Annotated in this window: 47 protein-coding genes and 2 pseudogenes (1 of these 49 only partly in view); 24 read left to right on the top strand and 25 right to left on the bottom strand. The window is 71.0% G+C overall.

The annotated features are described in order from the left end of the window. A protein-coding gene (locus ACGFW5_RS25990) for an ROK family protein (RefSeq protein WP_393836689.1) crosses the window boundary here: on the bottom strand, positions 1-852 show its 5' portion. 300 nt of this gene lie to the left of the window's left edge; the window shows 852 of its 1,152 coding nt (coding positions 1-852); the start codon lies at positions 850-852; its stop codon lies beyond the left edge, outside the window. 72 nt (positions 853-924) lie between these two features. Beyond that, on the bottom strand, positions 925-2,355 hold the full coding sequence (xylB, locus tag ACGFW5_RS25985) for a xylulokinase (RefSeq protein WP_393836688.1): 1,431 nt from the start codon (positions 2,353-2,355) through the stop codon (positions 925-927). 96 nt (positions 2,356-2,451) lie between these two features. Here xylB and xylA point away from each other — a divergent pair, with 96 nt between their 5' ends. Both xylA and ACGFW5_RS25975 read left to right on the top strand, forming a co-directional pair. Next, the gene (gene xylA, locus ACGFW5_RS25980; protein ID WP_393836687.1) at positions 2,452-3,624 is read left to right on the top strand and encodes a xylose isomerase; all 1,173 of its coding nucleotides are present in this window, start codon (positions 2,452-2,454) and stop codon (positions 3,622-3,624) included. A 325-nt stretch (positions 3,625-3,949) separates the two neighbouring features. Continuing rightward, positions 3,950-4,192: a DUF5133 domain-containing protein gene (locus ACGFW5_RS25975; RefSeq protein WP_393836686.1), complete on the top strand. Its 243-nt coding sequence runs from the start codon at positions 3,950-3,952 to the stop codon at positions 4,190-4,192. A gap of 151 nt (positions 4,193-4,343) precedes the next feature. Here ACGFW5_RS25975 and ACGFW5_RS25970 read toward each other — a convergent pair whose 3' ends face one another. Further along, on the bottom strand, positions 4,344-4,892 hold the full coding sequence (locus tag ACGFW5_RS25970) for a CGNR zinc finger domain-containing protein (RefSeq protein ID WP_393836685.1): 549 nt from the start codon (positions 4,890-4,892) through the stop codon (positions 4,344-4,346). Between the two features lie 407 nt (positions 4,893-5,299). On the opposite strand from ACGFW5_RS25970, the gene ACGFW5_RS25965 reads away from it, so the two are divergent. Continuing rightward, a complete protein-coding gene (locus tag ACGFW5_RS25965) occupies positions 5,300-5,491 on the top strand; it encodes a hypothetical protein (RefSeq protein WP_393836684.1) in 192 nt (63 codons plus the stop codon). Between the two features lie 368 nt (positions 5,492-5,859). Here ACGFW5_RS25965 and ACGFW5_RS25960 read toward each other — a convergent pair whose 3' ends face one another. After that, positions 5,860-6,471 (bottom strand): class I SAM-dependent methyltransferase, encoded by a 612-nt coding sequence (locus ACGFW5_RS25960; protein ID WP_393836683.1) that lies wholly within the window; start codon positions 6,469-6,471, stop codon positions 5,860-5,862. An 82-nt stretch (positions 6,472-6,553) separates the two neighbouring features. Here ACGFW5_RS25960 and ACGFW5_RS25955 point away from each other — a divergent pair, with 82 nt between their 5' ends. Further along, the gene (locus tag ACGFW5_RS25955; RefSeq protein ID WP_393836682.1) at positions 6,554-7,243 is read left to right on the top strand and encodes a TetR/AcrR family transcriptional regulator; all 690 of its coding nucleotides are present in this window, start codon (positions 6,554-6,556) and stop codon (positions 7,241-7,243) included. Between the two features lie 42 nt (positions 7,244-7,285). On the opposite strand, the gene ACGFW5_RS25950 is transcribed toward ACGFW5_RS25955, so the two are convergent. The 3 genes from ACGFW5_RS25950 to ACGFW5_RS25940 all read right to left on the bottom strand — a co-directional run bounded on the left by ACGFW5_RS25950 (position 7,286) and on the right by ACGFW5_RS25940 (position 11,761). Further along, a complete protein-coding gene (locus ACGFW5_RS25950; RefSeq protein WP_393836681.1) occupies positions 7,286-8,896 on the bottom strand; it encodes an FAD-dependent oxidoreductase in 1,611 nt (536 codons plus the stop codon). Between the two features lie 124 nt (positions 8,897-9,020). After that, positions 9,021-9,989, bottom strand: coding sequence for a diiron oxygenase (locus ACGFW5_RS25945; RefSeq protein ID WP_393836680.1), 969 nt, complete (start codon positions 9,987-9,989; stop codon positions 9,021-9,023). Between the two features lie 224 nt (positions 9,990-10,213). Continuing rightward, positions 10,214-11,761, bottom strand: a complete 1,548-nt coding sequence (locus ACGFW5_RS25940; protein ID WP_393836679.1) for a flavin-containing monooxygenase — start codon at positions 11,759-11,761, stop codon at positions 10,214-10,216. A 533-nt stretch (positions 11,762-12,294) separates the two neighbouring features. On the opposite strand from ACGFW5_RS25940, the gene ACGFW5_RS25935 reads away from it, so the two are divergent. The 3 genes from ACGFW5_RS25935 (at position 12,295) to ACGFW5_RS25925 (ending at position 17,002) form a co-directional block, all read left to right on the top strand. Then, entirely contained in the window at positions 12,295-13,764 is a 1,470-nt protein-coding gene (locus ACGFW5_RS25935) for an aldehyde dehydrogenase family protein (protein WP_393836678.1), read from the top strand. A gap of 52 nt (positions 13,765-13,816) precedes the next feature. After that, positions 13,817-15,385: an APC family permease gene (locus ACGFW5_RS25930; RefSeq protein ID WP_393836677.1), complete on the top strand. Its 1,569-nt coding sequence runs from the start codon at positions 13,817-13,819 to the stop codon at positions 15,383-15,385. Between the two features lie 63 nt (positions 15,386-15,448). Beyond that, a complete protein-coding gene (locus tag ACGFW5_RS25925; protein WP_393836676.1) occupies positions 15,449-17,002 on the top strand; it encodes a GMC family oxidoreductase in 1,554 nt (517 codons plus the stop codon). Here the strand turns inward: ACGFW5_RS25925 and ACGFW5_RS25920 are convergent. After that, a complete protein-coding gene (locus tag ACGFW5_RS25920) occupies positions 16,941-17,708 on the bottom strand; it encodes a rhomboid-like protein (protein ID WP_393836675.1) in 768 nt (255 codons plus the stop codon). The genes ACGFW5_RS25925 and ACGFW5_RS25920 overlap by 62 nt on opposite strands. A 242-nt stretch (positions 17,709-17,950) precedes the next feature. On the opposite strand from ACGFW5_RS25920, the gene ACGFW5_RS25915 reads away from it, so the two are divergent. Both ACGFW5_RS25915 and ACGFW5_RS25910 read left to right on the top strand, forming a co-directional pair. Beyond that, a complete protein-coding gene (locus ACGFW5_RS25915) occupies positions 17,951-19,156 on the top strand; it encodes a sensor histidine kinase (protein WP_393836674.1) in 1,206 nt (401 codons plus the stop codon). Beyond that, the gene (locus ACGFW5_RS25910; RefSeq protein ID WP_393836673.1) at positions 19,153-19,821 is read left to right on the top strand and encodes a response regulator; all 669 of its coding nucleotides are present in this window, start codon (positions 19,153-19,155) and stop codon (positions 19,819-19,821) included. The genes ACGFW5_RS25915 and ACGFW5_RS25910 overlap by 4 nt, the downstream gene beginning before the upstream one ends. An 86-nt stretch (positions 19,822-19,907) precedes the next feature. On the opposite strand, the gene ACGFW5_RS25905 is transcribed toward ACGFW5_RS25910, so the two are convergent. Next, positions 19,908-21,635 carry a thiamine pyrophosphate-dependent enzyme gene (locus tag ACGFW5_RS25905; RefSeq protein WP_393836672.1) on the bottom strand — a complete coding sequence of 576 codons (1,728 nt, stop codon included), beginning with the start codon at positions 21,633-21,635 and terminating at the stop codon, positions 19,908-19,910. Between the two features lie 185 nt (positions 21,636-21,820). Further along, complete coding sequence (locus ACGFW5_RS25900) at positions 21,821-23,407, bottom strand: FMN-binding glutamate synthase family protein (RefSeq protein ID WP_393836671.1); 1,587 nt, start codon at positions 23,405-23,407, stop codon at positions 21,821-21,823. 353 nt (positions 23,408-23,760) lie between these two features. Between ACGFW5_RS25900 and ACGFW5_RS25895 the strand changes: the two genes are divergently transcribed. Both ACGFW5_RS25895 and ACGFW5_RS25890 read left to right on the top strand, forming a co-directional pair. Further along, complete coding sequence (locus ACGFW5_RS25895; RefSeq protein WP_393836670.1) at positions 23,761-24,663, top strand: patatin-like phospholipase family protein; 903 nt, start codon at positions 23,761-23,763, stop codon at positions 24,661-24,663. Between the two features lie 50 nt (positions 24,664-24,713). Further along, positions 24,714-25,724, top strand: a complete 1,011-nt coding sequence (locus ACGFW5_RS25890; RefSeq protein WP_393836669.1) for a 1-acyl-sn-glycerol-3-phosphate acyltransferase — start codon at positions 24,714-24,716, stop codon at positions 25,722-25,724. A 290-nt stretch (positions 25,725-26,014) separates the two neighbouring features. On the opposite strand, the gene ACGFW5_RS25885 is transcribed toward ACGFW5_RS25890, so the two are convergent. Further along, a complete protein-coding gene (locus tag ACGFW5_RS25885) occupies positions 26,015-26,656 on the bottom strand; it encodes a carbonic anhydrase (protein WP_393836668.1) in 642 nt (213 codons plus the stop codon). A gap of 439 nt (positions 26,657-27,095) precedes the next feature. Between ACGFW5_RS25885 and ACGFW5_RS25880 the strand changes: the two are divergent. Beyond that, a pseudogene (locus ACGFW5_RS25880) lies at positions 27,096-27,338 on the top strand (fasciclin domain-containing protein); the annotation flags it as partial. 264 nt (positions 27,339-27,602) lie between these two features. On the opposite strand, the gene ACGFW5_RS25875 reads toward ACGFW5_RS25880, so the two are convergent. Next, the gene (locus ACGFW5_RS25875) at positions 27,603-28,238 is read right to left on the bottom strand and encodes a class I SAM-dependent methyltransferase (RefSeq protein WP_393836667.1); all 636 of its coding nucleotides are present in this window, start codon (positions 28,236-28,238) and stop codon (positions 27,603-27,605) included. Positions 28,239-28,325: 87 nt separating this feature from the next. On the opposite strand from ACGFW5_RS25875, the pseudogene ACGFW5_RS25870 reads away from it, so the two are divergent. Both ACGFW5_RS25870 and ACGFW5_RS25865 read left to right on the top strand, forming a co-directional pair. Further along, positions 28,326-28,463: pseudogene (locus ACGFW5_RS25870) on the top strand (MerR family transcriptional regulator); the annotation flags it as partial. A gap of 235 nt (positions 28,464-28,698) precedes the next feature. Beyond that, positions 28,699-30,654 (top strand): amino acid transporter, encoded by a 1,956-nt coding sequence (locus tag ACGFW5_RS25865; protein WP_393836666.1) that lies wholly within the window; start codon positions 28,699-28,701, stop codon positions 30,652-30,654. Positions 30,655-30,805: 151 nt separating this feature from the next. Here ACGFW5_RS25865 and ACGFW5_RS25860 read toward each other — a convergent pair whose 3' ends face one another. The 4 genes from ACGFW5_RS25860 to ACGFW5_RS25845 form a co-directional block, all read right to left on the bottom strand. Further along, positions 30,806-32,671, bottom strand: a complete 1,866-nt coding sequence (locus ACGFW5_RS25860; protein WP_393836665.1) for an APC family permease — start codon at positions 32,669-32,671, stop codon at positions 30,806-30,808. Positions 32,672-32,769: 98 nt separating this feature from the next. Then, positions 32,770-32,934: a hypothetical protein gene (locus ACGFW5_RS25855; protein ID WP_393836664.1), complete on the bottom strand. Its 165-nt coding sequence runs from the start codon at positions 32,932-32,934 to the stop codon at positions 32,770-32,772. Positions 32,935-33,308: 374 nt separating this feature from the next. Then, positions 33,309-33,893: a dihydrofolate reductase family protein gene (locus ACGFW5_RS25850; protein WP_393836663.1), complete on the bottom strand. Its 585-nt coding sequence runs from the start codon at positions 33,891-33,893 to the stop codon at positions 33,309-33,311. A gap of 289 nt (positions 33,894-34,182) precedes the next feature. Beyond that, positions 34,183-36,102, bottom strand: a complete 1,920-nt coding sequence (locus ACGFW5_RS25845) for a bifunctional metallophosphatase/5'-nucleotidase (RefSeq protein ID WP_393836662.1) — start codon at positions 36,100-36,102, stop codon at positions 34,183-34,185. Between the two features lie 600 nt (positions 36,103-36,702). On the opposite strand from ACGFW5_RS25845, the gene ACGFW5_RS25840 reads away from it, so the two are divergent. Beyond that, positions 36,703-38,286 (top strand): purple acid phosphatase family protein, encoded by a 1,584-nt coding sequence (locus ACGFW5_RS25840; RefSeq protein ID WP_393836661.1) that lies wholly within the window; start codon positions 36,703-36,705, stop codon positions 38,284-38,286. A gap of 125 nt (positions 38,287-38,411) precedes the next feature. Here the strand turns inward: ACGFW5_RS25840 and ACGFW5_RS25835 are convergent, their stop codons facing one another. Together ACGFW5_RS25835 and ACGFW5_RS25830 are read right to left on the bottom strand one after the other, a co-directional pair. Then, on the bottom strand, positions 38,412-39,059 hold the full coding sequence (locus ACGFW5_RS25835; RefSeq protein WP_393836660.1) for an NADPH-dependent F420 reductase: 648 nt from the start codon (positions 39,057-39,059) through the stop codon (positions 38,412-38,414). A gap of 59 nt (positions 39,060-39,118) precedes the next feature. Then, on the bottom strand, positions 39,119-39,931 hold the full coding sequence (locus ACGFW5_RS25830) for an inositol monophosphatase family protein (RefSeq protein WP_393836659.1): 813 nt from the start codon (positions 39,929-39,931) through the stop codon (positions 39,119-39,121). 137 nt (positions 39,932-40,068) lie between these two features. Here ACGFW5_RS25830 and ACGFW5_RS25825 point away from each other — a divergent pair, with 137 nt between their 5' ends. The 5 genes from ACGFW5_RS25825 to ACGFW5_RS25805 all read left to right on the top strand — a co-directional run bounded on the left by ACGFW5_RS25825 (position 40,069) and on the right by ACGFW5_RS25805 (position 45,528). Then, the gene (locus ACGFW5_RS25825; RefSeq protein WP_393836658.1) at positions 40,069-41,022 is read left to right on the top strand and encodes a LysR family transcriptional regulator; all 954 of its coding nucleotides are present in this window, start codon (positions 40,069-40,071) and stop codon (positions 41,020-41,022) included. A gap of 216 nt (positions 41,023-41,238) precedes the next feature. Next, the gene (locus ACGFW5_RS25820; RefSeq protein WP_393836723.1) at positions 41,239-41,994 is read left to right on the top strand and encodes a (5-formylfuran-3-yl)methyl phosphate synthase; all 756 of its coding nucleotides are present in this window, start codon (positions 41,239-41,241) and stop codon (positions 41,992-41,994) included. 8 nt (positions 41,995-42,002) lie between these two features. After that, complete coding sequence (locus ACGFW5_RS25815; RefSeq protein WP_393836657.1) at positions 42,003-43,406, top strand: aldehyde dehydrogenase family protein; 1,404 nt, start codon at positions 42,003-42,005, stop codon at positions 43,404-43,406. Positions 43,407-43,408: 2 nt separating this feature from the next. Continuing rightward, on the top strand, positions 43,409-44,626 hold the full coding sequence (locus ACGFW5_RS25810; RefSeq protein ID WP_393836722.1) for an NAD(P)-dependent alcohol dehydrogenase: 1,218 nt from the start codon (positions 43,409-43,411) through the stop codon (positions 44,624-44,626). Continuing rightward, the gene (locus ACGFW5_RS25805; RefSeq protein WP_393836656.1) at positions 44,623-45,528 is read left to right on the top strand and encodes a class I SAM-dependent methyltransferase; all 906 of its coding nucleotides are present in this window, start codon (positions 44,623-44,625) and stop codon (positions 45,526-45,528) included. The genes ACGFW5_RS25810 and ACGFW5_RS25805 overlap by 4 nt, the downstream gene beginning before the upstream one ends. Before the next feature lie 90 nt (positions 45,529-45,618). Here ACGFW5_RS25805 and ACGFW5_RS25800 read toward each other — a convergent pair whose 3' ends face one another. Then, positions 45,619-46,152, bottom strand: a complete 534-nt coding sequence (locus ACGFW5_RS25800; protein ID WP_393836655.1) for an EF-hand domain-containing protein — start codon at positions 46,150-46,152, stop codon at positions 45,619-45,621. 343 nt (positions 46,153-46,495) lie between these two features. Next, positions 46,496-47,707: a pyridoxal phosphate-dependent aminotransferase gene (locus ACGFW5_RS25795; protein ID WP_393836654.1), complete on the bottom strand. Its 1,212-nt coding sequence runs from the start codon at positions 47,705-47,707 to the stop codon at positions 46,496-46,498. A gap of 132 nt (positions 47,708-47,839) precedes the next feature. Here ACGFW5_RS25795 and ACGFW5_RS25790 point away from each other — a divergent pair, with 132 nt between their 5' ends. Then, positions 47,840-48,481, top strand: coding sequence for a winged helix-turn-helix transcriptional regulator (locus ACGFW5_RS25790; RefSeq protein WP_393836653.1), 642 nt, complete (start codon positions 47,840-47,842; stop codon positions 48,479-48,481). Positions 48,482-48,967: 486 nt separating this feature from the next. Here ACGFW5_RS25790 and ACGFW5_RS25785 read toward each other — a convergent pair whose 3' ends face one another. From ACGFW5_RS25785 to ACGFW5_RS25775, 3 genes are all read right to left on the bottom strand, one after another. Further along, positions 48,968-50,146, bottom strand: a complete 1,179-nt coding sequence (locus ACGFW5_RS25785; protein WP_393836652.1) for a glutamate--cysteine ligase — start codon at positions 50,144-50,146, stop codon at positions 48,968-48,970. A 117-nt stretch (positions 50,147-50,263) separates the two neighbouring features. After that, positions 50,264-50,557, bottom strand: a complete 294-nt coding sequence (locus ACGFW5_RS25780) for a hypothetical protein (RefSeq protein WP_393836651.1) — start codon at positions 50,555-50,557, stop codon at positions 50,264-50,266. Between the two features lie 192 nt (positions 50,558-50,749). Continuing rightward, positions 50,750-51,610 (bottom strand): UbiA family prenyltransferase, encoded by an 861-nt coding sequence (locus ACGFW5_RS25775; protein WP_393836650.1) that lies wholly within the window; start codon positions 51,608-51,610, stop codon positions 50,750-50,752. Positions 51,611-51,656: 46 nt separating this feature from the next. Here ACGFW5_RS25775 and ACGFW5_RS25770 point away from each other — a divergent pair, with 46 nt between their 5' ends. From ACGFW5_RS25770 to ACGFW5_RS25760, 3 genes are read left to right on the top strand one after another with little or no spacing between them, the layout of a single operon-like run. After that, positions 51,657-52,790: a type III polyketide synthase gene (locus ACGFW5_RS25770; protein ID WP_393836649.1), complete on the top strand. Its 1,134-nt coding sequence runs from the start codon at positions 51,657-51,659 to the stop codon at positions 52,788-52,790. 9 nt (positions 52,791-52,799) lie between these two features. Further along, complete coding sequence (locus ACGFW5_RS25765) at positions 52,800-53,315, top strand: isoprenylcysteine carboxyl methyltransferase family protein (RefSeq protein WP_393836648.1); 516 nt, start codon at positions 52,800-52,802, stop codon at positions 53,313-53,315. Continuing rightward, the gene (locus tag ACGFW5_RS25760) at positions 53,312-54,343 is read left to right on the top strand and encodes an NAD(P)/FAD-dependent oxidoreductase (RefSeq protein WP_393836647.1); all 1,032 of its coding nucleotides are present in this window, start codon (positions 53,312-53,314) and stop codon (positions 54,341-54,343) included. Before ACGFW5_RS25765 ends, ACGFW5_RS25760 begins: the two co-directional genes overlap by 4 nt. 88 nt (positions 54,344-54,431) lie before the next feature. Here the strand turns inward: ACGFW5_RS25760 and ACGFW5_RS25755 are convergent, their stop codons facing one another. Further along, complete coding sequence (locus tag ACGFW5_RS25755; RefSeq protein WP_393836646.1) at positions 54,432-55,685, bottom strand: beta-ketoacyl-[acyl-carrier-protein] synthase family protein; 1,254 nt, start codon at positions 55,683-55,685, stop codon at positions 54,432-54,434. A gap of 104 nt (positions 55,686-55,789) precedes the next feature. Beyond that, entirely contained in the window at positions 55,790-56,479 is a 690-nt protein-coding gene (locus tag ACGFW5_RS25750; RefSeq protein WP_393836645.1) for a lysophospholipid acyltransferase family protein, read from the bottom strand. Between the last annotated feature and the right edge of the window lie 298 nt (positions 56,480-56,777).

Genomic DNA, 56,777 nt, shown 5'->3' with positions numbered 1-56,777 from the left:
GGCGCCTGCCCGCTCGGCCAGCAGGGCGACCGGGTCGCTGTGCCGGCCGAGGCCGGCCTCGGCCAGCACGGCCGCCTTGCCCGCGTACTGCTCCAGGCAGCCGCGGGAGCCGCAGGTGCAGCGGGGGCCGTCCGGCTGGACGGGGATGTGGCCGAGTTCACCGGCGAAACCGCGGGCTCCCCGGAACAGGCGGCCGTCGATGATCAGAGCGGCGCCGATGCCGGTCTCCGCGGAGACATGTACGAAGGTCTCCACGGGCTGCTCGGCGTTCCAGTACTCGGCCAGCGCCCCGAGGTTGGCCTCGTTCTCCGGCTCGGGCACGGTGTTCTGGTCGGGCCAGTGGTGGGCGATCCGGACGCTGTGCCAGCCGAGGTTGGGCGCGCGCTCGACGAGTCCGCCGGGATGGTTCGGCACGACACCGGGCACGGCGATGACGCGTCCCTGGACGCGCAGCCCGAGTGTGGTGGCCTCGGCCTCCGCTTCGGCGGCCAGGGCTGCGGCCTCCGCCAGTACCTGCGCGGCCGGCCGGTCCGCGTTGGGCTGTTCCACCCTGCGCCACAGCCGCGCCTTGCCCCGCAGGTCCACCACGCATGCGCCGAGGTGGGTGGCACCGATTTCCAGGCCGAGGCCCGCGGGGCCGTGGTCGCTGATGGTCAGCGCCCGTCCGGGGCGGCCGACTCGTCCGCTGGCCGCGGCCGGGGCCTCGGTCAGTGCGCCTCGTTCGATGAGCTCGTCGACCAGGGAGGAGACGGCGGCCCTGGTCAGTCCGACGCGTCCGGCGACGTCCGCACGGGAGAGCGGGCTGTGTGCGCGGACCGCGCCCAGGACGACCGCGAGGTTCTGTCGGCGCATGCCTTGCAGGGACGCCGGTCCGCTGCCCGCGTCTCTGTTCGTCCTGCCGACCACCGTCACGTGCCGTGCCCCCTACCGGTCTGCGGTCGGGGCACCCTGTAGGGCCCCGGCCCGGAGCAGGGTATCCGCGATCCGTTCGAGCGTGTCGTCGTCCTTCTTCACCGGCTCCAGGACCCGGCCATCGGCCGTGCGCCAGCGGCGCGCCACGGCGTCGGCGGGCTCGCCGGTGAGCAGTGCGGCCGCCTGGGCGGCTGCGCCGAGCGCGACCAACTCCTGCGCGTCGGGCACCTGGACCGGGCGGCCGGAGAGCCGCAGGACGGTTTGCTGCCAGGCCTTTCCCCGGGCGCCGCCGCCGATGAGCAGCAGCGGTTCCTCGCTCGTCGGGTCGGCGCCTCCTGCTCGCAGCACGCCGTCCAGCGCGGCGAGCAGGGCATGGGCCGCACCGTCGTAGGCGGCCTGGAGCAGTTGGCCCGGCGTGGTGTCGTGGCGCAGCCCGTGGACCAGTCCGGAGGCGGCGGGGAGGTCGGGGGTTCGCTCGCCGTCCAGGTAGGGCAGGACCACCGCGGTGCCGCCGCCCTCGACCTCGTCACGGCCGCGCCCCAGAAGTGCGGCGAACCGGTCTACGGCGAGGGTGCAGTTGAGGGTGCAGGCCAGCGGCAGCCAGCCGCCGAGGGCGTCGGCGAAGCCCGCGACGGTGCCGCTCGGGTCGGCGGGGCGCATCCGGCCGACGGTGTAGACGGTGCCGGAGGTGCCGAGGCTGAGCACCGGCCGGCCCGGGAGCAGGCCGAGCCCGAGGGCCGCGGCCATGTTGTCTCCGGTGCCGGTGGCCACCGGCGTGCCCGGGCGCAGCGGCGTGCCGGGGCGGACGACGCCGGCCCGCGTGCCCGGGGGGAGGACCTGCGGCAGCAGGTGCGGGTCGAGGCCGATGCGGGCGAGGATGTCGCGGTCGTACCCGTCCGGCCCCCACCAGCCGGTTCCCGAGGCGTCGCCGCGGTCGGTGACCGCCTCCCCGGTCAGCCGCTCCGTCAGGAAGTCGTGGGGAAGCCGCACGGCCGCGACCCGGTCCGCGGCGGCGGGCTCGTGGGCGCGCAGCCAGGCCCACTTGGCGGCGGTGAAGGCGGCCGTCGGGACGCTGCCCGTGCGGCGGGCGAGTTCCGCGTCGCCGATCGCGGCCCGCAACTCGGCGGCCTGAGGCGCGGCTCGGACGTCGTTCCAGAGCAGTGCCGGGCGGACGGGCTGGCCGCCCTCGTCGAGGGTGACAAGACCGTGCTGCTGGCCGGCGACCGAGACGGCGGCCGCACGGTCCGCCCAGCCCGTTTTGGCCACGGCCTCGCCCAGCGCGTTCCACCACTGGCCGGGGTCGCTCTCGCGGCCGCGGTCTTCGCTGACGGTGTGCGCGGCACGGCCCCGGCCCAGGATCGCTCCGGTGTCGATGTCGACGGCGAGGGCCTTGGTGGACTGCGTCGAGCTGTCGACGCCGATCACGCCGCGCTGCTCAGCCATGCGTTCCTCCGATGAAGGGGTTTCTTCCGACGTCCCGGCCCGCTAATTTGTTGAGAGTCCTGACAAACTATCTTCGCACGGATCCGGAGCCGCTCCATGTCCAGCGACCCGCTCGTTCCCCGCCCCGCGCACAAGTTCGCCTTCGGCCTGTGGACCGTCGGCTGGCAGGGTCGCGACCCCTTCGGCGACGCGACCCGCGCCGCCCTCGACCCGGTCGAGACCGTCCAGCGGCTTGCCGAACTCGGCGCCTACGGCGTCACCTTCCACGACGACGACCTGATCCCGTTCGGCGCCGGCGAGGCGGGCCGCGAGCAGGCCGTCAAACGCTTCCGCTCCGCGCTCGACTCCGCCGGTCTGAAGGTCCCCATGGCCACCACCAACCTGTTCACCCACCCGGTGTTCAAGGACGGGGCCTTCACCGCAAACGACCGAGACGTACGCCGCTATGCGCTGCGCAAGACGATCCGCAACATCGACCTGGCCGTGGATCTCGGCGCCTCGGTCTACGTCGCGTGGGGCGGTCGCGAGGGCGCCGAGTCGGGCGCGGCCAAGGACGTACGCACCGCGCTCGACCGACTGAAGGAGGCCTTCGACCTCCTGGGCGAGTACGTCGAGGAGCAGGGCTACGACCTGCGCTTCGCGATCGAACCCAAGCCCAACGAGCCGCGGGGCGACATCCTGCTGCCCACGCTCGGCCACGCCCTGGCGTTCATCAACGCGCTGGAGCGGCCCGACCTGGTGGGCGTCAATCCGGAGGTCGGCCACGAGCAGATGGCCGGGCTCAACTTCCCGCACGGCATCGCCCAGGCCCTGTGGCACGACAAGTTGTTCCACATCGATCTCAACGGCCAGTCCGGCATCAAGTACGACCAGGATTTGCGCTTCGGCGCGGGGGACCTGCGGCAGGCCTTCTGGCTGGTGGACCTGCTGGAGTCCGCCGGCTACGACGGTCCCCGGCACTTCGACTTCAAGCCCCCGCGCACCGAGGACTACGAGGGCGTCTGGGCCTCGGCGGCCGGCTGCATGCGCAACTACCTGCTGCTGGCGGAACGGTCCCGCGCGTTCCGGGCCGACCCCGAAGCCCGGGCCGCGCTCGAAGCGTCCCGACTGCCCGACCTCGCCCTGCCCACGGCCCAGGACGGCCTCGCCTCGCTCCTGTCGGACCGTTCCGCCTTCGAGGAGTTCGACGTGGACGCCGCCGCGCGCCGCGGCATGGCCTTCGAGCAGCTGGACCAACTGGCCCTCGAACACCTCCTCGGCGCCCGCTGACCACGCGCACGAGCCGGTACCCGCGAACGGCACGCCCCGCCTTCCCGTCACGCCCCTCCCCCGGCGTCTGCGGCGGTGCGTTGCCATCTGCTCCCGGACGTGCGGGTGCCGATCGCCAGCACCCGCACCAGCCCAGGTGGGCCGTGGCAGTACCGCCCGGCCGGCACCACCGGCGCGAGAAGCGGGAGGCCGGCCTCGTCTCGTACGGCTTCTGTCCGTTCAGCGAGTGGACGGGCGTGCGACCGGGTGGCCGTCGGGCGAGCCGACGCGCATACGACTCGGAAGCGGGGGAAGGTGGTGGTCAAAAGCGAGAGAGGCTCCTGAGATGCTTGCGCCCCACCCGAAGACCCTGCGGCTCCTTCTTGCGCAATACGCCGAAGCTCGTATTGCCCACGCCTACCAGCAGAACCCCCGTGCGGCAGAACAGCTCAAAGATGTCTCGTCCACTCTGTGCGTGGTGACCGCGACGTCCTGTGTGGAGGACGCCATCGCAGCGGCCGACCTCCTCCTTGCCCAAGCCTCCACCGTCCGAGAGGCTGACGTGAACCAAGCAGACCTCGCGGCGTGAACCCCTTCCCGGCTGTCCCCTCCCCGGCACGGCCGCCACTCGCTGGCGCGGTGACAGCAGGTCCGCCGACACGGCAGGCGTTCGCCGACGTACGCACGGCCGTAACTGGCCGCTCGTCATGCCACGGTGCCGCTGAGGCACCGTCGCTTGACTAGGCCGTGCTCCGCTGCCTGGCCCGGTAAGCCGCGGCCTTGATCTTGTTGCCGCAGGACTCCATGCCGCACCACTGGCGCCTCATGCCCCGCGATCGGTCGATGTAGACCCGCGTGCACTCCGGGTTGCCGCACTCCTTCAGGAGGGGCACGTCCGGGCCGCTGAGCAGTTCGACGGCCCCCCGGGCCACGGTCGCCAGGGCCTGGCCCGGGGTCGCCTCGTTGTGCCGGCCGCTCAGGGTGAGCTGGGGTGTTACGGCGTTCTCGCGGGCTGCCCCGTTCAGCACGGCGAGCGCTTCACGGTCGAAGCCCTCACCAAGACGGCGGTTGGTGACGAGCCGGTAGAGGGCTTCGCGGATGGTGATCGCCTGGTGGGCGTCCTCTGCCGTGCCGGGCGTGATCGTGTCCACGAGCCCGGACTCCAAATACCAGGCGTTCAGCCGCTCCGGCGACGCGAACATCTCGAACCGAACGGAGCGCCGCGCACGGAGCGTGGCCGCGAAGTCCAGGGCCGGGTGGCCGCAGACGAAGACGTGGTCGAGGTTCACATCACCATCTTGACAGGTGACTGTGGACCAGGGCAAGGGCGGCCGTCGCGCCCGGCTCCGGGATCGCGACGCGCTGTGCCGTTACGACCGCCATGAGAAGCGGCTCGCCGCGCGGCCCGCCATCCCTGGTCCCACCATCGCGCTTCGACGGGGAGGAGCAGGCGCGGCGCGGCCGGTGACGCACTCTTGCATGTCGACCATGCGGAGGTGAGGGCAAATTCGGTCACGCACACGTCCTGGGCCGAGGTGGCTGTCCGGCTCGAAGGGGCGACCGCCCTCGGCCGCATGCCACCGCCCGAGGATCATCACCCCCTTGACTGGTGACGTGGACCGGCGCAGGCTGATACCGAGACGCCGCACCACCAGCGATCCGTACGTCATCCGCGATTACGGAATGGAGCTCGGCCATGGACACAGACGTCATCGACGACGCCGGCGCCGTACGGCACGACCGTTTCGGCAGCCTGCCCGAGCGCATCCGCTACGAGGACATGACGGAGAACGTCCAGGCCGGGCGGCCCGGCGCCGGAGACAGCTCGTACAACGCCGAAGGTACTTGGCAGCACTACTCATGCCTCGCCCTCGACCTGGGGCTCTAGGGGGTGTCTGGTGGATCAGGGTCGGTCAGGGTGCGGCGCCTGGTGCGGTGCATCGCAAGGCGCCGGAACGTCGTGATAGCGGAGCTATCGGGGCGTTTCGGCAACGCCGCGAGGTGCCGTGCCAGGCGCCGCAGCCCCGGCCATGATCCACCAGACACCCCCTAGACCCGGTCGGCCCCCTCTGACCGCCCGGACTCCAGATCTACCTCGCCAGGCCGCCAGGCCGCCAGGCCGCCAGGCCGCCAGGCCGCCTTGGCCGGTGGTTGATCAGAGGGGTCTCCGGCACGCGCGGAACGCCTGCTCGCCTGTCGGTACAGCGGCTCGAACCGGGAGGGCGCCTCCGGCATCCAGTTGCGTCCCCCTTCCGGTCAGCGGTCGTGGCGGTGGACGCTGACGGCGTAGCCGCCGCCCTCGTAGGGTGCCGCGTCCCAAGTGGCGAAGCGGGCCGCGAGGGTGAGGCCGACGGCGGCGCAGTGGGCGTCGTACTGCGCCAGCGTGAGGGACGGCGGCACGGGCAAGTGGGCGGCGTCGAGGCCGAAGCCCGCGACCAACAGGCCGCCCGGGCGCAGGGCCGCCGCCAGCCGCTGGACCACCGCGGCCTCCGTGCCCGGTGTGACCAACGGCAGGACGTTCCCCGCGGCGACGACCAGGTCGAAGTCGGCGGCGACACCGAGCGCGGCCGGATCGAACGCGGCCAGATCGACGTGGAACCAGGGCAGTCGAGGTGCCCGCTCCCGCGCGGCGTCCAACATCGACGCGTCCAGATCGACGCCGACGCAGTCGTACCCGAGCTCGGCCAGCCGGATCATGACCCGCCCCGTGCCGCACCCGGCGTCGAGCACCCGCGCGCCCGGCGGTGCCAGCGACGCGCAGAACGCCGCCTCGCCGTGTACGTCCTTCCCGCCGCGGGCCAGCGCCTCGAAGCGCGCGGCGTACTCGCCTCCGGAGGTTCCACCGGTCAATTCCTGCCAACGACTCATGGGATCGACTGTAGGTCGTCGGGGCCATCCGGCCCGTGCCAGGGCCCATGGGCACGCTGAGCCGGTCCTATATCCTGACGCGGTGGCGGACAGAACCGGCGGAGAGCCGCAGATCGACAGACGCTCCACCCGGTGGGACGAGCACAAGGCTCAGCGTCAGGTCGATTTGGTGGACGCGGCCGTCGCGCTCATCGAGGAGGAGGGCACGCGCTTTCGCGTGCAGCGCCTCGCGGAGCGCGTGGGGCTGCCGCGGTCCGTGCTCTACCGGCATTTCAAGGACCGCGCCACGCTGGACGAGATGATCCGCCGACGGGTCGTGGACTCGTTCATGCGACGGATGGAGCCCACCCTCACCTTCGAGGGGACCGTCCAGGACGCCGTGCACCGGGTGGTGGGCGCACACCTGGACTGGGTGGCCCAACACCCGCGCCTGTACGCCTACATGGGGGTCGCGGAGCACGCCATGGGCGACGGCTCGCTGGTGGCGGACACCAAGACGGCCATCGCCCTGATGCTGAGCGAGCGGTTCGGAGACGTACTCAAGGCGCTCGGGGTGCCGAAGGCACCGATCCGTTCGGTCGCGGTCGGCATCGTGGCTTTCGTCGACACCTCGGTCAACCAGTGGGCGCACGACGAACGGCGTGAGCAGTCCGAGGAGGAGCTGCGCGCGATGCTGTGCCGCTCGGTCTGGGCGATCCTCGACGCGACACTGCGGGACCTGGGCGTGGAACTGTCGCCGCAGCAGCGCGTGTCGGACCTGGAGCGGCGCTGACCGCGCTCCCCCGCCACCGGTGACGTCTGCACGTCGCGGCAGTCAGCCGCGTACCGCCGGAACGGGTCGCGCTGCCGCGCGGTGCAGGGATTCGGTGTCGGTGAGCTTGACGCGGGGGCGCCCCTGGGCCTCTCCTGCCGCCCGCTCCACGCGGTCGATCGCCCGCCAGTCCTCCAGGCCCAAGGCCTTTCCCGCCGTCCCCTCGGCGGAGACGGGCCGGTTGAGGTGCCCGGCGCAGAAGTCGTCCAGGAGGGATGCGACCGTCTCCTGGGCGCAGGTCCTGTTCGTCCCGATGAAGCCGGTCGGTCCACGCTTGATCCAGCCCGTGACGTAGACGCCGGGCTCGACCCGCCCGGCGTCGTGCGGGACCGTCGCGGTGTCCTCGTCGAAGGGCAGGCCGGGCACGGGACGGGCCCGGTAGCCGACGCAGCGCACGACCAGGCCGGTCTCCAGGGTCCGGGTGTCGCCGGTGGGCCGCGCGCGGACGGTGCCGTCGTCGTCGGTGTGCAGCGTGGTGGTGGTCATCTCAAGGGCGCGTACGGCGCCGTCACCGACGATCCGCACCGGACTGGTGAGGAAGCGCAGCACGATACGGCGACGCCCCTCCACCGGCGTCCGGGCGGCCAGCTCCGACAGGAGCCGTGTCTTCTCGGTGGCACCGCGCGCCAGGACCTCGGGCCGGCCCTCGACACACACGTCCACGTCCTTGAGGGCGCCGAGCGCGAGGAGTTCGGGCACGGTGAACGCGGCCTGCGCGGGTCCTCGCCGGCCGAGGAGGACCACCTCACGGACGTTGCCGGCGCGCAGCGCGGCGAGCGCGCGGTCGGAGATGTCGGTACGGGCCAGGGCGTCGGGGTCGGCGGTGAGGATGCGGGCGACGTCGAGGGCGACGTTGCCGTTGCCGATGACGACCGCGCGCTGCGAGCCGAGATCGTGGTCGTCGTGCGCGTGGTCGGGGTGACCGTTGTACCAGGCGACGAAGTCGGTGGCGCAGACGCTGCCGGACAGGTCCTCGCCCTCGATGCCGAGGCGGTTGTCGGTCGCGGCGCCGACCGCGTAGATCACCGCGTGATGGTCGCGCAGCAGGTCGGCGTGGGTGACGTCGGTTCCGACCTCGACCCCGAGGCGGTAGCTGAAAGCGGGCTGTGCCTCGATGGCCCCGAACAGTTCCGTGACGTGTTTGGTGTCCTGGTGGTCCGGTGCGACGCCGGCCCGCACGAGACCGTACGGGGTCGGCAGGCGGTCGTAGACGGTGACGCGTGTGCCGGGGTGGCGCAGCAGCTCGTCCGCGGCGAACAGTCCGGCCGGTCCTGCGCCGACGACCGCGACGGACAACTCGCCCTGGGGGATGCGGCGTTGCCTGGGCACCACGTGCATCGGGGCGCGGTCGGCGTGTGCGTTCTCCTTGTAGTACGAGGCGTTCAGCTCCAGGAACGGCAGTTCCGCCTCGCCGAGGGCCGTGTGGGGTTTGAGCGCGTCCACGGGGCAGGCGCTGGTGCAGGCGCCGCAGTCCACGCAGGTACGTGGATCGACGTACAGCATCTCCGTGCTTCCGAAGCCGGGTTCGCCGGGCGCGGGGTGGATGCAGTTGACCGGGCACGCCAGCACGCAGGAGGCGTCGGCGCAGCAGGATCGGGTGACGACGTACGGCACGGCGGGCTGGTCTCCGTTCGGGTTTTCGGGGAAGGACGCGGCGAGGGTCCGCGGGGGCCCTGGCCCCTGTGCGGGGCTTCAGCCGGCGAGCGGCGCGGGCTCGTCGCCACAGCGTGCGCGGGCATCACTCGGCGAGCGGCGCGGGCTCGCCGCGAAAGCGTGCCGGTCGGCCGTCGATGTGCAGGGCCCTCCACAGCGGGCGGGACGCCCTGTTCATCAGGCCGATGTCCTCGGCGAGCATCCGCACGTCGGAGAAGAGTTCGTGGAGCATGGTCCGTCCCGCCTCGGACTTCCAGAAGACGTCCTTGATCACCCAGGCCGGGATGCCGACCTGCGCGGCGGACCTCCGGTCGGGGATCATGATGACGTCGCACAGGCTGCGCATGATCAACGGGAAGAGCAGGGACAGGGCGCCGCGGCGGGCCCTGCCGAAGTGCGGGACGCGCAGGCGCAGGAACTCGTGCGCGAAGGAGATGTGGCGGGCCTCCTCCGCTATGTGGATCTGCATGATCCGCTGCGGCAGGGGGTGCACCGGCTCCCCGCTGCGCAGGGCCCCCTTCTGGAGGTGGTCGATGGGTTCCTCGCCGGCCAGGATGCCGGTGAAGAACGCCTCCGGGTAGAGGGACCCGAACAGCGGCAGGACCCGGCTGAGTTGGCGGAACCAGCGCTTGCCGCCGGCGGTGTCCACGCCGGTACGGTTGACGAGTTCCTGGAACATCTGGGTGTGGTGGGTCTCTTCGGTGACCTCGTGGGTGAGGTACCTGAACTCCTGGTCCCGGTTGCCCAGTTGATAGACGTAGTCCAGGGCTCCGCGCATGAGCAGGTTCTCGAACTGCATGCCCACCTTGGCGATCACCGCCCAGCGCCAGATCCCGATCCGGATCCGCGCCTCCAGCGGCTGCTCCTGGTACCAGGGGTGGGCGCCCAGCGCGTCCGCCGAGGTGAGGACCCAGCGCGGGTCGCTCGGGTCCACGGCGAACTCGGGGTCGTCCCACGGGATGTCGGTGAAGGCGTTGAAATGGACGTTGACGGAACCCTCGGACAGGGTCCGCAGGCGCCCGTCGTAGGCCTTCCTGGTCAGGTGCGCGGTCATCTTCGTCCTCGTCTGTCTCGTCTGTCTGGTGAACCGCCCGGCGGGAGGCCTGTGGACGGTGCGCGGGTCGGGGTGAGGGGCGGGGCTGCGGGCGGGCGCCGGTGCCACGCGAGTGACGGGGCCCGGTGCGCGGGGCTCAGCGCGAGGGGCGGGTGCCACCGGGTGCAGGGGCGCGGCGCCGGGGCGGCGGTACGGGTGGCGTCCGGGCAGGAGCCGCGGGGCGGTCAGGCGGCGCGGGTCGGTTCCTGGGCGTCGGCCTCGGCGTCCGTGTCCGCGCCCGCGCCCGCGCCCCCGCCCGCGTCGGATGATCCCGCCTTGGCGAAGCGCAGCGGGGCGTCCTGGATGGCGGCGTCGCGCAGCATGGCGCGGTCTCGGTAGTAGTTGTTCCACAGCCGCCACGGGTCGCGGGTGCCCTGGCGCGGCATGGCCTTGTCGGCCCGTGCGATGTAGCCGGAGGTCAGCGCCTCGCCCATGACGGAGAACTCCGAGCGGTCGGCCTCGCAGGCCACCGGGGTGGCGATGTCGTGCCCGTGGCGCCGCATGTGCGCGAGGAGGCGGGCGGTGTATGCGGCCGCCAGGTCCGCCTTCAGGGTCCAGGAGGCGTTCGTGTAGCCGATGACGAGGGACAGGTTGGGCACGCCCTCCAGCAGGACGGCCTTGTAGAGCACGCGGTTCGTGACGTCCACGGGGGTGCCGTCGACGGTCAGGGCCATGCCGCCCAGGAGCCGCACGCTCAGCCCGGTGGCGGTGATGACGATGTCGGCCTTCAGCTCCTTGCCTGACTTCAGCCGGATGCCGTCGGCGGTGAAGGTGTCGATGTGGTCGGTCGCGATGGCCGCCTTGCCGCTCTTGAGGACCTTGAAGAGGTCACCGCCGGGGACGACGCACAGCCGTTGGTCCCAGGGTTTGTAGCGCGGGCTGAAGTGGCGCATGTCGACGCTCTTGCCGGCCCGGGCCCGTACGAGGCCGAGAAGAACCCTGCGGGCGAGCCGGGGATACTTACGGCAGAAGGCGTAACTCCCGCGCTGCAGCGCGATGTTGCGGGTCCGGGCGATCTTGTGGATCAACCGTGCCGGGGCGTGCAGCTTCTGCAGGACGGTGATGACCGGGTCGACCTCGGGCAGGGCGAGGACGTACGTGGGCGAGCGCTGGAGCATGGTGATGCTCGCGGCGTCGTCGGCCATCGCGGGGAGCAGGGTGATGGCGGTGGCGCCGGATCCGATGACGACCACGTGCTTGCCCGTGTGGTCGAGGTTGTCGGGCCAGTGCTGGGGGTGGACGAGCGTGCCCCGGTAGTCCGACTCGCCCGGGAACGCGGGGCGATAGGGCTCGTCGTAGTCGTAGTAGCCGGTCGCGCCGACGAGGTAGCCCGCCCTGTACGACTCGCGGCGGCCGGTGGTCTCGTCCTCCACCTCGACCGCCCACCGGCCGTCGGCGTGCGAGAAGTCGGCGCTGATCGCGCGGCGGCCGAAGCGGATGCGCCCAAGGACCCCCGCGTCGGCCGCGGCGTCCTCGACGTACTGCCGGATGTCCGCGCCACCGGCGAGAATGCGAGCCTGACGCCAGGGGCGGAAACCGAACCCGAAGGTGGACATGTCGGAGTCGGAACGGATGCCGGGATAGCGGAACAGGTCCCAGGTGCCGCCGACCCGGGCGCGCCGCTCAAGGACGACGACCGAAGCGCCGGGGTTGTCCCGCAGGATGTGGCACGCGGCGCTGATGCCGGATATGCCGGCGCCGATGACCAGGACGTCGACGTGCTGCTGCTCCATCGCGTGACCCTCGCTCTCGCTCGTGGGCACCCGAGCGGGGCAGGGACGGCGAAGGCCGCTGCCGCTCGGGCGCTGACGCTTGCTCAGACCCGGGGTGACACCCAAGCGCCTCCTGCCAATTTACCTGCGACACGGAGTTGCAGATACCGCCGGTAACGTGATGTGGATCACGCGCGGTGAAGTGGTTGGCCGGTTTGGGAGGGGCGCCAGGCGCGAACCGCCAGGTGGCGGCCGTGGGCGGCCGAGAGCGGTTCACCGCGCCGACGGGCCGTGCTCCAGCAACTGGATGTCCCCTGTGTCCGGGCGGACTTGCGAGCAGCGCGGCGCTGCGGCGCCGACGCCGTCCCTGTCCCGCAGCGATCCGTGGGGCATCGCCGAGCGGGCGCGTCGCCGCAAGACACGTTCCCCCCGTGCGGGCGGGGCTGGGGCGTGTTAGGTGTGGCAGGTCGAGTGACCGTCGCGACGGCGGTCCCCTGCGCAACGGCCGGTGTGCCCGTGCCGACCGCCCCGTATGGCCTGACCTGGAGGATGCCATGCCCGAGCTGTTCATCGCCGGCCGGTGGACGGCGGCTGCGGAAGGGCACAAGCGGGAGATCAGATGTCCCGCCGACGGCGCCCTGGTCGCCCAGGTGGACGAGGCCGGCCCGCAGGATGCGGCCGCCGCCGTGGCCGCCGCCCGCGATGCGTTCGACCGGGGTCCGTGGCCGCGCACCACCGTCATGGACCGGGCCGCGCTGCTGCTCCGCGTCGCCGACCTCCTCGTACGCGACAAGGCGGACTTCGCCCGTGCCGAATCGCTCGACACCGGCAAGCGCCTCGTCGAGTCGGAGTACGACATGGACGACATCGCGAACTGCTTCCGCTACTTCGGCACCCTCGTGGCGGCCGGCGGCGGTGACCGGATCGTCGACACGGGCACCCCGTCCGTCGACAGCCGCGTCGTCCATGAACCCGTCGGCGTCTGCACTCTGATCACGCCCTGGAACTACCCGTTGCTGCAGACCGCCTGGAAGGTCGCGCCCGCGCTGGCCGCGGGCAACACCTTCGTCCTCAAGCCGAGCGAGCTGACGCCGCACACCGCGATCATGCTGATGCGGCTCCTCCAGGAGGCCGGACTGCCGGAAGGGGCCGCCAACCTGGTGCTCGGCACCGGAGCGGTGGTCGGCGCGCCACTGACCACGGACGAGCGGGTCGATCTGGTCTCCTTCACCGGTGGCCTGGCCACGGGGCGGCACATCATGGCCGCCGCCGCCCCCACCGTGAAGAAGATCGCCCTCGAACTCGGCGGCAAGAACCCCAACATCGTCTTCGCCGACGCCGATTTCGACACCGCCGTCGACTACGCGCTCATGGCTGTCTTCCTGCACTCGGGGCAGGTCTGCTCGGCCGGTGCCCGCCTCCTGGTCGAGGACGAGCTGCACGACCGCTTCGTCGACGAGCTCGCCGCACGCGCCGGGCGGATCCGCATGGGCGGCCCCTTCGACGAGCACGCCCGCACCGGGCCCCTCATCTCGGCCGCGCACCGCGACAAGGTCGAGGCGTACGTCGCCGCCGGTGTCGCCGAAGGCGCCGTGCTGCGGCTCGGCGGGGCCCGGCCCGACGATCCGGCGCTCGCCGACGGCTTCTACTACCCGCCCACCATCCTCGACGAGTGCACCCCGCAGATGTCCGTCGTGCAGGACGAGTCGTTCGGCCCGGTCGTGACGGTCGAACGGTTCCACGGCGAGGCCGAGGCGCTGGCGCTCGCCAACGACACCGTGTACGGCCTTGCGGGCGCCGTGTGGACGACGGACGAGGGCCGCGCGCACCGGGTGGCCGCGGGCCTGCGGGTCGGCACGGTCTGGATCAACGACTTCCACCCGTACGTCCCGCAGGCCGAATGGGGCGGTATGAAGCAGTCCGGAGTGGGACGCGAGCTGGGTCCCGCCGGGCTCGCCGAGTACACCGAGGCCAAACACATCTGGCGCAACACCGCGGCAGAGCCACAGCGCTGGTTCGACTGACCACCGCCTGCCACTGCCTGCGCCCTGCCCGTACGGAACGAGGAGACCTGTCATGGCGGACATCCCGCCCGGCCCGGACGAGCCGGCCAGCAACGCGTCCCTGGACCAGGACGCGGCGCTCACCGAGCTCGGCTACAAGCCCGGCCTCAAGCGGACCCTCGGCAACTTCCACACCTTCGCCGCCGGCATCAGCTACATCTCCATCCTGACCGGCACCTTCCAGCTGTTCTACTTCGGCGTCAGCTTCGGCGGCCCCACCTACTGGTGGTCCTGGCCCATGGTCTTCCTCGGCCAGCTGATGGTGGCCCTGTGCTTCTGCGAGCTCGCCGCCCGCTTTCCCGTCGCGGGGTCGGTCTACAACTGGTCCAAGCACTCCGGCGGCCCCCACGTCGGCTGGCTCGCGGGCTGGATGATGACGGTCGCGACAATGGTCTCGCTCGCCGCCGTGGCCCTCGCCTACCAGCTGACGCTCCCTCAGATCTCCAGCTTCTTCCAGGTCGTCGGCGACGGCACGGGCAAGTACGACAAGGCCGCCAACGCGGTGCTGCTCGGCACGATCCTGATCCTGTTCACCACCCTGGTGAACGCGTTCGGCGTCAAACTGATGGCCACCATCAACTCCGCGGGCGTCTTCATCGAACTCGTCGCGGCCGTCGTCCTCGTCATCCTGCTCGCCGCGCACATCACCCGCGGCCCGAGCGCCATCGTGCAGACCGACGGCTACGGACAGGGACAGTCGCTCGGCTACCTCGGCGCGTTCCTCACCGCCTCACTCGCATCGGCGTACGTCATGTACGGCTTCGACACGGCCTCCTCACTCGGCGAGGAATCCATCGACCCCGCACGCAACGCGCCGCGCGCCATCCTGCGCGCCCTCACCGCCTCTTTCCTCCTCGGCGGCCTGATCCTGCTCTTCGCGCTGCTCGCCGCCCCGGATCTGCATGCGAAAGAGCTGTCCGTGGATGGCCTCCAGTACGTGGTCAAGGCCGCGCTCGGCCACACCGTCGGCGTGGTCGTGCTGTGGTGCGTCGTCATCGCCATCACCGTGTGCGCGCTGTCGGTGCAGACGGCGGGGCTGCGCCTCGCGTTCGCGATGGCCCGCGACAACAACCTGCCGGGCGGCTCGAAGCTGGCACGGCTCAGCCCCCGCTTCCAGACGCCGGTGCTCGCCACGTGCCTGATCGGGGTCGTGGCCATCGCGATCCTGGTCGTCAACATCAACCAGCCGCAGATCTTCTCCGTCGTCACCAGCATCGCCATCGTGATGATCTACATCGCCTATCTGCTGGTGACGCTCCCCCTGCTGGTCCAGCGGCTGCGCGGCCGCTGGACGACCTCGCCCGGCCGCTTCTCGCTGGGCCGCCTCGGGATCCCCGTCAACATCCTGGCCGTGCTGTGGGGCGCTGCCATGACCGTCAACCTGCTGTGGCCGCGTGCCGCCGTCTACAACGCGACCGGGCCGCAGCACTGGTACCTGCGCTGGGGTGGCGTCCTGTTCGTCGGCGTCGTCGGGGTCGGTGGCTTCCTCTACTACTGGTTCGTGCAGCGCAAGCAGACCGGTGTGCTCGCCGAGCACTCCTCCGATGGCCCCTCGGAACCCATGGCCCACGGCGCACCGTAGGAGCCCCCGACCGGCGCGCGGGCCCATCCGGCCCGCCCCCGCATACGCAGCCAAGGAGCAGACGTGGACGAGTTCGACTATGTGGTGGTCGGCGGCGGCACCGCCGGCTGCGTCGTCGCCGCCCGGCTGAGCGAGGACCCCTCGGTCACGGTCTGCCTCCTGGAAGCGGGACCGAGCGATGTCGGCGACGACAACGTCCTGCGCCTGGAGCGCTGGATGGGGCTCCTGGAGTCCGGCTACGACTGGGACTACCCCGTGGAGCCGCAGGAGCACGGCAACAGCTATATGCGGCATGCCCGCGCCCGCGTACTGGGCGGCTGTTCCTCGCACAACTCCTGCATCGCCTTCTGGGCGCCCGCCGAGGACCTGGACGCGTGGGAGGCGGCGGGCTGCTCGGGCTGGGGCGCGGCCGACACCTTCCCGCTCTACCGGCGTCTGGAGACCAATGACGGCCCCGGCGACCACCACGGCCGCACCGGACCGGTGAAGATCCGCACCGTACAGCCCAACGACCCTTGTGGCGCAGCCCTGTTGGAGGCATGTGCCCAGGCCTCCATCCCCACCACCACCTTCAACACGGGCACCACGGTCCTGCGCGGCGCGGGCTGGTTCCAGATCAACTCCGACGAGAACAACATGCGCCAGTCGGCCTCGGTCGCCTATGTGCACCCGGTCCTGGGCAAGCGCCCGAACCTGGAGGTGCGCACCGGAGTCCGCGCCAAGCACCTGCTCATCGACGCCGACCGGCGCTGCAGGGGCGCCGCCTACCTCGATCCGGACCTGGTGCACTCCCGTACGGTCACCGCGCGCCGCGAGACGATCGTGAGCTGCGGCGCGATCGACACACCGAAACTGCTGATGCTCTCGGGCATCGGCCCGGCCGCCCATCTGCGGGACGTGGGCGTGGACGTGGTCCTTGACGCCCCGGGCGTCGGGGAGAACCTTCAGGACCACCCGGAGGGCGTCATCATGTGGGAGGCCGAACAGCCCATGGTGACCACGTCCCAGCAGTGGTGGGAGATCGGCATCTTCGTCGACACCAGCCCGGGCCTTGACCGGCCGGACCTGATGTTCCACTACGGCTCGATGCCGTTCGACATGAACACCTACCGGCGGGGCTACCCGACGAGCGAGAACGCCTTCTGCCTCACCCCGAACGTCACACGCGCCCGCTCCCGCGGCACCGTACGGCTGCGCACCCGCGACTTCCGCGACAAGCCACGTGTCGATCCCCGGTACTTCACGGACGAGCACGACGTGCGGGTGATGACGTACGGGCTGCGGCTGGCCCGCGAGATCGCAGCGCAGCCCGCCCTCGCGCCCTGGACGGGCGCCGAGCTGGCCCCGGGCCCCGACGTACGCACCGACGACGAACTGCTCCACTACATCGCCACCACGCACAACACGGTCTACCACCCGTCCTGCACCGTGAAGATGGGCGCGGACAACGACCCCACCGCCCCTCTCGACGCCCGCCTGCGCGTCAAGGGAATCCAGGGCCTGCGAGTCGCCGATGGCTCCGCGATGCCGGATCTCGTCACCGTCAATCCGTGCATCACGACGATGATGATCGGTGAGAAGTGCGCCGACATGCTGAAGGAGGACGCCGGGCGGTAGCCGACGTGGCGCGCGTTCGCGTCATCACGTGCTCGGACCTGCCGGTCGGGCTGCTCGAGGCCCTGACTTGCCGGCGCGCGGCGCCGCTCACCCGCCCATACCCTGCACGAGGCACGCGGCCCTTGGTACGCCCCTCTGTCCGAAGCCGCGCTGCGCGTGACGTCGGTCGGCGCAGGCAGCGGTTGCGGGCTTCGGACGACCGCAGACCCCACGCCAGCAGCAGGCCGGTGGACAGTGCTGTCAGGTGGCCGACGGCAGTGACCCCCAGCGTGGTCAGGCCGTTCGCGATGTGCGGTGCGCGCACCGCGAGCGCGGCGAGCGCGGTCCATCGGTGCCACCGCCGGGCCCCAGCTGTCACCACGGCGGCCATGGCCGAGATGATCACGTAGGACGGGCCGACGTCCAGCGTCGTACGTAGCGCCGGGTCTGCGTGGCCGGCCGCGATCCGTGCTGCCAGCAGCCCTTCGCTCACCAGTGTGCCGAGGACGTGGCCGACCATGATCAGCGCGATCGCCCGCATGGTGGCGAACCGGATGACGAGCAACGCCAGCATGGCCCCGGTGAAAGCGATGCTGCGCAGGCAGGCCCAGGGATCGGCGCCGAACAGGAAGGGGGAGGCGATGAGCGCCGCCACAGGATGATCATCCATATTGGCCAGGTTGGTCGATGCCCAGGCGTTCACCGCGTGATCACCGCCGTACGTCAAGGACGACGCGGTGGCGAGCAGGGCGAAGCCCCAGGGCAGCGGGGAAAGCCATCGGGCGGCGGGGGTAAGCCGTCGCCGTCGGGGGGCGGGGGTAAGCGGTCGGGGGGCGGGGGCCCGGGAAAGATCCATGCGGCCGACGCTCGCAGAGGGCGCCCGCCCCGCGGATCTGGCCACGGAACGACTGGCTGGTCTCTGTCTCTGGACAGAGGCGGATGATCGCGCTCCCGGCTAGGGTCGGATGCGTGCGAGTCGTGATGGTGAGGCCTGACGGAGCGTCCTTCGACAAGAGGCTGACAACAACTCAACTGGTCGGCCTGGATGTGCTTGTGGCCATGGTTCTGATGGCGTCGAACGTCTTGTGGTGGACGCTTGGCACGCACCACACGGGCTGGCCGGCATGGCAGACCGTGCTGACGTGCTTGATGGGTGGGGCCGTCGCCGTCCGACGGCTGCTGCCTCTGCCTGCGCTGGCGGCGGGGTCGGTGATGATGGCGGCCAACGGCGCGCTCAACCTGACGGGCTTGCTGGCGACTGCTCTGCTGGTGTACGGGGTGGCAGTCGCCCGACCCGCGCATGTCGCGGCGTACGTGTGCGCCGTGGCAGTCGTCGTGCAAATCGCCCTGATGATCCCTATGCAGCGTATGACAGGGCACGACTACTGGGGCTGGTGGGGAATGAGCCAGAGCCTCATCGTCGAGGCCGCCGCCTGGGCGGTCGGATGGTCCACCAGGCAGGGGCGTACCTACACCCGAGGTCTGGTCGAGCAGTCCGGTGAGCGGGCTCAGCTCCTCCTCGTCGAGGAACGCATGCGCATCGCCCGGGAGTTGCACGACGTCGTCGCGCACAGCCTGAGCATCGTCGCGGTCCAGGCAGGCGTCGGCCACCATGTCATCGGCAGTCGGCCCGACGAGGCCGCGAAGTCCCTCTCCGCGATTGAGACGACGAGCAGGGCCGCCCTGGGAGAGCTGCGTTCCTTGCTGGGTGTCCTACGCGATGACGACGGCGCCGAATGGCTGCCCGGCGGTCTCGACGACCTCGATGCGCTTCTCGAACAGACCCGACGGGCCGGTGTCCAGGTCGAGTTGACGATCAGCGGTCACCCGCACGCCCTGCCCCGGGGCCTGGACCGCGCCGCCTACCGCATCGTGCAGGAAGCCCTGACCAACGTCGTCAAACATGCCCGCACCAACCACGCCTGGGCGACGGTCTCCTACACGCCGGGCGAGGTCGCTCTCACGGTCGTCGATGCCGGAGTCGGCCGCACCACCACGCCGGTCACCGATGGTCATGGCCTGACCGGCATGAAGGAACGCGCCCACCTCTATGGCGGCGAGGTTCACGCGGGCCCGCTCTCGCCGCACGGCTTTCGCGTCACCGCCCGGCTGTCGTGCGCCACAGACGGGCGAACAGACCACTTCCCCGTGGGCGCCGATCTGGAGGGCGCATGACGGTACGGGTCGTCGTGGTGGACGACGAGACCCTTGTGCGTGCCGGCTTCCGGGTGCTGATCGAGTCGGAAAACGACTTCCAGGTCGTCGGCGAAGCGGCCGACGGGGCTCAGGCGGTCAAATTGATCCGCGAACTGCGCCCCGATGTAGCCCTGATGGACATCCGCATGCCCGGGATCAACGGCATCGAGGCCATCCGCATGCTGCTCGGCGGCCAGTCCCCGGTGCCCGTCCATGTCTTGGTGCTCACCACCTTCGACCTGGACGAGTACGTCTTCGAGGCGCTCCGCGCAGGCGCCGCCGGCTTCCTCCTCAAGGACACTCCCCCCGCACGCCTGATCGACGCCGTGCGGGTGATCGCCGCCGGTGAGTCGCTGCTGTCACCCGGCGTCACCCGCAGGCTCATCGAGACCTACGTCCGCCGCCCCGGCTACCCGGGCCCGGTCACCGGCACTCTGGACGGGGTGACCGGCCGCGAGCGTGACGTGCTGGGTCTGATCGCACGTGGGCTGTCCAACAGCGAAGTCGCTGTCGAGCTGTATCTGACCGTTGGCACGGTGAAGACCCACGTCAGCCATCTGCTGGCCAAGCTGGGGGCCAGGGACCGAGCCCAACTCGTCATCGCCGCCTACGAATGCGGCCTGGCCGGGCCCGCACATCGTTGAGACGGGGCCGAGGTCCCCGGGCCGCAGGGGGTCGGCCCGCATCCGCGGAGCAATCCCCCGTACCCGCGCGGGCCGCGCCGCGTGGGTCAGCTTCCGATGCTGTTCAGGTTCTCGCGCACCTTGGCGATGGCGAAGCCCCAGCCCTGCTGGACGGTGGGCTTGGCGGGAACGGCGATTTCGTCGGGGTTGGTGAGTACGTCGAGGACGACCGGCCCGGGGTCGGCGAAGGCACGCCCGATCGCGTCGGGCAGGTCTTCGGCGCGTTCCACGCGGATGCCTGTGATGCCGAGTGCCTGGGCGACCGCGGCGAAGTCGGGGTTGTCCAGGACCGTGCCGAACTCCGGCAGACCCGCCTGTTCCTGTTCCAGCTTCACCATGCCCAGGCGCTGGTTGTCGAAGACGACGAGCTTGACGGGCAGCCGTTCGCTACGGATCGTCATGAGGTCGCCGAGCAGCATCGACAGGCCGCCGTCACCACAGAAGGCGACGGTCTGGCGCTCGCGGTCCAGGAGTTGGGCTCCGATGGCCTGCGGCATGGCGTTGGCCATGGAGCCGAGGTTGTAGGAGCCGATGAGCCGACGGCTTCCGCGCATCTCGACGAAACGGGAGAGCCAGACGGTGGCCATGCCGGTGTCGGAGGTGAACACGGCGTCGTCGTCGGCCGCGGCGTCCACCGCGGCGGCAAGCGCCTCGGGGCGTACCAGGTGGTCACGGTTGTCGAAGGCGGAACGGACCCTGCCGATCAGGCCCTTGTCGTGACCGGGCGCGGCCAGCCGACGCTGCCCCTCCTGCCACTGGGTGAACTTCTCGCGTGCGGAATCCAGATGCTTTCGGTCCTCGCGCGGGGCGACGCGCTCAAGAAGTCCGCGGACGGTGGGGCCGACGTCGGCGGCGAGAGCCACGTCGACGGGCACCCGGCGTCCGATGTGCTCGGCGACCCGGTCGACCTGAACGACCTTCTTCCCCTCGGGATACCAGTCCCGGTACGGGAAGTCGGTGCCGAGCAGAACCAGGGTGTCGGCGTGGTCCATGGCGTGGGCGGCCGCCGGATTGCCGATCAGGCCGGTCTGGCCGACCTGGAAGGGGTTGTCCCCCTCGAAGCCCTCCTTGGCCTTGAGCGTGAGAACCATGGGTGCGGCAAGGCGGTCGGCGAGCGTCAGAACGTCCTCGCGGGAGGTCCGGGCGCCGCGGCCGACGAGCAGGGTGACGTTCCCGCCGTCGTCGATGAGCCGCGCGGCCTCATCGAGGGCGGGGTCTTCGGGCCGGTTCTCGGAACCGGCGACGGAGAGCCGCACCGGCCGGTCGGCGGGCACCTCCTGGCCGCCGATGTCGCCGGGGATCGTGAGGACGGCGACGCCCCGGCGGCCGATGGCGGTGCGTACGGCGACTTCGAGCAGAGCGGGCAGCTGCTCGGGCGAGGTCACGGTGGCCCGGAAGACGGCGACATCCTTGAACAGGAGGTCGTTGTCGACTTCCTGGAAGTAGTCGGTGCCGACCTCGGAGAGCGGGACCTGCCCGGCGATGGCGAGTACGGGCGTGCCGCTCTTGGCCGCGTCGTACAGACCGTTGAGCAGGTGTACGGAACCGGGCCCGACGGTGCCCATGCAGACGCCGAGGGTGTCGCTGAGCTGCGACTGCGCCCCGGCCGCGAACGCGGCGGCCTCCTCGTGGCGGCAGCCGACCCAGGTGAGGGATTCGGAGGTCCTGATGGCATCGGTGAGGGGATTGAGCGCGTCGCCGACGACGCCGAAGACATGCCGCACACCGAGCTCTTCCAGCGTGTCGATGAACAGGCGGGCGACGGTGCGGGACATGAGAGGGGCCTTTCTGCGGGGCCGGCCCGAGTGGAGCCGGACTGCGAGGTCGTGCGGGGGCTGTACCTGGGGCTTTCCGGGATGCCGGTGTGTCCCTTCCTCCATCTGGTGCACCGGTTCATCCCGTTCAAACGCAATCTCGGGCAAACCGGCAGGAGGACATCAGCCCGTGAAGAGGAAGGACGTCAGCCCGTGAAACTGTCCGGGTCCGCGGCCGCCCAGTCGGCGGCCCATCCCCGAGGCGGGTCGTCCGTCAGCTGGCCGGGCTTCAGCCAGTCGTACAGCTCCGCGTAGGAGCGGAAGTCGTCGGCGTCGGTGGCACGGCGGCGCAGCATGTGCGGGCCGAGGTCGTCCGGATGGGACACGCCCATCGCGGCCATGATCTGCAGCGCGCTGGAGACGGTGGCCGCCTGGTAGCGGCGGACCCGGTCGGACTTGTCCGCCACGTCGAGGGCGCGGGCCCGGCGGGGGTCCTGGGTGGTGACGCCGGTCGGGCAGCGGTTGGTGTGGCAGCGCTGGGCCTGGATGCAGCCGACGGCGAACATCATGGCGCGGGCCGCGTTCGTCCAGTCGGCGCCCATCGCGAGACGCTTGACCATGTCGGATCCGGTGGCGACCTTGCCGCTCGCACCGATCCGGATGCGGTCGCGCAGCCCGGCGCCGACCAGCGCGTTGTGGACGGTGACCAGCCCCTCGGTGAGGGGCATGCCCAGGTGGTCGGCGAACTCCAGCGGTGCGGCGCCGGTACCGCCTTCGGCGCCGTCCACGATGATGAAGTCCGGGGTGATGTTTTCGGCGAGCATGGCCTTGCAGACGGCGAGGAACTGCACGCGGGAGCCGGGGCAGAGCTTGAAGCCGACCGGTTTGCCGTCGGCGAGCTCGCGCATCCGGGCCAGGAAGCGCACCATCTCGCGTGGCGTGGAGAAGACCCGATGGTACGGCGGTGATATGACCGTCTCGCCTTCGGGGACGCCTCGGACCTGGGCGATCTCGGTGTTGACCTTGCTGCCGGGCAGCACACCGCCGATGCCGGGCTTGGCGCCCTGGGAGAGCTTGAGGGAGACGCACTTGACGGCCGGATGGGCGGCCTTCTCGCGGAACTTCTCCGGGTCGAAGTCCCCGTCCTTCGTACGGCAGCCGAAGTAGCCGGTGCCGATCTCCCAGATGATGTCGCCGCCGGGACGCAGGTGGTATTCGGACAGTCCGCCTTCACCGGTGTCGTGCGCGAAACCTCCCCGCGCGGCGCCCGTGTTGAGGGCCAGGACGGCGTTGCCTGAGAGCGATCCGAAGCTCATCGCGGAGACGTTCAGGAGCGCCATGTCGTACGGGCGGGTGCAGTCCGGGCCGCCGACGCGCACCCTCGGGGGCTCCTTCGCCGGGTCCACCGGATGCATCGACGGCACAAGGAATTCGTAGCCGCGGCCGTACATGTCGCGTTCACTGCCGAACGGCTCCTCGGCGTCCACGCCCTTGGCCCGTTCGTAGACGATGCTGCGCGTGTCGCGGTCGTAGGGGCGGCCGTCGTAATTGCGCTCCACGAAGTACTGCTGGAGTTCCGGACGGATCGCCTCCAGGAGGAAGCGGGCGTGCCCGAGAACCGGGTAGTTGCGCAGTACCGAGTGGCGGCGCTGCACCAGGTCGTAGCAGCCGGTCGCCGCGACGGCGCACAGCAGGACGCCCGCGAACCACCACCACGGGGACACGAGGAGTGCCGAAGCCACTGCCGCGGCTGCACACAGAAGAAGAAGGCCCACGGCCCCGAAACGCACCATGGATCATCTGATATCCGCGATCGGGGCATTCATGTCCGCCCACCGGGGTTCTCGGGCCACCGCCCGTGCGCGCTCCATCAGGGAGCACCGACCCGGTCAGCGCCGGTCCTGTGCCGAGGCGAGGGTTCCCATCGAGGATCGGACCGGACACCGCCGCGCGCCATGAGTGGGGCGATTCGTAGCGGTGGGTCCGCGTAGGGTCGGGCTCTGGTCGGCTTGGGCGCTGGTCGGACGCGAGAGCCTGGAGGGTGATTGCCGCTCCGCTGTCCTGGAGAGGCCGGCTCCGTGGAACCGCGCGCCCGCGTCGAGTTCCGGGCGAGCGTGGATGGGGCGGCCCGGGGCAGGTGCTGGGTATGGGTGACGACGCTGTGACACGGCAACCCGACGGGCCGGGCAGGGACTACCGCTGTGCGTTCGTCCTGGGCGGAGGCGGAGCGCTCGGCGCCTACGAGGTCGGGATGCTCAGGGCGTTGATCGAGGCCGGGATCAATCCGGACCTGGTGGTCGGGACGTCTGTGGGCGCGATCAATGGCGCAGCGATCGCGGCCGAGCCCACGGCGCGGACCGTGGCGCAGCTGGGCGAACTGTGGGGAAGCCTGGGCCGCTCGGGCGTCTTCGCCGGGTCCGCGCTCCAGCGTCTGCGGATCGCGGCCCGCAACCGGACCCATGTCTACTCCTCCGCGCCGCTGCGTGAACTCCTGGAAAGCCGGCTTCCGGCACGGCGCATCGAGGATCTTGCGGTGCCCTTCCAGTGCGTCGCGGCGAGCATCGAGAGGGCTTGCGAGCACTGGTTCACCGAGGGGCCCCTGATCCCGGCGGTGATGGCTTCGTGCGCGGTCCCCGGGCTGCTGCCTCCGCTGGAAGTCGACGGCGAGCACTTCTTCGACGGCGGCCTGATAAACAGCATTCCCGTGGGCCGCGCGGTCGCCGCCGGGGCCCGCACCGTCTACGTGCTGCAAGTCGGGCGCGTCGAGCGGCCGCTGCGCGCGCCGCGGGCGCCCTGGGAGGTGGCCGCGGTGGCCTTCGAGATCGCCCGCCGCCACCGCTTCACCCGCGACATGGCCGACCTGCCCGAGGGTGTCGAGGTGCACCTGCTGCCCACGGGGGCGGCGTCCGCGAAGGGGAAGCGCAGCGCGGGCCGGACATTCCGTCACCGTGACTTCGACCTCTCCACCCGTCGGATGGAGCTGGCGTACGAGGCGTCCGCCGCCTACCTGGACGCCGCGGGCAAACCCCGCACGGACGAAGCTCCGTGAGCCGCGCGGTCGGCGCACGTGACGTGGTCAGACGATGCGTCAGCGTGCCCATGATCGTCGTCTTGATCCCCGTCGCCGCCGCCCTGCTGCTCGTGACGGTGGCGCTTGCCCCGCTGTCCCTGCTCGCCGGACGGTATGGACGAGGGTGGCAGCCGCAACGCCTGGCTCTCTACGTCCTCGTGTACCTCTGCGCCGACCTGGTCGGGGTGCTCGCGGCAGGGGTCGTCCGGCTGCGCTGCCTGGGCGGCGGCGAGGACCGCGCTGAGCGGCTGGTGACGCTCAACTACCGAGTACTGGAGCGGCTGTTGAGCGTCCTGGTCGCGTGCTCGAAGTGGATCTTCTCGCTGCGGGTCGAGGTCGACCCGCCGATCCCGTCGATCCCGCCGAGTGCGGACCGGGCGCGTGAGGGTCTGGTGGTGTTCGCCCGCCATGCCGGCCCCGGGGACTCGATCCTGCTGGTGCACAGCCTCCTGTGCGGCGCGGGGCTGCGCCCTCAGGTCGTCCTCAAACAGTTCCTCCGCTGGGATCCCTGCCTGGACATCGTGCTCAGCCGCCTGCCGCACTGCTTCGTTCCGCACCGGGCCGATGCGGGGACCTCGGACGCCATACGTTCGTTGGCGGCCGCATTGCACCCGGGCCAGGCTCTGGTGCTGTTCCCCGAGGGCGGCAACTTCACCGAAGGCCGCAGGCAGCGGGCGATCCGCTGGCTCAACCGCACCGGCCAGCTCCGCCGAGCGGCTCGCGCACGCCGCGAGCACCATGTCCTGCCGCCCAGGATGGCGGGCTCGCTCGCGGCGCTGGACGGGGCGGGCGACGCGGGAGCGGCGGTCGTCTTCGTCGCGCACACCGGGCTCGACCGCATCGACTCGCCGGCCCGGCTGTGGCGGTCGATCCCCCTGCCGGCGGCCGTACGCGCCACCTGGTGGAGCGTGCCCGACGACGCGATACCGGCCGGACGGCAGGCCCGGGAGTCCTGGTTGACCGACCAGTGGTCGCGCGTGGACACCTGGGTCGCCCGGGAGCGGAGCCGTCCCACGCCGGCCGCACCCGCCGGGCCCTAGGGGGTGTCTGGTGGATCATGGCCGGGGGTGCGGCGCCTGGCACGGCACCTCGCGGCGTTGCCGAAACGCCCCGATAGCTCCGCTATCACGACGTTCCGGCGCCTTGCGATGCACCGCACCAGGCGCCGCACCCTGACCGACCCTGATCCACCAGACACCCCCTAGTTCCGCCCGGACACGAGGCGATCTGTGGCGGCGCCCGGCCGGGCATCCGTAGTTCGGGCGAGCAGACGCACGGCCACGCGACGCCCAGCCATGTGCACCGGCCCGCGAAAGTACTGAGGGCCGGGTCAGGAGGCGACGTTCTCCGGCACCTCGACACCCCGCGCGGTGACCAGGCGCGCCGTCCCGTCGACGAGCCGGTAGGACAGGCCCACCACCGCAGTGCTGCCCGCGGCCACGGCCTCCGCGAGAACCCGGGAGCGGTCGAGCAGGAGGTCCACCGTGTGCCGTATGTGCTCGGCGATGAACTCCTCGTCCTCGGTGTGGCCCGCCGCTTGGGAGGCCAGCACGCTGGGGGTGACCCGCTCGATGACATCGCGCACATAACCGACGGCTGCCGTGCCGTCCTGAACGGCGGAGCGGGCGGCCCCGACGGCTCCACAGGCGTCGTGTCCGAGCACCACGACCAGCGGGCAGCCCAGCACACTCACGCCGTACTCGACGCTTCCCAACACCTCCGGACCCATGACGTGCCCGGCGGTGCGCACCACGAACAGGTCGCCGAGACCCCGGTCGAAGATGATCTCGGCGGCCAGCCTGGAATCGGAGCATCCGAAGAGAACGGCGAACGGGTTCTGGCCCGGCGCGACCTCGGTACGGCGAGCGGCGCCCTGGTTGGGGTGCTCGGGTGAGCCGGTCACGAACCGCTGGTTGCCGGCCAGCAGCATGTCGAGCGCGGCCCGGGGCGTGGGTGTCTGCACATTGGTCATGGCACGCAGGCTATATCCCGGCCCACCGGGCGGGTCGGTCGAGTCCCGGCGGGCGGGCGGGCACCCGCCGTGCGCGCCCAGGGGGCAGGCGCGGCTCCAAAGAGCCCGTACGGATCCGTACGGACCCGTACGGATTAGGCCGGTCAGGGGAACGCGGGGCACCGGCTGAGCCCCACCGCCCGATGGCACGCGGCGCACCGGCCGAGGATCGCCGCCCGATGGCACGCGGCGTACCGGCCGAGGACCGCCCCTCAAGGGCACGTGGCGTACCGGCCGAGGCCCGCCGCCCGATGGCACGCGGCGCGCCGGCCGAGGACCGCCCCTCGATGGCACGCGATGCGCAGCGCCGAAGGTCCTTGCGCGCTCCCTCCGACGGGAGTGGTTCAGGCACGGGGGACGGCCATGAGGGGAAGGGGCGTGGTGGTTGGCTGCGTGGACCGACAAGGTCCTCAACGACAAGGCCACCCTCACCAAGATCCTCACGTACCACGTGGTCGGCCGGAAGCTCACCCCCGAGCAGTTGGAGAACGGCTCCTACGACACCCTCGAAAAGGGCAAGCTCACCACGTCCGGCTCGGGCACCGCGTACAAGGTCGACGGTTCCGCGAACGTGGTCTGCGGGAACGTGCCGACCGCCAACGCCACCGTCTACATCATCGACACCGTCCTCATGCCCAAGTAGACAGGCGCGGCATGGCGTCACGGCCATGACGACCGCGAGCCGCAGCGTGCAGGCGACTTCCCGAGGGAGGGGGATGCACGTTGCGGCTCATTCGTGGGTCCGAGGTCGGTACCCGGGCCTTGGTCCGGCTCGCCGCACAGTACGAGGAGATCGTCCGGCCAGCGAGGCTGATGCCGGAACAAGCCGAGCCAGTGGTGGCCTCGCCGAGCACGAACTACCCTTATGGTGAGCCGCGGTTGAGGCGGTAGCGGCACCGGTCTCCCGTCAGCCGCTGTTGCGAAAGACGAGCAGATAACGCCAGAACAGAAGCCTGCGAATGCGGGATCCGGGCAGCAGCACCGCGGCCTCCTGACGGATCCGCGGCAAGGGAACAGTCGGCCGGCTCACCGGCGCTCTCATCTGTACTCGTCCGCTTGCGGCGGTGGTAGGGCGAAGCAGCTTGTCCTTCACGTGGGCGGTCAGCCTGGCGGCAGCGTTCACGGGCACGGCCACCAGGCTCCAGGCCCAGTCGAGCCAGGTCTTTTCCGGATAGCAGCCCAGGATCACGAGGACGCCGCCAGGCGCGAGCGCGTCACGCAGTGCGGCGACGGTGCCGAACGGCATGTGATGGATGCTGGCGAGACACGAGATGAAGTCGTAGCGCCCCTTGGGCAGTTGGATCTCAGCGACGTTCGCGTACCGGAAGCGTGGGATCCGATCGCCGGCCATCTGCGTCGTCAGTACGCGGGCCTCCTCGATGGCCTCCGCCGACGAATCGATCGCATCGACTTCAATGCCGAGCCCGGCGACCCGACGAGCGAACCGACCGGTCCCACAGCCGACGTCCAGGGCCGCACCGCACTCCCGTGGCAGGTGACGCAACAGCAGACGGTGATAGTGATCGTTGTGTTCAAACGGCATGGTCCGACCCTGCCACACCGGCCCCGACACCGGCCCCGCAAGACCCAGCGGTTCCCCATGGCTGAGGTGCGTAAAGCTCTTGACCCGGCCCATCCGGAGGACCACGTGCGCCGTGCGATGTCGGTGTGAACAAGGGTCGGGCCGGAGGCCGAGCGGCGGGCGGTACGAAGCCTCGGCGACGGCCCCGACTCCGGGCGGTGGGCCGAACGCAACAGTGACACGGCGACCACGTCCCGCAGCCGAGTTCTCATCACCCATCCCGACCGGTCACATCCCCCCGAGTGCACCGACTGTGAGGAGGACGACACCCGGAAGGCTGATCTTGACGCTTCCCTGACGCCCTCGCCGGGTGCGGGGCCCGATGGGCTGCTTACGCTGGCTCGGCCATACGCGACATGGCCGAATCCCCCACCGACAGCCCCCACTGACAGCCCCATTGACAGCCCCCAGGAGCACCCCCATGGCCGCCACGAACCACACGCGCACGGGCCGGCTGCGCACGTGGATGCTGCAGGGCCTGTCCGACATGGGCAGGGGCAAGCCGTCCCGGCCCATGGAGCCGGCTCCGGACGCCGGGCACAAGGGCCAGCTCTGGTACCGGGTGATGTGCCTGACCGGTGTCGACTACTTTTCGACCCTCGGCTATCAGCCCGGCATTGCCGCCCTCGCAGCCGGGCTCCTGTCGCCGATTGCCACGATCGTGCTGGTGATCGTCACGCTCGCAGGTGCGCTGCCGGTGTACCGGCGGGTCGCGGAGGAGAGCCCGCACGGCGAGGGTTCCATCGCGATGCTGTCCCGGCTGCTGTCGTTCTGGAAGGGCAAGCTCTTCGTCCTCACCCTGCTGGGCTTCGCGGCGACCGACTTCCTCATCACCATCACCCTCTCCGCGGCGGACGCCTCCACACACCTGGTGCAGAATCCCCACTTGGAATCGGCCCTGCACGACAAGCAGGTTCTGATCACGATGATCCTCATCGCGCTGCTCGGTGCGGTGTTCCTCAAGGGCTTCCTGGAGGCGATCGGCGTCGCCGTCGTGCTCGTCGGCGTCTATCTGGTGCTGAACGCGGTCGTGGTGGCCACCGGCTTCTGGCACGTGATCACCGAGGGGCATGTCGTCACCGACTGGAGCGCCGCCCTGACCACCGAGCACGGCAACGTCTTCGGCATGATCGGTGTCGCGTTGCTCGTCTTCCCCAAGCTGGCGCTCGGTCTGTCCGGGTTCGAGACGGGCGTGTCGGTCATGCCGAACGTGCAGGGTGACCCGGGGGACACCGAGGCGAACCCCGCCGGCCGGATCCGCGGCACCAAGCAGCTGCTCACGACCGCCGCGCTGGTCATGAGCGTCTTCCTGATCTGTACGAGCTTCATCACCACCGTGCTCATCCCGCACAAGGAGTTCGAGACGGGTGGCCAGGCCAACGGCCGCGCGCTCGCCTATCTGGCGCACCAATACCTCGGCAACGCCTTTGGCACGGTCTACGACGGCTCGACCATTCTCATCCTGTGGTTCGCGGGCGCCTCGGCCATGGCCGGTCTGCTCAACCTGATGCCCCGCTATCTGCCGAAGTACGGCATGGCCCCGCACTGGGCGCGTGCCGTACGCCCCATGGTGATCGTCTTTACGCTGGTCGCGTTCCTGGTGACCTGGCTCTTCGACGCGGACGTGGACGCCCAGGGCGGCGCGTACGCCACCGGTGTCCTCGTCCTGATCTGCTCGGCGTCCATTGCCGTGACCATCGCGGCCCGTAAGGCGGGTCAGCGCGGCTGGACCGTCGCCTTCGGCGTCATCTCCGCGGTCTTCCTGTACACCACGGTCGTCAACATCATCGAGCGCCCGGACGGCGTGAAGATCGGCGCGTGTTTCATCGCCGGCATCATCCTCATCTCCCTGCTGTCCCGTCTCGGCCGTGCCTTTGAACTCCGCGTCACCCACGTGGAACTCGATGACACGGCCGAAGGCTTCATCCGCGACATCTCCCGGCGTTCGCCGCGCTTCATCGCCAACGAGCCGGACCGGCGTGACGTGGCGGAGTACCGGGACAAGATCGAGCAGATCCGCACCGACAACGATCTGTCCACCACCGAGGACTTCGTCTTCGTCGAGGTCACCGTCACCGATCCCTCGGAGTTCGAGGCCGGGCTCACGGTCAAGGGCGAGTTCCTGCACGACCGCTACCGCGTCCTGCGCGTGGAGAGCTCCTCCATCCCCAATGCCCTCGCAGCCCTCCTTCTGCACTCCCGTGACCTCACCGGCGTCTGCCCCCACATCTACTTCGAGTGGACCGAGGGCAACCCCTTCGCCAACTTCCTCCGCTTCTTCCTGCTCGGCCAGGGTGAGGTGGCCCCCGTGACCCGTGAGGTGCTGCGGGAGGCGGAATCCGATCGGGGCCGCCGCCCACACGTCCACGTCGGCTGACGGGCCGGCAGAACGTGCCGCCCGAGCGCTGCCACCGGGTGGCACTCAGCGGTAGGTAACCGCGGCGCCGGCGCCTCCTTCCGCGGCGGCTCGGCCCGAGTCCGGATTCCGGCCTGCCACGAGCAGACGAACAACCCGGCGAAGCACCGCACTACTGCCGGGCCGTGAGCCGGAAGCGGAGTCGGCAGATCACCGCGTCCGTGTCCCGGCGTACGGCGTGGGCGACGATCGCACCGCGCTGGTTCTGCAACAGCCGCTGCCACAGGTGCTCGGGCTCGGCCTCGGGGATCAGAACGGTCACCCGGACACCCGGCCCTGACTCGGATGCGGACTCGGACGCGGTGAGCTTGCGTACGTACGCGGTGATGGGGCGGCCCAGCGAGCGGCGCTCGGCGAGGATCCGTACCAGTTCGATCTCCGGGTTCCACAGCGCCCAGTCGCGCTCCAGGGCCTCGGTCGCCGCCCGGTCCTCCGGATCCGGATGGCAGACCGTGACCGCCCGGACCTCGTCGCCGAGGGAGACGGCCACGGTGAGCGCTTCGCTGGTGAGCCGGGTCAGGGACGAGACGGGAACGAGGACAAGGGAACGCCGGCGGTGCGGCGGCTCGGGGATCCGGCCCACGCCCAGGCGCTTGCCGATCAGTTTGTACGCCCGGTGCACGCACGCGAACACAGCGACCAGGAGCGGCAGGGCAAGCAGGACCAGCCACGCGCCGTCATTGAACTTGGTGGCTGTGACGACGGCCGCGCTCACCCCGGTCAGCAGGGCACCGAGTCCGTTGAGAAAGGCCCTGCCCCACTGGCGGGTGGCGCGCCAGTGCAGCACCATGCCGGTCTGGGCGATCGTGAAGCCGATGAAGACGCCTATCGCGAAGAGCGGCACAAGGGTGTTGGTGTCGCCGCCGGAGAAGATCAGCAGCGCCCCCGACATTGTGGCCAGCCACACCACTCCGTGCCGGTGGACCTGCCGGTCCGCCTTCAGGCCGAACACGTGCGGCACGTAGTTGTCCCGAGCCAGCAACTTCAACAGCACCGGAAGCCCACCGAAGGAGGTATTGGCTGACAGGGAGAGCAACACCACGGTGGCGAACTGGACGACAAAGAAAGCCCAGTTGTGACCGAGAGAAGCGTCGGCAAGCTGCGCCAGCACCGTGACACCTTGCACTGGCTGGATCCCAAAACGGGAGATCAGCGCCGCCAGGCCGATCAGCATCACGCCCAACAGCGCCCCGAGTGCCACCTCCGCCCGCATCGCGCGCCGAGCGGAGGGAGCCCGGAAGGACGGCACCGCGTTCGCGATGGCTTCAACGCCCGTCAGGGCCGAGCAGCCTGAGGCGAATGCCTTGAGCAGCAACAGGGCACCGACACTGGTGGCGTTGGCGGTGAGCAGGGAGGCATGCCCGGCCGAGGCAGCGGCGGAGGCGGGGCCCTCGCGAAACAGGCCAACAACGATCAGCGTCAGGATCGCGCCCACGAACACGGCCGTGGGCACGAGGAACGCCCGGGCCGAGTCGGCGATCCCCCGCAGGTTCACTGCCGTGATCAGAATTAGAACGCCCAGACACAGCCACAGGCGGTCCTCATACAGGCCCGGGAGGGCGGAGGTGAGAGCGGCGACACCGGCGGTGACGGCCACGGCCACGTTCAGGATGTAGTCGAGGACGAGGGAGGCGGCGGCCACCAGGCTTGCGCGGGGGCCGAGATGCGTCTTCGCGACGGCGTAGGCCCCGCCGCCCTCCGGGAAGGCCGCGATGACCTGCCGGTAGGAGGCGACGAGCACCGCCAGCAGGCCTCCGATGGCCAGGGTCACGGGCAGCGTGAAGCCGAGCCCGTGCCCGCCTGCGGCCGCCAGGACGAGGACGATGGCTTCGGGCCCGTACGCCACCGAAGCCATCGCGTCGAGAGACAGGGCGGCAAGCCCAGTGACGACGGTCAGCTTGTGGCGAACCCCGGTGTCCGGGGGCTCCTCGGCATCAGAGGCAGTCCCCTGCTCAGTGGTCGGGGCGGTCACGGTCATCCGGCGAACTCCTTCGCGATCATGTCCGCTCAGCCTGAGCCCCGCTCGGCACTGCTCCCCCGTTACTGGCACGACCTTGACGACCAGGAGCCCGCTCCTCACGCGATCTTGACGTCGACATCCGTCAGGTCCGCCCCGAGAGCACCCGTCAGCCCGGTGCAGCCGCTGCTGGAGAAGGCGCGCAGCACCAGTATCAGGAGCACGAGTCCGGCCAGGTGGGAGGTCGCCCCCCGGATGCATGCCGTACGCGGCGGCTCATCCACGGCGCCGACCTCCGGTACGCCGACCGCCGCCGTAACCGTGCCGGGGCCCACGGTTCGGGCGGGCGGGCGGTAGAACGGCTTGCCCAGATGGGCAGCCTTGAGACCGCGTCAGTGGCGCCCGTGCGGGACAGGATAGACGAGGGCGACCCCTCAACACCCGTGACGTGGAACCTCGCTCAGTCCTCAGGTCAAGACAGCAGACCGGCCAGGGCGGCGTGGTCGTGGTAGTCGCGCGACCACACGACCCGACCGTTCCGGACGCAGAACACGGCGATGTTGTGCGTGGTCACCGTCGTACCGTCCGTCGTCCAAAGCGGTGCGGAAACCGAGCCGGCGGTCCAGGTCGGCGACGCGGTAGGAGAGGACGAGGGTCTTCACGCGGCCTCCCCGGGCCGACGCACCCGATACCGCAGATGCGTGACGCCTCGGTCTTCGAGCCGTCGGACGAGGTCGAGTTCGATGTGGTCGCTGCCCAGGTGGTCGAAAAGCCGTCGGCCGTCCCCGAGGAGGACAGGGATCAGATGGATCTCCATCTCGTCCAGCTGTCCGGCCCGCAGAAGCGCTTGGGCCGCCCCCGCCCCATGGACCATGACCGGCCGGTCCCCTGCGGCTGCGCGAGCTTCACGGGCGCAGTCCTCGACATCGGTGACGAAACGCGCGTGGCCGGGCGGCACGTCCCCGTCGTCCACTCGGTGGGTGAGTACGAAGACCGGCACGCCGTCGTGGTGATCGCCCTGCCAGCGTCCGGCGAGTTCGAAGGTACGACGACCGGAAATCACCGCGCCGGTTGCCAGCGCCTCGCGGTAGATCTGGCCGCTGGGACTGTCGGATTCCCGGTCGTCGAGCCAGTCGAAGAGCCGTCCACCGTCGCGTCCGAGCTCCTGGCCCGGCCGATCGTCCGGGCCCGCGATATAGCCGTCGAGCGACATCGACATGTACAGCCGAATCGGATTGTTCATCGTCGCCTCTACCTCTTCTCCGTGACCACGGATCCGGCGTTCCTGATCGGCCGACAAGGCGGCCTCGTCACGGGAAGACTGCAGGCAACCGGCAAACTCATCGGCCCGACGCGCCGGTCCGCTCCGGGCGCCACCGGTCAATACGCCGACGGGTACGGACGCGGCGCGGACCCCGCAGAAGGCGTCGGCCCGAACTTGCTCGTGTTCCAGTGCGTCCTCATCCCTGTGCATCCTCGTGTCCCTGTGCATCTCGTGCCCCCGGGCATCAGGGACGGCAGGAGCGGGCCGGTCAGCACCGTCCGTGGCCGCCGTCCGTGCCCGCCGAGGCCACCCGGGGAGTGTCCGCGCCGCGGGTGCGGGGCACCGGCGACAACCGGCCGGTTTCCGCGCGCAGGGCGTCCGCGTTGTGCGCGGTGACGCGGCCGAGGGGGGCCGGGGTCAGAACGGGCCGGCTCTGGACGTATGCGATGAAGCTCTCGAAGTCCCGGGTGTGGCGCACCGGTTGGGAGTGCGCAAGGAGCGCGGGGTAGTCGTCGGCTCCGATCAGCGTGTACGCCGTGACGGCGATCCGGTACGTGGCTCTCGGGTCGAGCGGGACGCCGTCGATGAGGACGTCGGCCGGATCCACGCGGTCGCCCGCCGACCCGGCCTCATCGAAGCTGTACCGCACGTTGTGCGACACCGCCAGAGGCGCGTAGGTGAGCACACTCCCCTGCATCTTCCACTGCTGTTCCAGGGTGTCGTGGATGCACTGCCCCGTCACGGTGGCCGTGACGATGGGGTCCCCGTAGCCGACGGCGTTGAATGCCGTGCGGTAGGACACCGCTCCCTTCGCGGTCGCGTCGAGGGGAAGGTCCGCGTTGATGACGCAGGAGCCTTGACGCGGGGCCACCGCGATCAGGGCGAGCCGGGCAGGGTCGTTGGGGTGGATGTTGCCCGTGTCGAAGGGGTCCAGGTCCTGGCCCCCGGCCCACAGCGCCCAATCGGCGGTGAGGTTGCCCATCGTGCTCTCGCCGAACGTGTTCATCGTCCGCGTGAAGGAGGCCGTCTGGCGTCCGATGCGGGTGGCACCCCGGTGGTCGGCGTAACCGCTCCAGTAGTCGGCGGTCTCCTTGAGTTCCGGGTCGGGCGTCACGTCGTGTGTGGTGGGGTGGTTGGTCGAGACCGTGAGCTCCCGCACCACCTCCCCCGTCGCCGGGTCGAGGCGCAGGCTGATCTCGTTGATGAGCTGCCCGTGACAGCCCGCCTCGACGAACGGCCGGGGTCGCCCCGAGGGGTCGGGCACCATCATGTTGAACGCGCAGTGCCAGTGTCCGGTGACGATCGCGTCGATGTCGGACGACACGGTGAGTGCGAGGTCGTAGGCGGGCCCTGAGGGATTGCTCCCACTGGTGAAGTCGCTCCCGGCCACGGCCCCGTCGTGCATGCTGAGCACGATCGCGTTGACGCCTTGCGCTTTGAGCCGGGACGCGCAGCGGTTCGCGGTCTCCACTTGTTCGGTCATCCGCAGAGCCGTCTGGAAACTCGTGGAGCCGGTGTCGGTTCCGGTGACCGTCAGATGAATGAATCCGATGGGCAGTCGCCGCCCGCCCGGTCCCCGCACCCATTCCACGTTCACCGGCGGGAGCACGGTCTTTCCGGAGTTCCCCCAGAGCATGTTGGCCGAGTAGTAACGGAAGTTCGCGCCGGGAAACGTCTGTCCTGTGGAGTCGGGGAAACTGTTCGTCCAGCCCGCCCCCTCGTAGGGCCTTCCGTGTTCCATGTGGTCGATCAGGAACCCCGGGGTGCGGTCGAACTCATGATTTCCAGCTGTCGAGAAATCGAGCCCCATGCGGTTGAGAGCCTCGATGGTGGGCTCGTCGGCGAGCGATTCGGCTGGGAACGCCCAGCCCGAGAACAAGTCTCCCTGTCCGAAGAACAGTGTGTTGGCGCGGCCGGCCCGTAGGTTGTTCAGGTGCGCGGCCAGGTAGGGCACACCGCCGACGGTGAACTCCGCGCCGCCCGCACCCCGGATGACCGCGTCACTTGCGGGCGGCGCCTGTAAGTAGCCGTGCAGGTCGGTGATGCTGAGCAGCTGTACGTCCACGTACTCGGAAGCGCTCGCGGCGTCACGGGCGTGGTTGCCGGCCAGGGCCGGGCTGCCCGTCGCCGCCATCGTCACCAGTGATCCCGCCGCCGTCATGAAGCTCCGTCGACCCATGCCTCGCATGTCGGCTCCCTCTTCGAAAGCTGTGCGGCCGGGTCGGGAGTGGGTTTTCAGCTGCCCGCCCGGCGGCCTGAAGAACTGCGTGGGGCGGACCCGCCGATGGCGAGCGCAAGGAATGCACCACGGCACGATGACCTAGGGGGTGTCTGGTGGATCAGGGTCGGTCAGGGTGCGGCGCCTGGTGCGGTGCATCGCAAGGCGCCGGAACGTCGTGATAGCGGAGCTATCGGGGCGTTTCGGCAACGCCGCGAGGTGCCGTGCCAGGCGCCGCACCCCCGGCCATGATCCACCAGACACCCCCTAGTCCTCGACATGCCATCCCTGGGTCCGTCGACGTCGAAGACGCCGACGCTCCTTACTCAACCGTGTGAACCACACGGCGGGAGAAAGACCCGCGGAACGCGGAGGTGATGTCACATGACGAGTTGCCGAACCGGGTCGGCCGTTCTTCGGCCCGACACCGCTGACGACCGTCCGTTTCATCCGTTCGGCGTGCGCCCTTCACCTGCTGTCCGCCGGAGGTTTCCGTTGCCCAGCGGGGCTGTTCTTCTGCGGCTGTGAACCTTCGGGCGATTCCCGGAGCCCAGCGGCAGGAGAACAGCAGTGGGTCAGCCAGCACGCAGGACGGTCCTCAAAGCCTCGGCTGCGGCAGGGGTGCTGACGGCCGGTCCGGCCTCGACACTGCTGTGGACGCAGCCCGCCGTCGCGGACGCTCCGAACGCCGAGCAGGTACACCTGGCTTACGGTGAGGAACCCTCGCGGGAGATGACGGTGTCCTGGGCCACCGCCACCTCGGTGCGCCGGCCCCGCCTGCGTCTGGGGCGTCCCGGCGGGGATTTGGGGCGTACGGTGCGGGCCGAGACCACCACATATGTGGACGGCCTCAACAAGGTGGAGACGTACACCCACCGGGTGCGGCTGCGCGGGCTGCGTCCGGACACGCAGTACGTGTACGAGGTGCTGCACGACGGCGCGGCGCCCCGCCGCTCCACCTTCCGCACCGCGCCCGCGCCGGGCCGGGTGCCGTTCCGGTTCACCAGCTTCGGTGATCTCGGCGCCGGCGACCCCAAGTGGAACAAGTCCGCCGTCAACGGGACCGTCGCGGTGCGGCAGGTGGAGCGGTTCAAGCCGCTCTTCCACCTGCTCAACGGCGATTTGGCCTACGCCAACAACAACCAGGACACGCAGCCTCAGTGCTGGGACGCCTTCATGAACAACATGTCGGTGTCCGCCGCGAACCGTCCCTGGATGCCGGCCCCTGGCAACCACGAAGTGGAAGCGGGCGGCGGCGACCTCGGTTACGCCTCGTACGCGACGCGCTTCGACCTGCCCGGCAACCACAGCCGCGACTACTGCGGGAACTGGTACAGCTTCCAGGTCGGCTCGGTGCTCTTCGCCGTCCTGGACGGCAATGACCTCGCGGTGGAGGACGACGCGAGCATCGACCCGGCGACCGGGCAGTCCGTCTACATCAGCGGCTACAGCGAAGGCGCCCAACTCCGCTGGCTCGAGCGGACGCTGGCCCGTGCACGGGCGGGACGGGACGTCGACTGGATCGTGGTGTCCCTGCACCAGTTCGCGATGTCCTCCTCCGCAGCGAGTCACGGCGGTGACATGGGACTGCGCGAGCAGCTGCTGCCCGTCCTGGACCGGCACGCGGTGGATCTGGTCCTCTGCGGCCACGACCACGACTACGAGCGCACCCACCCCGTCCGCGGCACCGACCCGGGGGGCCTCCTGCGCCCTGCTGTCGTCGACGACCGGCTCGACGACATCGACACCTCCAGGGGCACCGTTCACCTCATCCTGGGCGGAGGCGGCACCGCCTCGCACGACGACACCTATCTGACGGACCCGGCCGGTGGCGTCCCGGAGGCCTTCGTCCGTACCCAGCGCCTCACCTACAAGGCCGATCCGGACGCCAAGGAGAAGGCGACCTGGTCCGCGGTGCGCGACCCCGACCAGAGGTACCCCTACGGCGTCGCGGTCTTCGACGTCGACCCCGGATCGCTGATCGGCGGCCGCACCACGATCACCGTCAGCTACTACCACACCCCGACCGCTACACCGGCGGACCCGGACCCGGCGCCGGTGCTCTTCGACCGCTTCCGCATCCACCGCAGACGCCGCGACGCCCGGTGGCCCGCCACCACCCCGACTCACAAGAAGGCCGGTTCACCCTCCTGACCAGGGGGTACGGCGCGAGCGGGCGGGCGCGCTCCTGGGCCGGCCGGGTGGTGGACCCGCGCAGCTCGCCCGGCCGCTGCTGTGCCCCCCTGGTCCAACTGCGTCTGCTTCAGGCCTTGTTGGTGTCAGCGGGCGAGGGAGACGGCGAAGGGCTGGAAGCCGTTTCGGCGCAGGATGTGCGGAACCACGAGGATCATGGCTTCGGTGGCTCGGGCCGTGGTGATGTCGCCCAGGTCCTCGATCCACCCGGGTTGCCAGCCCAGGTCGCCGAGCAGACCGGTGACGGTCTTCTTCGCCTGTTCGTCGTTGCCCGAGACATAGACGGTCGGTGGGGTGGCGAGGGCATCCGGGGCAGTCATGACCATGAACAGCATGGTGTTGAGGGTCTTGACCACATGGGTGTCGGGGAGGGCTGTTTGCAGTTGCTCGGCGAGGCTGCTGCCGGGATAGCACAGCTCGCCGGGCAGGCCGTCGCCTGCGTCGCGGGTGGCGTTGGAGACGTCTATGAGGATCTTGCCGGCGAGTTCGGTACGCAGACCGGCCAGACGCTCCAGGGCGCTGTCGCCGGGCGTCGCGTTGATCACGATGTCCGCGGTGCGGGCAGCGGTGCGCTGGTCGGCGAACGAGAGGCGGGAGGCTGTGCCCGCGGTGTCCGCCGCGGTCTCTTCCATCGGGCCGCGGCGACCCAGGATGACGTGGTGTCCGGTGGCGGCGAGCTTGTCGGCGAGGTTGGCGCCGACGCGGCCGGCACCCAGGATGCCGATGCTGGTCATGAGAGTGGTGGTCCTTGCTGTGTCGATGGGGACGGGCGGGAGCGCAGGCGGCTTCATGGTCAGGCGATCGGTGCCAGGACCTTGAGGGCGGCGGCGTGGATGCCGGGGGCGGCGGCCAGGAAATCGCGGCTGCCCGTGTTCCAGGGGGCGCCCGCCAGGTCGGTGACGGTGCCTCCGGCCTCCGAGACCAGCAGGGCTCCGGCCACCAGGCCGGAGCGGACGTCGGAGAACTGCCAGAACGCGTCCATGCGTCCGGCGGCGACGTGGATGAGCTGCATGGTCGCGGGCACGGACACCCGCACGACCAGGCCGTTGACGAGCATGGCGGTGACGGAGTCACCGATCCGCCGGAAGGTGCGCTCGTCCTCGCCGGGTTTGGCCTGGCCGGTGCCGGTGAGCGCGGCGCCCAGGTCGGTCTTGGCTGACACCGTCAGGGGCTGGTCGTTGAGACGGGCACCGTGGCCGGCGACGGCGGTGTAGGTGTCACCGGTCAGCGGCAGGTGGACGACGGTGAGTACCGGTCGGTTGTCGCGGACCAACGTGGCGGTGACGGCCCAGTCGTCCATGCCGTGAACGTGGTTGATGTTGCCCTCGGCCGGGTCGACGACCCACCACTCCCCCGGCGGGAGGGCGCCGCCGGCCAGCTCGTCCTCGGCCCACTGCGATCCCTGCCGGGCCCGCAGCAGCGGTTCGCGCAGCACCTCAAGTACCGCGTCGTCGTTGGCGTGGATCTCATCGACGACCTCGTCCAGACTCACGCCTCGGGCATGTGAGGTGTAGCGGTCGCGCAGTGTGAGGCCGGCGGCCTTCACCGCGGCCGTCACGTCGGACAGGAGGGTCGTGCCGGCGTCGAAAGGCATGGCTGTGCTCATGGTGGCTTCCCTGAGTTCAGTGGGTGCGAGGCAAGTTCAGTGGGTGCGAGGCGGCTTGTCCCGCACCCGCACTTCGAAAGGTAGGCGCCCGGCCAACTAACAACAAGTGCATGCTGGTTACTCGTAGAATGACTCTCATGCAACTGGATCTGAACCTGCTCACCGCCCTGGACGCCCTGCTGGAAGAGGGCAGTGTCGCCGGAGCCGCAGCCCGTCTCCACGTCACCGCACCGGCGATGAGCCGTTCCCTGGGCCGCATCCGCAGGGCCACCGGGGACCAGATCCTGGTCCGCACCGGCCGCACCATGGTCCCCACCACCCGCGCGCTGGCCATGCGCGCCCAGGTCCACGCCCTCGTACAGCAGGCCCACCAGCTCATGTCCGCGCAGCAGGAACTCGACTTGGCGTCCCTTGAGCGGGTGTTCACCGTGCGCTGGCACGACGCCCTGACCGCCGCTTGCGGCGCCGCCCTGATCACCGCCGTCCACCGCCGGGCCCCCGGAGTCCAGCTGCGCCTGCCTGCCGAACCCGGCACGGACACGCCCGAGTTGCGCCGGGGCGAGGTCGACCTCGAATCGAGCTCCGGACGGCCTGCGCTCGCCGACATCCGCCACCGCCTCGTCGGCAAGGACCGGTTGGTCGTCGCGGTCCGCCCGGGCCATCCGCTCACCGAAGGCCCGCTGGACGTGGCGCGCTACGCGGCCGCCGAACACGTCACCGTCTCGCGGCGCGGCAGCCTGCGCGACCGGATCGACGACGTTCTGGCCACGCACGGCAGCGAACGCCGCGTCATCGCCGCCGGGCCCACCGCCGCCTTCGCTCTGCGGCTCGCGCTCGGTACCGATGCGGTCGTCACCCTGCCGGACGCCGTCACCCGCACGGCCCGGGACCAACTCGGCCTGGTTTCGCTGCCGTTGCCGCTCCCGGTGCCCGATGTCCCCCTGTACCTGCTGTGGCACCGGCGCTACGACGACGACCGCGCCCACGCCTGGCTGCGCGACACGGCCGCCGACACCGTCCAGGCCCTGTTCGCGCCACCGGCCGGCGCTCCACACTCCCCCGCCGTCCGGACCGGGCACGACGTCGCGTAGACGGGCGATGTCCCTTGCTCTGCCGAAACGTTCCCCGTGGGGCGGTTCGTCCGTTATGCACGGCGCGCACCTCCTGGGTGTGAGCCCCGCCGGGAGCTGTGCGCGCCCTACCGGTGCTCGCGGACGGCGGAAATGATGTGCGCACCGCACATGAACCAGGCGATCCGCACCCCCCTGTCCCTCGGCCGGGCGGGCGTGCGGCGGAAGGAGCTCATGGTGTTGCTTCTCATCTCCCCGGACAGCGTCGAGGAGGCTTTCGCTTGTGCGAAGGCGGCCGAGCATCTGGACATCGTCGACGTCAAGAAGCCCGACGAGGGCTCGCTCGGCGCCAACTTTCCCTGGGTGATCAGGGAGATCCGCGCCGTGGTACCGGCGGACAAGCCGGTGTCCGCCACCGTGGGTGATGTCCCGTACAAGCCGGGGACGGTGGCCCAGGCCGCGCTCGGCGCCGTCGTCTCGGGCGCCACGTACATCAAGGTCGGCCTTTACGGCTGCACGACGCCCGATCAGGGCATCGAGGTGATGCGGGCCGTCGTCCGCGCGGTCAAGGACCACCGCCCCGACGCCTTCGTGGTCGCCTCCGGATACGCCGACGCCCACCGCATCGGGTGCGTCAACCCGCTCGCGCTGCCCGACATCGCCGCCCGCTCCGGCGCCGATGCGGCCATGCTCGACACCGCCATCAAGGACGGGACGCGGCTGTTCGACCACATTCCTCCCGAGACCTGTGCCGAGTTCGTACGGCTGGCCCACGCCTCCGGTCGGCTCGCGGCACTCGCCGGCAGCGTCGCGCGGGCCGACCTCGCCGCGCTGACCCGCATGGGTACGGACATCGTGGGCGTGCGCGGAGCGGTCTGTGAGGGTGGCGACCGCAACACCGGCCGGATTCAGCCACATCTGGTGGCCGCCTTCAGGGCGGAGATGGACCGGCAGGCCGGGGAGCACGCCGCCGGCACCCCCGCCGTGAACTGACCGCCGGCATGCCGACGCCTGAGGCAGTCAGCGTGCCCGGCCGCCGGGCCGCACGTTTCGCCGTCGCCGACCCGGCGACCGGGGAGACCTTCGACGAGGCCCCCGACCGGCATCCGGACGAGCTGGACGACGTGGTCGCCCGCGCCCGGCGCGCCTGGAGCGGCTGGCGCGCCGACCCCACAGCCCGCGCCGCCGCGCTGCGCGGAGCAGCCGACGCCGTGGAGAGGACGGGCGACGACCTCGCCCGGTTGCTCACCCGCGAACAGGGCAAACCACTGGCCGAGTCGTACGCGGAAGTCGCCAGGACCGCGGCGCGGCTGCGCTACTTCGCGGGCCTGTCCCCCCTCACTCGCGAGATCGACGACGGCCGGCCCGTGCACAGCGAGATCCGCTGGCGTCCTCTTGGACCCGTCGCCGCGATCGTGCCGTGGAACTTCCCCCTCCAGCTCGCGGCGGCGAAGTTCGCACCGGCGCTCGCGGCGGGCAACACCGTGGTGCTCAAACCCTCGCCGTTCACGCCGCTCGCCACCCGGCTGCTCGGCTTCGTCCTCGCCACCGCCCTCCCCCAGGACGTCCTGACCGTCGTGACCGGCCGCGAACCGCTCGGTGCCCGCCTCGTCTCGCACCCCGGCATTCGTCACGTCACCTTCACCGGCTCGGTGCCCACCGGGCGGGCCGTCGCCGAAGCGGCGGCGGGCTCGCTCACCCGGACCACCCTGGAACTTGGCGGCAACGACGCCGCCGTCCTGCTCGACGACGTCGACGTGGAGGGGATCGCCGAGCGGCTGTTCTGGGCGGCGTTCCGCAACTGCGGGCAGGTCTGCATGGCCGTCAAACGTGTCTACGTCCCGGCTCGGCTCCACGCCGAGGTCGTCGAAGCCCTCGCCCAGCATGCGAAGACCGTCGCCGTCGGGCCCGGCCTCGATCCCGGAACCCGGATGGGACCGGTCAACAACGCCCCGCAGCTGGCCCGCGTCGAACAGCTCACGCAGGAGGCCCTGGCCGACGGCGCCCGGGCGGCATCAGGAGGCCACCGGCTTGAAGGGCCGGGGTACTTCTTCGCTCCCACGATCCTCACCGGCGTTCCGCCCGGCAGCCGGGTGGTGACCGGGGAACAGTTCGGGCCGGTGCTGCCGGTGCTGTCGTACCGCAGCCTGGACGAAGCCGTCGACGCGGCCAACGGCACACGCTTCGGACTGGGCGGCTCCGTGTGGGGCACCGATCTCGACCGGGCCGAGGAGGTGGCCGGCCGGCTCGAATGCGGCACGGCGTGGATCAACCACCACGCCGAACTCTCCCTCGCCCAGCCCTTCGCGGGCATCAAGGACAGCGGGGTCGGCGTCGCGGGCGGGCCGTGGGGGCTGTACGGCAACCTCCGGCCGTTCGTCGTCCACCGTCCCCGGGAGGCATGACGATGCGGTTCCAGGCCGCTGTACTGCGCTCGTACGACGGCCCGTTCACACTTGAGGAGGTGGACCTGCGACCGGATCTTGGCGCCGGCGACATCCTGGTGGAGATCGCGGGCTCCGGGATGTGCCGGACCGACCTCGCGGTCCGCCGGTCCGCCGGCCGCAGCCCGCTGCCTGCCGTCCTCGGCCACGAGGGCGCCGGGGTCGTGGTGCGGTCGGGCGGCGGCCCGGACACCACGATCCAGGTCGGCGATCACGTCGTGCTGAGTTTCGACTCCTGCGGCCACTGCCGCAGCTGCCGGGCCGCGGCCCCCGCCTACTGCGACTCCTTCGCCTCCCTCAACCTCTTCGGGGGCCGGACAGAGGCCCCGCCGCGACTCGGGGACGCGGCCGGGAAAGCGCTGGCCCCCCGTTGGTTCGGGCAGTCCTCGTTCGCCGCGTACGCGCTCGTCCCCGCCCGCAATGCCGTCCAAGTCGACCCCGCGCTGCCCCTCGAACTGCTCGGGCCCCTCGGCTGCGGCTTCCTCACCGGAGCCGGAGCCGTGCTGAACACCTTCCGCGCGGGCCCCGGCGACACCCTGGTGGTCCTCGGCGCGGGCGCCGTGGGCCTGGCCGCGGTGATGGCGGCCACCGCCGCGGGCGTCCTGACCGTGGCCGTCGACCGGCATCCCCAACGACTCGCCCTGGCCGAGCAGTTCGGCGCGATCCCCCTGCCCGCCACGACGGACGGACTACCGGAACGGATCCGACGGCTCACCGACGGCGGCACGCAGTACGCCCTGGACACCACGGCCTCGGCCCCGCTGATCAACACCGCGCTCCGAGCACTGCGCCCCACCGGCAGCCTCGGCCTTGTGGCACGCCTCCACGACACCCTGCCCCTCCAAGCGGGCACGCTCGACCGGGGCCGCAGCATCCGCCACATCAGCGAGGGGGACGCCGTACCCGCGCTGCTGATACCCCGGCTCACCCGGCTGTGGCAGGCCGGCGACTTCCCCTTCGACCAGCTGATCCGCACCTATCCGCTGGCAGACATCAACGAGGCCGAACGTGACTGCGACGCGGGCCGCGTGGTCAAGCCGGTCCTGCTCCCCGAAGGGACAACCGGTCCTGCTCCCCGAAGGGACAAGCCGATGAGTGGGGCATGCGGCACCGCGGTCTCTCCATCCGACCGTTCACCAGACACGTCACGCTCACCACTCCCGCCAACGGAGGCAACATGACCGGCACGGCGCCCCAGCGGACAGATGCGGAAGGGGTGGACGGAGGTGTGGGTCTGACCGCCCTCCTGGTCGCGGCGGCACGGGCGATCGAGACCCACCGCCACGACAGCCTGGCCCAGGACGTCCACGCGGAACACTTCGTACGCGCCGCCCCGGCATGCACGGGCTGGCCGCTGCGCATCGAGCAGGTGCCGGACGGGGACGCCAACCCGTTGTGGGGCCGGTTCGCCCGCTACTTCGGCCTGCGGACCAGGGTCCTCGACGACTTCCTGCTCCGGTCGGTCCGTGGCAACGCCCGCCAAGTGGTGCTGCTGGGCGCGGGTTTGGACACGCGCGCCTTCCGTCTGGACTGGCCGTCAGACGTGGTGGTCTTCGAGTTGGACAGGGCCGGCGTGCTGGCCTTCAAACAGCAGGTGCTCTCCGACCTGTCGGCCGCCCCCACGGCGGACCGTGTCCCCGTACCGGTCGACCTGCGCGCGGACTGGGTCACGGGGCTGACTGCCGCCGGGTTCGACCCGGCTCTGCCGAGCGTCTGGCTGGCCGAGGGCCTTCTCTTCTACCTGCCGAGCCCCACCGAGACGTACCTCATCGACACGGTCGACCGGCTGACCACCGACGGCAGCGCTCTGGCCTTCGAGGCGAAGCTGGAGAAGGACCTGTTGGCGTACCGCGACAGCACGATCTACACGGCGGTACGCGAGCAGATCGGCATGGATCTGCTCCACCTCTTCGACCAAGGGGCCCGCCCCGACTCCGCGGGCACCCTGAGCGCCAGGGGCTGGTCCGTCTCGGTGCACACGCCGTTCGAGTTCACCCGCCGGCACCGTCGCGGCCCGCTCCCCGAGCCGAATGACGCGCTGGAGGGAAACCGGTGGGTGTTCGCGCACAAGCGCAGGCCATGACACCCGCACCGCTCAGGACGCCATTCCCGCGGGGCCCGCCCGCCGCCCCGGTGCCTGACACCTGGCATCCGACACCTGGGCCGAGAGCTTTCAGACGGCCCGGGCGGGCACCAACTCGTCGCCCGGAATCCCGGCCATGTCCGGCGCGTAGTACTCCTCGATGCCGACGGCCCACGTGCTCACGGTGATGCGGTCCTGCGTGTCCGGGCCGAAGGCGTCGAAGAGCGCGTGGATGTTGGCCTCCGCGAAGCCGATCGCCTTCATCAGCGATACGAAGAGCGGGCGCTCGATCAGGCCGTCCCCGTCCGGGTCGCCGAGCGCGGCGAGCGCCTGGGCGAACTCGCTGACCGTGGGGCCGAATCGCTCGGGGTCCAGGACGAACGGACGGAACTCCTCGACGGTGATCACACCGTCGCCATTGGCGTCCAGTTCTGTGGCAAGCGTCGTCCAGTAGCGCCGGAACGCGTCCCGGATGGCGGCCTTGGCGCCCTCGTCCGATGCGGCCGCCGCCTGAAGGACACGGCCTGTCATGAGGTCGAAGTCGTCGGAGTCGATGACTCCGTTGCCATTGGCGTCGAAGAGGGAGAAGACCAACTCGACTCGCTCGGCAGCCTCGGTTCGCATGAGCGTCACCTGTCTTCTGGGGCCCGTGGGTCCTGGGCCCGGCTCAATGAGTGCCTTCACCTAACGGTGCCGGGACGGCAACGTGACGGTACGGCGGCCCGCGTCACCGGAATGAGTGAGTTCGCCGACCATGCACCGGGTGGATGCCCCTGTGGAGGCGGCGAACGGGGCAACGACTCGTTCGAGGCGATGGCCTGGCGGTTCTTCGCCTGCCCGCTCCGTCGGAGCACGGGGCAGGAGTCCGGCGCGCGGCGGTCGCGTTTCATGTGGCCGGGTCCGTCAGTGCACCAAGGATCAGCGGCGGAAGGTTACTGTCCGGCCGGCTTCCTACTGCCGGCCCCCGCTACTGCCGGTACCCGCTCAGGAATCGTCCGATCCGGCTGATCGCGGTGTCCAGGTCGTCGGCGTGCGGCAGGGTCAGGATCCGGAAGTGGTCGGGGCGGGGCCAGTTGAAGCCGGTGCCCTGGACGACCTGGATCTTTTCCTGGAGCAGTAGGTCGAGCACGAACTTCTCGTCGTCGTGGATCGGGTGCACCTTGGGGTCGATGCGCGGAAACGCGTACAGGGCGCCCTTCGGCTTGACGCAGGACACTCCGGGGATCTCGTTGAGTCTTTCCCAGGCGCGGTCGCGCTGCTCGTGAAGCCGACCACCCGGCGCGGTCAGCTCGTGGATGGACTGACGGCCGCCGAGCGCGGCCTGGATGGCGTACTGGGCCGGGGCGTTGGCGCACAGCCGCATGGAGGCGAGCATGTTCAGCCCCTCCAGGTAGCTCTTCGCATGGTGCTTGGGGCCGGTCACCACGAGCCAGCCGGAACGGAACCCTGCCACCCGGTACGTCTTCGACAGTCCGCAGAAGGTCAGGACGACCAGGTCGGGGGCGAGGGCCGCCGCACAGTGGTGCACGGCGTCGTCGTACAGGATCTGGTCATAGATCTCGTCCGCGAAGACCATGAGCTGGTGGCGCCGGGCGAGGTCGAGGATGCCTTCGACGATTTCCTTCGGGTAGACCGCGCCCGTCGGGTTGTTGGGGTTGATGAGAACCACGGCTCTGGTGCGATTCGTGATCTTGGAGGCCATGTCGGCGAGATCCGGGTACCAGTCGGCCGACTCGTCACAGATGTAGTGCACGGCCTTGCCGCCCGCGAGGGTGGTGACGGCGGTCCAGAGCGGGAAGTCGGGGGCGGGTACGAGGACTTCGTCTCCGTCGTCGAGGAGGGCCTGCACGGCCATGGACACCAGCTCGGAGACGCCGTTGCCGAGGAAGATGTCGTCCACCGTGACGTCGCTCAGGCCGAGCGCCTGGTAGCGCTGGGCCACCGCGCGGCGGGCGGAGAGCACCCCGCGTGAGTCGGTGTAGCCGTGTGCCTGGGGAAGCATGCGGATCATGTCCTGGACGATTTCCTCGGGCGCCTCGAAGCCGAAGAGTGCCGGATTTCCGGTGTTGAGGCGCAGCACGCTGTGGCCCGCCTCCTCCAGTGCGTTGGCCTGCTCGATCACGGGGCCCCGGATCTCGTAACAGACCTCGCTGAGCTTGCTCGACTGCCGAAACTCCATGGCGCGCCCTCCCAGGTTCTTCGCGGTCCCGGACCGAACGGGCCCCGCTCGGCTCACTCGTACCGCAACGTCGCACTTGGTTTTACCAAGTTAACGCTTGGAATGTCCAACAACTTGTCTAGACTCCCTCGCATGCCGCCACGCCAGCAACGCCGTCGAAGCTACGACCAGTACTGCGCCTCCGCCCGGGCCCTGGACGCCGTCGGGGACCGCTGGACCCTGCTGGTCGTCCGGGAGCTCCTTGGCGGACCGCGCCGTTACACCGACTTGCATGCCGACCTGCCCGGCGTCTCCACGGACGTGCTTGCGGCCCGGCTCAAGGACATGGAGGCGCAGGGTCTCGCGATCCGGCGCAGGCTTCCGCCGCCCGGCGCCGCGACGGTCTACGAACTCACCCCGCGGGGCGTCGGGTTGCTGCCCGTCCTGACCGCGCTGGCCGAATGGGGCGCCCCCGACCTCACCGAGCGCCGGCCCACCGACGCGGTACGCGCGCACTGGTTCGCACTGCCGCTCCTGAACCGCCTTCCTGCGCCGAAGGTCCCGAGCGTCGTCGAAGTGGTCCTGGACGAGGGCGTGTTCCACCTGCGCCTGGGCGGCGAAAGATTGGGGTACGGCGACGGCCCCGCCGAGGAACCGGACGTGCGCCTCGTGCTCGACTCCGACACCTGCCGTGAACTCGGCGAGGGAGTGCTCGGCGTCGACGAGGCCGTCACTGCCGGCCGGATCACATTGTCGGGCGAAGGCCCGTACGCCGCGGCGCTGCGCGGCAGTTGAGAAATTGCCTGGCCTCGACGAACGCCCCCAGCGCGCTACGAACCGAACCCGGCCACCCAACTCACCCGGCTCACCCGGCCCACCGGCATGCGCAGCGCACCGGCAGCGCGTTCAGCAACGTTCGCCGCGCCCTGGGGGACTCACCGGCGGCGTGGCCGGGGCGGGCCCGGCGGATGGGGGCGGTCCGGCCCTCGACGGCTTTGACGATGCTCGGGTCTCTGTCTCCACGGTGTCGTGTGGTTTGGCCTTCGGTATGTCCTCGCCATGGATCTGGACCCCGGGCAGAGGGAGCCCCGCATGGCCGAAGCGTTGGTGCACCGGCTTGCGGCTGCCCGAGGTCACGATGACCCAGACGTCCGGCTTCAGGGTGTCGAGCAGAGCGGCAGCGCCAGTGACGGGAGGGAAGGCATTTCCTTCACGCCGCATCAGTTCGTCGAGCACCCGTCGCTCCGCAATCGAGTCCAGATGCGGGGCCCGCACTGCTGGTCACCGCCCCCGCTGCCCGTCGACCGGGCTCACCGCCCGCGTCGGGCGGCCGCACGCGGTGGAGAGGACGAGTTCGTCCACCACGCCGGCGGGGCCCGCGGCGGCTGCCCAGGCGCGCTGGCGTGAGGCGCCGTCCCCGTGGGTGGTCAGCCGTTGGAACAGGGCCATGACCGGGTCCAGGTCGCCGAACTCCTCAAGTGCCGGGCGCACGAAGGAAACCAGCTCCCCGGCAAGGTCCTGGATGGGACGGGACCGGCCGGTCCACGGGTCGAAGCCGTGGCCGCTCCAGCCGTCCCGGGCAGCCCGCCAGCAGGCAGCCCGCAGCACTTCGCCCTCCCACGCCCGCCCCGGATCCCCCGCTTGCGCCTGGCCGGCTGAGGTGACGACCAGGGCGCGCAGGAGCACGGTGACCGCGACGGTGTCCTCGACGTCCTGCAACACGTCCATCGCGCGGATCTCCAGGGTGGGCAGCCTGGGGTTGGGGCGCAGATCCCAATACGGTGTACCCGCATTCAGCATGGCCTCGGTGTCGGCGACGACGACGGCCAGCCGCTCGTGCTCCTCCAACGAAGCGGCGTAGGGCGGCGGGCCCAGACACGGGAAGCGGCTGCGGATGGCCGTACGCCAGCTGGCGTATCCCGTGTCGCACCCGCGGTGGAAGGGCGAGTTGGCGCTCAGCGCGATCAGCAGCGGCAGCCACGGCCGCAGGTGATTGGCCGTCAGGACAGCCAGCTCACGATCGGGAAGGTGGACGTGGACATGGAGGGCGCTGATCGCGAAGTCATCCAACTGGCTCCGGTACTGCGCCCGTGCGGCCTGATAGCGCGGATGGTCCGCCACCTGCGCGGGTCCCGGCTCCCGCAGGACCGCGGTGCCCGAGGCACACAGTTCCAGTCCCTCCGCGCGGGCCGCCGCGACCAGCGCGCCGCGCACCCGGGTCAACTCCTCGCCGAGCTCACGGGCGGTCCGGCACGGGGGTGTGCGCCCCTCGACCTGGCACAGGGCGAACTCCTGCGCCACCAGGTCACCCACCTCAGCCGCGGCGCGGGCCGCGACGATCGCGCCGGCGGGAACGACGGAGCGTGTGCGCGGGTCGACGAGGAAGTACTCCTCCTCCACGCCCACGGTCGGAATCCGGTCGGCGCAGGAACCACTCGCGGCGGTAGCAGGCTGGGTCACACTCCCAGCATCGCGGCCCGAGCCCGAATACGTGCCAGGCGCGCCCGGGCACCCGTCATGAGGTGCGGGACGCGGCGCGCCCGCCCGCGGGCCGGGAGGCGCAGGTGTGCACGCCCTTCAGGCCGTACGAGAGAGTTTCCTCAGCACGTCCTGCGCCCGTTCGCCCTCGCGCACGCCGTCCACGACGGCCTGGTGGTAGGAGCGGCTGTCCTCCTCGGAGTGGCAGGGCACGGGACTCCCTACGAGGGTGTACCAGTCGGTGGCGCCGGAGTACTGCACGGCGAGGTGTGCCTCGTGCTCCGACCAGGTGGTGTGGAGGGTGAGGTCTCCGTGCATCTGGCCGAGCTCCTCGGCCTGTACGACACCGGGGAGGACGTGGATGCCCACCGTGGTCCAGGATGCCCAGCCCATATCGTTCCCTTGTCTCGCAGGAGCGCCGCTACGAAGCCGGTGCCGGTTGCCTCAAGTCTGGCCCCGGGCGGCGCACCGCTCACTTCGGGACACCCGGCCCGCCCGGAGCAGCAGCCCGCCCCGGCCCAGGCGGGGTGAACCCGGCGACCGGGTAGCCGGGCAACCCGGCACTCCCTCGCCGCGCCGCACGGGTCAGGCCATGTCCGCGCCGCGCAGGAGCAGAAGAGCGACAGCCAGACCGCTGCCGATGATCGCCGCTCGGAACGGCCATCGGCTCCGGCTCCCCCACGGCAGGGCGGTACCGGCGAACGTCACCGCCGCTGATGCCGCCCCCAGGGACCAGTCCCAGAACCGTGGTGTGCCGGGTGGCCCGGCGACCAGTACGCCCAGCGCCGCGAGCGTCGTGAGCGGGGCGAGCCACCGGCAGGCCGGGCGGCCAAGTCGTTGGGGCAGTCCGCGCACCCCGGCCGCGAGATCGTCCTCGATGTCGGGCAGGACATTGACCACGTGGGCCGCGACGCCCAGGAGCGCGCCCGCCGTCACGGCCCACCAGGCGGGCGGGACCGAGGGGTGCAGACCGAGGGTGACGAAGGCCGGCAGGGAGCCGAAGCCGACGGCGTAGGGCAGCGGCGAGAACACCGTGCGCTTGAGCAGCACGTTGTAGGACCAGCCGGCGGCCACCCCCGCCACATGGGCCGCTCCCGCCGTGACACCGCTCAGCAAGGACAGGGGCACGCACAGGGCCAGAGCGGTCCCGGCCGCCGCGGCCACCGTCCGGGGGGCGAGTTCACCCGTGGCCACCGGTTTGTCACGGCGTCCGCAGGCCGTGTCCCGGCGGGCGTCGATCGCGTCGTTGCACCACCCCACCGACAGCTGGCCGGTGAATACGGCGGCGGCCACGGCCGTGGAGCCCGCCGTCCCGCGGCCCGCCACTGCGGCAAGCGCGGTGCCGAACAGCGTCACGGCGATCGTCGGCTCCAGGTGGCAGGCCCGCAGCAGCGACGGGACATGACGTGCCGCAGGCGGGAGAGCACCGAGCGGGTGGAGAGTCACAGGGGGAAGTTATGCGAGCGTGCGCTGCGAGGAAGGGATTCTTGACATGCGTGTCCCTGTCGTTGTCGAGGACGTCCCCGCTCCGTCCGTCGCGCCGTGCCGCCCGTCCCCGCCCGTCACCACGACGATCGCCGCGGTCCGCACCGCCCTGCCTGCCCACCGGTACGCCCAGGACGATCTCACCGAGGCGATCGGCGACCTGTGCCTGGCTCCGGATGCGGACCGCGCCCTGTTGCGCCGGCTGCACGCGTCGGCAGGCGTACGCACCCGTCACCTCGCCCTGCCGATCGAGCGGTACGCCGGCCTGAGCGACTTCGGACGAAGCAACGACGCGTGGATGGCGGCCGGACTCGCGCTCGGCGAGGAAGCGCTCACCGCCGCACTGCGAGACGCCGGGATCGAACCCGCCGACGTCGATCTGCTGGTGTGCACGTCCATCACCGGGATCGCCGCGCCCTCACTGGACGCCCGGCTGGCCGGGAGGCTGGGCCTGCGGCCCGACGTCAAGCGCGTTCCCGTATTCGGCCTGGGATGCGTGGCCGGGGCGGCCGGACTCGCCCGCGTGCACGACTATCTGCGCGGACACCCCGGGGGCACCGCCGTGCTGCTCAGTGTCGAACTGTGCTCATTGACGCTCCAGCACCGCGACGACTCCGGTGCGAACCTCGTGGCCGGCGCCCTGTTCGGGGATGGCGTGGCCGCGCTGATCGCACGCGGCGAGCCCGTCGCCGCATCGGGCGGAGCCGGACCCTCGGTGATCGCCACCCGCAGCCACCTGTACCCCGGCACCGAACACCTCCTCGGGTGGGACATCGGCGCCGACGGTTTCCGGGTCGTCATCGACGCGGGGGTCCCCGACATCGTGCGGGGCCACTTCGGTGCACACCTCCGTTCCTTCCTGGACGGACACGGCCTCGCCGTCGGCGACATCGGCGCATGGGTGTGCCACCCGGGCGGCCCCGCGGTGCTTTCAGCCGTGGCCGACTCACTCGGCCTGCCCGGGAACGCCCTCGACGTGTCCCGGCACTCCCTGGCGACGGTGGGCAACATGTCGTCCGCGTCCGTCCTGCACATCCTGCAGACCATCCACGAGTCCCGGCGGCCCGAGCCCGGCACCTGGGGGCTGGTCGCGGCGATGGGCCCCGGGTTCTGCTCCGAACTCGTCCTGCTTCGATGGTGAGTGGCCTTCATGCACTGGTACGCACTTCTCGTTCTCGCCGTCGCCGCCGAGCGCTTCGCCGAACTCGCCGTCGCGCGGCGCAACGCGGCCCGGTCCTTCGCCCGCGCCGGCGTGGAACACGGCCGCGGCCATTATCCGGTGATGGTCGTCCTGCACACCGGCCTGCTCGTTTCCTGCCTCGCCGAAACCACCCTCGCCGACCGGCCGTTCGTGCCCGCGCTGGGATGGCCCATGCTGGCGCTGGCCCTGCTGGCCCAAGCCCTGCGGTGGTGGTGCATCACCACGCTCGGGCCGTACTGGAACACCCGGGTCATCGTCGTCCCCGGGACACGCCTGGTCGGCGCGGGACCGTACAGATTCCTTCACCACCCCAACTACGTGGCCGTCGTCGTGGAAATCCTCGCCCTGCCCCTGGTGCACGGCGCCTGGCTGACCGCCGCGGTGTTCACCCTGGCCAACGCGATGCTGCTCACGGTGCGCATCCGGTGCGAGAACAATGCTCTTGCTCTGGCCGTGCGCGCATGAAGGGCCCTTACGACCTCATCGTTGCCGGAGGCGGTCCCGCGGGTCTGGCGACCGCGCTGCACGCCGCACGCGCGGGTCTCGACGTGGTCGTGGCCGAGCCCCGCCGGGCGCCGGTCGACAAGGCGTGCGGGGAGGGCCTGATGCCCGGTGCCGTACGGGCGTTGCGTGCGCTCGGCCTGGAGGTCCCCGGTCGGCCGATCGGTGGAATCCGCTATGTGCAGGGGCCCCTGCGGGCCGAGGCCAGCTTCCGGCAGGGCTTTGGTCTCGGTGCCCGCCGTACCGAGCTGCACGCGGTTCTGCACCGGGCCGTGCTCGACGAGGGCGTCCCCGTGCTGCCCCTGCGGGTCGGTGAGGTGCGACAGAACGCCACGGGGGTCACCGTGCCCGGCACCGGTTTGCGTGCCGGGTGGCTGGTGGCGGCGGACGGGCTTCATTCATCGGTGCGCCGTTGCCTGGACCTTGACGTGGCGAGCAGCACCACGCCCCGCTACGGGCTGCGCCGCCACTACGCTGTCGCGCCGTGGTCGTCGTATGTGGAGGTGCACTGGGGGCCGTTCGGGGAGGCGTACGTCACTCCGCTCGGCCCTGCGCTGGTGGGAGTGGCGCTTCTGACGGCCCGGCGGGCCCCCTACGACGTCCAGCTCGCCGCCTTCCCCGAGCTGGCGGGCCGCCTTCCCGAGAGCGCGGCCGTCACCGCGGTACGCGGCGCGGGACCGCTGCGCCGACGGTCCCGGAAGCGCTGCCACGGACGGGTGTTGTTCGTCGGTGACGCGGCCGGGTATGTCGACGCGCTGACCGGCGAAGGGGTCTCCCTCGCCCTCGCAGGCGCCGAGGCCCTGATCCGGAACATCCGCCGCGGCACCCCCCGGCGCTACGAGGACGACTGGAACCGCGTGACCCGACGTCACCGTCTTCTGACGGAGCTGCTGGTGCGCACCCGTCAGCGTCCCGCGCTCGCTCCTCTCATCGTGCCGGCCGCCACCCGTCTGCCCCGCCTCTTCGCGGCCGCCGTGAACGCGCTGGCGTGAGCCGGCGGGGACGGGCCGCATCGCGCAGGTCGGGAGTGGATCGGGGCGAGCGGGGAGGGCGGTGGGCAGCGGGCGGGGTGCGGATCCTTCAGGGGGTGGCGGTGAAGGCGAGCACGGCGTTCTGGCCGCCGAAACCGAAGGAGTTGCTGATGGCTGCTCCCATCCGCAGCGGGCGCGGGGCCTTGGCGACGACGTCCAGGTCCAGCGTCGGATCCAGGGTGTCGAGGTTGGCGGTGGGCGGGATCAGCTGGTGGCGCAGGGTGAGCACGGTGCAGGCCGCCTCGATGGCGCCCGCGCCGCCGATGGCGTGGCCGATGGTGCCCTTGACGGCGGTGACGGGAGGGGGCCTGCGGAACACCTGGTGCAGCGCGTTGTGCTCGGCCGCGTCTCCCTGCGGGGTGGCGGTGCCGTGCGCGTTGACGTGGTCGATGTCTTCCGGGTCAAGGCCCGCGTCCGCGAGGGCGGCGCGCAGGGCCCGTGCGGCGACGTGGCCGTCGGGCTGTGGGGCGGTGACGTGGTGGGCGTCGCAGGAGGCTCCGTAACCGGCTAGCAGTGCCTGGGGGTGCGCGCGCCGTGCCCTGGCGTCCTCCATGCGTTCGAGGACGAGGACGGCCGCTCCCTCACCGAGGACGAAGCCGTCGCGGTCCCGGTCGAAGGGCCGGGAGGCCGTCTCGGGGCTGTCGGCGCGCCGTGAGAGTGCACGCATCTGGGCGAAGCAGGCGGCGGTCATGCGCAGCCGCGCCGACTCGCTGCCACCGGCCAGGACCACGTCGCACGAGCCGGACAGCAGCCAGTCGCGTGCCAGTCCGATCGCGCTGGTGCCGGAGGCGCAGGCCGCGCTGACGACCAGGTTGGGCCCCTGCGCCCCGAGGTCGAGGGCGATCTCGGCGGCCGCCATGTTCGGCACGCTGCGCGTCAGGGCCAGCGGCGAGACGCGTTCGGGCAGCTGAACCGCGAGCCGGTCGAACTCGGACTGCCAGCCCTGTATGGAACCGGTACCGACGCCCATCACCACGCCGATACGGGCGCCGTCCCAGCTGCTGGGGCTCAGGCCCGCGTCGGTGACGGCCTCACGGGCGGCGAGCAGCGCGAAGATCGTGAACCGGTCGAGGCGCCGGGCGAGCCGGTGACCCAGCAGCCCTGCCGCGTCGAGGCCGGGCACCTGGCAGGAGAACGCCACGGGCAGTCCGTGCAGCGCGGGGTCGACGGCGGCCGTGGACAGCCCGGCCGTGAGGCCCGCCCACGCCGCCTCAGTGCCGACGCCCGCCGGAGTGACCATTCCCAGTCCGGTGACGGCCACGGGGGCGCGCCGCGCGGGGCCATGTGCTGTCACGAGGTGCATGGGGGTGATTGTTCGGGCCGGGCGGGGAGCTTCGGGGACAGCGCAACTCGTTCGGCCCAGGCGAAGGGGCCCGCATCACCCGTATGAGCGAACGGCCGTGTCTGTCACCGGCGCTGGTCGTCCGGGGCCGGGTCCTCGCCCGGCGCACTGGCCCCGAGCCCCTGCACCGCGCGGGACCAGGTCACGCCCAGTGCGGCCTCCAGGTCTTTCAGCGGGCGGTCCGAGACGTCGAGCCGGAGCGGCGGCCCGATGTGCACATGGACGCGCGGCCTGCGCACCGGCGCGGTGGCCCAGCCGGCCAGCTGCTTGGCCCGGCTGCCGGAGGCGACCCGGCGGGCGCCCGCGTGCCCGATGGGGATCACGGGCGCGCCGGTGGACACCGCGAGCCGGACGACACCGGTCTTCAAAGGGCCCGGCGGACGGTCGTGGGAGGTGTGGTGCCGGGGCAGCCCCCCTTCTGGGTAGATGAGCACGCTGCGTCCCGCGGCGAGCGCTTCGGCGGCGTGTCGCAGGGCGTCCCCGGCGCGGCTGCTCCCCCGGTGCACCGGCACGTATCCCTCCCGGGTGAGGGCCCGGGACAGCAGCGGTACCCGCCACATTCCGGCGGTGGCCAGTACGGCGGGCCGCAGGCCGAGCCGGTGCAGGGTGCCGATGAGCAGCACCGGGTCGAAGAACGAGGTGTGGTTGGCAGCGAGGACACACCCGCCGCCGGCGGCCCGGCTCAGGTGCTCGGCACCGCTCACGGTCGTGTCGCTGAAGACGGGCACCAGGGATCCGGCGCATGAGGACAGCATCCGGGCCCTCCTTCTCTCACGGCGTTCGGCGGTGGTGTCGGGACACGTGGCGGTACGGCGGGGGCGAGGGCAGGGCCTGCGCGGCCGGGGCGGGACAGGCCCTGTCCGGCAGGACGCGCTCGTGCCTGGGCGGCGCCTGGGCCGGTGCGGCCGTGGACGGGCGGCGGCCTGGGCCGGTGCGGGTGGACGGGCGGCGGCCCGGCCGGTGCGGGTGGACGGGCGGCGGCCCGGCCGGTGCGGGTGGACGGGCGGCGGCCCGGCCGGTGCGGGTGGACGGGCGGCGGCCCGGCCGGTGCGG

It is taken from the genome of Streptomyces sp. NPDC048416 (assembly GCF_043200435.1).
Lineage (GTDB): Bacteria > Actinomycetota > Actinomycetes > Streptomycetales > Streptomycetaceae > Streptomyces.
The sequence above is the reverse complement of the archived record's forward strand: the minus strand, read 5'-3'. Positions and strand labels throughout refer to the sequence as shown.

Excerpts from the sequence above, each read along its gene's own strand:
- xylB (WP_393836688.1), bottom strand. The coding sequence starts at position 2,355 with ATGGCTGAGCAGCGCGGCGTGATCGGCGTCGACAGCTCGACGCAGTCC.
- xylA (WP_393836687.1), top strand. The coding sequence starts at position 2,452 with ATGTCCAGCGACCCGCTCGTTCCCCGCCCCGCGCACAAGTTCGCCTTC.
- ACGFW5_RS25975 (WP_393836686.1), top strand. The coding sequence starts at position 3,950 with ATGCTTGCGCCCCACCCGAAGACCCTGCGGCTCCTTCTTGCGCAATAC.
- ACGFW5_RS25965 (WP_393836684.1), top strand. The coding sequence starts at position 5,300 with ATGGACACAGACGTCATCGACGACGCCGGCGCCGTACGGCACGACCGT.
- ACGFW5_RS25960 (WP_393836683.1), bottom strand. The coding sequence starts at position 6,471 with ATGAGTCGTTGGCAGGAATTGACCGGTGGAACCTCCGGAGGCGAGTAC.
- ACGFW5_RS25945 (WP_393836680.1), bottom strand. The coding sequence starts at position 9,989 with ATGACCGCGCACCTGACCAGGAAGGCCTACGACGGGCGCCTGCGGACC.
- ACGFW5_RS25940 (WP_393836679.1), bottom strand. The coding sequence starts at position 11,761 with ATGGAGCAGCAGCACGTCGACGTCCTGGTCATCGGCGCCGGCATATCC.
- ACGFW5_RS25935 (WP_393836678.1), top strand. The coding sequence starts at position 12,295 with ATGCCCGAGCTGTTCATCGCCGGCCGGTGGACGGCGGCTGCGGAAGGG.
- ACGFW5_RS25930 (WP_393836677.1), top strand. The coding sequence starts at position 13,817 with ATGGCGGACATCCCGCCCGGCCCGGACGAGCCGGCCAGCAACGCGTCC.
- ACGFW5_RS25910 (WP_393836673.1), top strand. The coding sequence starts at position 19,153 with ATGACGGTACGGGTCGTCGTGGTGGACGACGAGACCCTTGTGCGTGCC.
- ACGFW5_RS25905 (WP_393836672.1), bottom strand. The coding sequence starts at position 21,635 with ATGTCCCGCACCGTCGCCCGCCTGTTCATCGACACGCTGGAAGAGCTC.
- ACGFW5_RS25900 (WP_393836671.1), bottom strand. The coding sequence starts at position 23,407 with ATGGTGCGTTTCGGGGCCGTGGGCCTTCTTCTTCTGTGTGCAGCCGCG.
- ACGFW5_RS25895 (WP_393836670.1), top strand. The coding sequence starts at position 23,761 with ATGGGTGACGACGCTGTGACACGGCAACCCGACGGGCCGGGCAGGGAC.
- ACGFW5_RS25890 (WP_393836669.1), top strand. The coding sequence starts at position 24,714 with ATGATCGTCGTCTTGATCCCCGTCGCCGCCGCCCTGCTGCTCGTGACG.
- ACGFW5_RS25885 (WP_393836668.1), bottom strand. The coding sequence starts at position 26,656 with ATGACCAATGTGCAGACACCCACGCCCCGGGCCGCGCTCGACATGCTG.
- ACGFW5_RS25875 (WP_393836667.1), bottom strand. The coding sequence starts at position 28,238 with ATGCCGTTTGAACACAACGATCACTATCACCGTCTGCTGTTGCGTCAC.
- ACGFW5_RS25865 (WP_393836666.1), top strand. The coding sequence starts at position 28,699 with ATGGCCGCCACGAACCACACGCGCACGGGCCGGCTGCGCACGTGGATG.
- ACGFW5_RS25860 (WP_393836665.1), bottom strand. The coding sequence starts at position 32,671 with ATGACCGTGACCGCCCCGACCACTGAGCAGGGGACTGCCTCTGATGCC.
- ACGFW5_RS25850 (WP_393836663.1), bottom strand. The coding sequence starts at position 33,893 with ATGAACAATCCGATTCGGCTGTACATGTCGATGTCGCTCGACGGCTAT.
- ACGFW5_RS25845 (WP_393836662.1), bottom strand. The coding sequence starts at position 36,102 with ATGCGAGGCATGGGTCGACGGAGCTTCATGACGGCGGCGGGATCACTG.
- ACGFW5_RS25835 (WP_393836660.1), bottom strand. The coding sequence starts at position 39,059 with ATGACCAGCATCGGCATCCTGGGTGCCGGCCGCGTCGGCGCCAACCTC.
- ACGFW5_RS25830 (WP_393836659.1), bottom strand. The coding sequence starts at position 39,931 with ATGAGCACAGCCATGCCTTTCGACGCCGGCACGACCCTCCTGTCCGAC.
- ACGFW5_RS25825 (WP_393836658.1), top strand. The coding sequence starts at position 40,069 with ATGCAACTGGATCTGAACCTGCTCACCGCCCTGGACGCCCTGCTGGAA.
- ACGFW5_RS25815 (WP_393836657.1), top strand. The coding sequence starts at position 42,003 with ATGCCGACGCCTGAGGCAGTCAGCGTGCCCGGCCGCCGGGCCGCACGT.
- ACGFW5_RS25810 (WP_393836722.1), top strand. The coding sequence starts at position 43,409 with ATGCGGTTCCAGGCCGCTGTACTGCGCTCGTACGACGGCCCGTTCACA.
- ACGFW5_RS25805 (WP_393836656.1), top strand. The coding sequence starts at position 44,623 with ATGACCGGCACGGCGCCCCAGCGGACAGATGCGGAAGGGGTGGACGGA.
- ACGFW5_RS25800 (WP_393836655.1), bottom strand. The coding sequence starts at position 46,152 with ATGCGAACCGAGGCTGCCGAGCGAGTCGAGTTGGTCTTCTCCCTCTTC.
- ACGFW5_RS25795 (WP_393836654.1), bottom strand. The coding sequence starts at position 47,707 with ATGGAGTTTCGGCAGTCGAGCAAGCTCAGCGAGGTCTGTTACGAGATC.
- ACGFW5_RS25790 (WP_393836653.1), top strand. The coding sequence starts at position 47,840 with ATGCCGCCACGCCAGCAACGCCGTCGAAGCTACGACCAGTACTGCGCC.
- ACGFW5_RS25780 (WP_393836651.1), bottom strand. The coding sequence starts at position 50,557 with ATGGGCTGGGCATCCTGGACCACGGTGGGCATCCACGTCCTCCCCGGT.
- ACGFW5_RS25770 (WP_393836649.1), top strand. The coding sequence starts at position 51,657 with ATGCGTGTCCCTGTCGTTGTCGAGGACGTCCCCGCTCCGTCCGTCGCG.
- ACGFW5_RS25765 (WP_393836648.1), top strand. The coding sequence starts at position 52,800 with ATGCACTGGTACGCACTTCTCGTTCTCGCCGTCGCCGCCGAGCGCTTC.
- ACGFW5_RS25760 (WP_393836647.1), top strand. The coding sequence starts at position 53,312 with ATGAAGGGCCCTTACGACCTCATCGTTGCCGGAGGCGGTCCCGCGGGT.
- ACGFW5_RS25755 (WP_393836646.1), bottom strand. The coding sequence starts at position 55,685 with ATGCACCTCGTGACAGCACATGGCCCCGCGCGGCGCGCCCCCGTGGCC.
- ACGFW5_RS25750 (WP_393836645.1), bottom strand. The coding sequence starts at position 56,479 with ATGCTGTCCTCATGCGCCGGATCCCTGGTGCCCGTCTTCAGCGACACG.